57 protein-coding genes and 1 other RNA gene (1 of these 58 running past the window's edge) are annotated in these 56,153 nt (G+C 55.6%); 24 read left to right on the forward strand and 34 right to left on the reverse strand.

Going from position 1 to position 56,153, the window contains the following annotated elements:
- Positions 1-166: 166 nt before the first annotated feature.
- Positions 167-337: a hypothetical protein gene (locus AC1DV6_RS08365; protein ID WP_477976994.1), complete on the forward strand. Its 171-nt coding sequence runs from the start codon at positions 167-169 to the stop codon at positions 335-337.
- Positions 338-692: 355 nt separating this feature from the next.
- Entirely contained in the window at positions 693-3,005 is a 2,313-nt protein-coding gene (locus tag AC1DV6_RS08370; RefSeq protein WP_477976995.1) for an AAA family ATPase, read from the forward strand.
- Between the two features lie 140 nt (positions 3,006-3,145).
- Here the strand turns inward: AC1DV6_RS08370 and AC1DV6_RS08375 are convergent, their stop codons facing one another.
- The 4 genes from AC1DV6_RS08375 to AC1DV6_RS08390 all read right to left on the reverse strand — a co-directional run bounded on the left by AC1DV6_RS08375 (position 3,146) and on the right by AC1DV6_RS08390 (position 6,725).
- Positions 3,146-4,138 (reverse strand): hypothetical protein, encoded by a 993-nt coding sequence (locus tag AC1DV6_RS08375; RefSeq protein WP_477976996.1) that lies wholly within the window; start codon positions 4,136-4,138, stop codon positions 3,146-3,148.
- Between the two features lie 109 nt (positions 4,139-4,247).
- Entirely contained in the window at positions 4,248-4,883 is a 636-nt protein-coding gene (locus AC1DV6_RS08380) for a hypothetical protein (RefSeq protein ID WP_477976997.1), read from the reverse strand.
- 89 nt (positions 4,884-4,972) lie between these two features.
- On the reverse strand, positions 4,973-6,277 hold the full coding sequence (locus AC1DV6_RS08385) for a Y-family DNA polymerase (protein ID WP_477976998.1): 1,305 nt from the start codon (positions 6,275-6,277) through the stop codon (positions 4,973-4,975).
- 7 nt (positions 6,278-6,284) lie between these two features.
- Entirely contained in the window at positions 6,285-6,725 is a 441-nt protein-coding gene (locus tag AC1DV6_RS08390) for a LexA family protein (protein WP_477976999.1), read from the reverse strand.
- Between the two features lie 87 nt (positions 6,726-6,812).
- Between AC1DV6_RS08390 and AC1DV6_RS08395 the strand changes: the two genes are divergently transcribed.
- Complete coding sequence (locus tag AC1DV6_RS08395) at positions 6,813-7,289, forward strand: hypothetical protein (RefSeq protein WP_477977000.1); 477 nt, start codon at positions 6,813-6,815, stop codon at positions 7,287-7,289.
- On the opposite strand, the gene AC1DV6_RS08400 is transcribed toward AC1DV6_RS08395, so the two are convergent.
- The 6 genes from AC1DV6_RS08400 to AC1DV6_RS08425 all read right to left on the reverse strand — a co-directional run bounded on the left by AC1DV6_RS08400 (position 7,249) and on the right by AC1DV6_RS08425 (position 11,158).
- Entirely contained in the window at positions 7,249-7,731 is a 483-nt protein-coding gene (locus AC1DV6_RS08400; protein ID WP_477977001.1) for a hypothetical protein, read from the reverse strand. The genes AC1DV6_RS08395 and AC1DV6_RS08400 overlap by 41 nt on opposite strands.
- Positions 7,732-7,764: 33 nt before the next feature.
- The gene (locus AC1DV6_RS08405) at positions 7,765-8,448 is read right to left on the reverse strand and encodes a hypothetical protein (RefSeq protein ID WP_477977002.1); all 684 of its coding nucleotides are present in this window, start codon (positions 8,446-8,448) and stop codon (positions 7,765-7,767) included.
- The gene (locus AC1DV6_RS08410) at positions 8,445-8,792 is read right to left on the reverse strand and encodes an STAS-like domain-containing protein (RefSeq protein ID WP_477977003.1); all 348 of its coding nucleotides are present in this window, start codon (positions 8,790-8,792) and stop codon (positions 8,445-8,447) included. The genes AC1DV6_RS08405 and AC1DV6_RS08410 overlap by 4 nt, the downstream gene beginning before the upstream one ends.
- Complete coding sequence (locus AC1DV6_RS08415) at positions 8,789-9,880, reverse strand: hypothetical protein (RefSeq protein WP_477977004.1); 1,092 nt, start codon at positions 9,878-9,880, stop codon at positions 8,789-8,791. The genes AC1DV6_RS08410 and AC1DV6_RS08415 overlap by 4 nt, the downstream gene beginning before the upstream one ends.
- Positions 9,881-10,012: 132 nt before the next feature.
- Positions 10,013-10,528, reverse strand: coding sequence for a hypothetical protein (locus AC1DV6_RS08420; protein ID WP_477977005.1), 516 nt, complete (start codon positions 10,526-10,528; stop codon positions 10,013-10,015).
- Between the two features lie 147 nt (positions 10,529-10,675).
- Complete coding sequence (locus AC1DV6_RS08425) at positions 10,676-11,158, reverse strand: hypothetical protein (protein WP_477977006.1); 483 nt, start codon at positions 11,156-11,158, stop codon at positions 10,676-10,678.
- 64 nt (positions 11,159-11,222) lie between these two features.
- On the opposite strand from AC1DV6_RS08425, the gene AC1DV6_RS08430 reads away from it, so the two are divergent.
- Positions 11,223-11,522, forward strand: coding sequence for a helix-turn-helix domain-containing protein (locus tag AC1DV6_RS08430; RefSeq protein ID WP_477977007.1), 300 nt, complete (start codon positions 11,223-11,225; stop codon positions 11,520-11,522).
- A 74-nt stretch (positions 11,523-11,596) separates the two neighbouring features.
- On the opposite strand, the gene AC1DV6_RS08435 is transcribed toward AC1DV6_RS08430, so the two are convergent.
- From AC1DV6_RS08435 to AC1DV6_RS08445, 3 genes are read right to left on the reverse strand one after another with little or no spacing between them, the layout of a single operon-like run.
- Positions 11,597-12,223 carry an RES family NAD+ phosphorylase gene (locus tag AC1DV6_RS08435; RefSeq protein ID WP_477977008.1) on the reverse strand — a complete coding sequence of 209 codons (627 nt, stop codon included), beginning with the start codon at positions 12,221-12,223 and terminating at the stop codon, positions 11,597-11,599.
- Positions 12,220-12,849, reverse strand: a complete 630-nt coding sequence (locus AC1DV6_RS08440; protein WP_477977009.1) for a hypothetical protein — start codon at positions 12,847-12,849, stop codon at positions 12,220-12,222. The genes AC1DV6_RS08435 and AC1DV6_RS08440 overlap by 4 nt, the downstream gene beginning before the upstream one ends.
- Positions 12,850-12,878: 29 nt before the next feature.
- Positions 12,879-13,691, reverse strand: a complete 813-nt coding sequence (locus AC1DV6_RS08445; protein ID WP_477977010.1) for a translation initiation factor IF-2 N-terminal domain-containing protein — start codon at positions 13,689-13,691, stop codon at positions 12,879-12,881.
- A 573-nt stretch (positions 13,692-14,264) separates the two neighbouring features.
- Here AC1DV6_RS08445 and AC1DV6_RS08450 point away from each other — a divergent pair.
- A complete protein-coding gene (locus tag AC1DV6_RS08450) occupies positions 14,265-15,581 on the forward strand; it encodes a type II toxin-antitoxin system HipA family toxin (RefSeq protein WP_477977011.1) in 1,317 nt (438 codons plus the stop codon).
- Positions 15,582-15,646: 65 nt separating this feature from the next.
- Here AC1DV6_RS08450 and AC1DV6_RS08455 read toward each other — a convergent pair whose 3' ends face one another.
- The 7 genes from AC1DV6_RS08455 to ffs form a co-directional block, all read right to left on the reverse strand.
- Entirely contained in the window at positions 15,647-16,144 is a 498-nt protein-coding gene (locus tag AC1DV6_RS08455) for a hypothetical protein (protein ID WP_477977012.1), read from the reverse strand.
- Positions 16,141-18,255, reverse strand: coding sequence for a hypothetical protein (locus AC1DV6_RS08460; protein ID WP_477977013.1), 2,115 nt, complete (start codon positions 18,253-18,255; stop codon positions 16,141-16,143). The genes AC1DV6_RS08455 and AC1DV6_RS08460 overlap by 4 nt, the downstream gene beginning before the upstream one ends.
- Positions 18,234-20,402 carry a hypothetical protein gene (locus AC1DV6_RS08465; protein WP_477977403.1) on the reverse strand — a complete coding sequence of 723 codons (2,169 nt, stop codon included), beginning with the start codon at positions 20,400-20,402 and terminating at the stop codon, positions 18,234-18,236. The genes AC1DV6_RS08460 and AC1DV6_RS08465 overlap by 22 nt, the downstream gene beginning before the upstream one ends.
- Entirely contained in the window at positions 20,399-21,772 is a 1,374-nt protein-coding gene (locus tag AC1DV6_RS08470) for a hypothetical protein (protein ID WP_477977014.1), read from the reverse strand. Before AC1DV6_RS08470 ends, AC1DV6_RS08465 begins: the two co-directional genes overlap by 4 nt.
- A 170-nt stretch (positions 21,773-21,942) precedes the next feature.
- Complete coding sequence (locus tag AC1DV6_RS08475) at positions 21,943-22,146, reverse strand: hypothetical protein (protein WP_477977015.1); 204 nt, start codon at positions 22,144-22,146, stop codon at positions 21,943-21,945.
- A gap of 14 nt (positions 22,147-22,160) precedes the next feature.
- On the reverse strand, positions 22,161-22,352 hold the full coding sequence (locus tag AC1DV6_RS08480; protein WP_477977016.1) for a hypothetical protein: 192 nt from the start codon (positions 22,350-22,352) through the stop codon (positions 22,161-22,163).
- Positions 22,353-22,497: 145 nt separating this feature from the next.
- An RNA gene (ffs, locus tag AC1DV6_RS08485) (signal recognition particle sRNA small type) lies at positions 22,498-22,593 on the reverse strand.
- A gap of 379 nt (positions 22,594-22,972) precedes the next feature.
- Here ffs and dnaX point away from each other — a divergent pair.
- From dnaX to AC1DV6_RS08505, 4 genes are all read left to right on the forward strand, one after another.
- Positions 22,973-24,826, forward strand: coding sequence for a DNA polymerase III subunit gamma/tau (dnaX, locus tag AC1DV6_RS08490; protein ID WP_477977017.1), 1,854 nt, complete (start codon positions 22,973-22,975; stop codon positions 24,824-24,826).
- Positions 24,827-24,891: 65 nt separating this feature from the next.
- Positions 24,892-25,224, forward strand: a complete 333-nt coding sequence (locus AC1DV6_RS08495; protein ID WP_477977018.1) for a YbaB/EbfC family nucleoid-associated protein — start codon at positions 24,892-24,894, stop codon at positions 25,222-25,224.
- 2 nt (positions 25,225-25,226) lie between these two features.
- Positions 25,227-25,817, forward strand: coding sequence for a recombination mediator RecR (gene recR / locus AC1DV6_RS08500; RefSeq protein WP_477977019.1), 591 nt, complete (start codon positions 25,227-25,229; stop codon positions 25,815-25,817).
- Between the two features lie 50 nt (positions 25,818-25,867).
- Positions 25,868-26,281, forward strand: coding sequence for an MAPEG family protein (locus tag AC1DV6_RS08505; RefSeq protein ID WP_477977020.1), 414 nt, complete (start codon positions 25,868-25,870; stop codon positions 26,279-26,281).
- Between the two features lie 12 nt (positions 26,282-26,293).
- Here AC1DV6_RS08505 and AC1DV6_RS08510 read toward each other — a convergent pair whose 3' ends face one another.
- Together AC1DV6_RS08510 and gloB are read right to left on the reverse strand one after the other, a co-directional pair.
- Entirely contained in the window at positions 26,294-27,820 is a 1,527-nt protein-coding gene (locus AC1DV6_RS08510; RefSeq protein WP_477977021.1) for a transglycosylase SLT domain-containing protein, read from the reverse strand.
- Positions 27,817-28,587: a hydroxyacylglutathione hydrolase gene (gene gloB / locus AC1DV6_RS08515; protein ID WP_477977022.1), complete on the reverse strand. Its 771-nt coding sequence runs from the start codon at positions 28,585-28,587 to the stop codon at positions 27,817-27,819. Before gloB ends, AC1DV6_RS08510 begins: the two co-directional genes overlap by 4 nt.
- Here gloB and AC1DV6_RS08520 point away from each other — a divergent pair.
- Complete coding sequence (locus tag AC1DV6_RS08520; protein ID WP_477977023.1) at positions 28,586-29,374, forward strand: class I SAM-dependent methyltransferase; 789 nt, start codon at positions 28,586-28,588, stop codon at positions 29,372-29,374. The genes gloB and AC1DV6_RS08520 overlap by 2 nt on opposite strands.
- Positions 29,371-29,820, forward strand: a complete 450-nt coding sequence (rnhA, locus tag AC1DV6_RS08525; RefSeq protein WP_477977024.1) for a ribonuclease HI — start codon at positions 29,371-29,373, stop codon at positions 29,818-29,820. Before AC1DV6_RS08520 ends, rnhA begins: the two co-directional genes overlap by 4 nt.
- On the opposite strand, the gene moeA is transcribed toward rnhA, so the two are convergent.
- Together moeA and moaA are read right to left on the reverse strand one after the other, a co-directional pair.
- Positions 29,817-31,085: a molybdopterin molybdotransferase MoeA gene (gene moeA, locus AC1DV6_RS08530; RefSeq protein WP_477977025.1), complete on the reverse strand. Its 1,269-nt coding sequence runs from the start codon at positions 31,083-31,085 to the stop codon at positions 29,817-29,819. The two genes, rnhA and moeA, sit on opposite strands and share 4 nt — an antisense overlap.
- A gap of 7 nt (positions 31,086-31,092) precedes the next feature.
- Complete coding sequence (moaA, locus tag AC1DV6_RS08535) at positions 31,093-32,241, reverse strand: GTP 3',8-cyclase MoaA (RefSeq protein WP_477977026.1); 1,149 nt, start codon at positions 32,239-32,241, stop codon at positions 31,093-31,095.
- Positions 32,242-32,336: 95 nt separating this feature from the next.
- Between moaA and AC1DV6_RS08540 the strand changes: the two genes are divergently transcribed.
- The 3 genes from AC1DV6_RS08540 to AC1DV6_RS08550 are packed head-to-tail and all read left to right on the forward strand — an operon-like array spanning position 32,337 to position 37,193.
- Positions 32,337-34,319, forward strand: a complete 1,983-nt coding sequence (locus AC1DV6_RS08540) for a TonB-dependent receptor plug domain-containing protein (RefSeq protein WP_477977027.1) — start codon at positions 32,337-32,339, stop codon at positions 34,317-34,319.
- A gap of 13 nt (positions 34,320-34,332) precedes the next feature.
- The gene (locus tag AC1DV6_RS08545) at positions 34,333-35,265 is read left to right on the forward strand and encodes an ABC transporter substrate-binding protein (protein WP_477977028.1); all 933 of its coding nucleotides are present in this window, start codon (positions 34,333-34,335) and stop codon (positions 35,263-35,265) included.
- Positions 35,262-37,193 (forward strand): ATP-binding response regulator, encoded by a 1,932-nt coding sequence (locus tag AC1DV6_RS08550; RefSeq protein WP_477977029.1) that lies wholly within the window; start codon positions 35,262-35,264, stop codon positions 37,191-37,193. The genes AC1DV6_RS08545 and AC1DV6_RS08550 overlap by 4 nt, the downstream gene beginning before the upstream one ends.
- A gap of 20 nt (positions 37,194-37,213) precedes the next feature.
- On the opposite strand, the gene AC1DV6_RS08555 is transcribed toward AC1DV6_RS08550, so the two are convergent.
- Together AC1DV6_RS08555 and AC1DV6_RS08560 are read right to left on the reverse strand one after the other, a co-directional pair.
- Entirely contained in the window at positions 37,214-37,849 is a 636-nt protein-coding gene (locus tag AC1DV6_RS08555; RefSeq protein WP_477977030.1) for a response regulator, read from the reverse strand.
- Between the two features lie 123 nt (positions 37,850-37,972).
- Positions 37,973-40,051 (reverse strand): sodium-translocating pyrophosphatase, encoded by a 2,079-nt coding sequence (locus tag AC1DV6_RS08560; protein ID WP_477977031.1) that lies wholly within the window; start codon positions 40,049-40,051, stop codon positions 37,973-37,975.
- Between the two features lie 243 nt (positions 40,052-40,294).
- On the opposite strand from AC1DV6_RS08560, the gene ppa reads away from it, so the two are divergent.
- Complete coding sequence (ppa, locus tag AC1DV6_RS08565) at positions 40,295-40,831, forward strand: inorganic diphosphatase (protein WP_477977032.1); 537 nt, start codon at positions 40,295-40,297, stop codon at positions 40,829-40,831.
- 131 nt (positions 40,832-40,962) lie between these two features.
- On the opposite strand, the gene AC1DV6_RS08570 is transcribed toward ppa, so the two are convergent.
- A complete protein-coding gene (locus AC1DV6_RS08570) occupies positions 40,963-41,748 on the reverse strand; it encodes an esterase/lipase family protein (RefSeq protein WP_477977033.1) in 786 nt (261 codons plus the stop codon).
- Between the two features lie 92 nt (positions 41,749-41,840).
- Here AC1DV6_RS08570 and AC1DV6_RS08575 point away from each other — a divergent pair, with 92 nt between their 5' ends.
- Positions 41,841-42,344 carry a chemotaxis protein CheW gene (locus tag AC1DV6_RS08575; RefSeq protein WP_477977034.1) on the forward strand — a complete coding sequence of 168 codons (504 nt, stop codon included), beginning with the start codon at positions 41,841-41,843 and terminating at the stop codon, positions 42,342-42,344.
- Here the strand turns inward: AC1DV6_RS08575 and AC1DV6_RS08580 are convergent.
- Complete coding sequence (locus AC1DV6_RS08580; RefSeq protein ID WP_477977035.1) at positions 42,307-43,524, reverse strand: GNAT family N-acetyltransferase; 1,218 nt, start codon at positions 43,522-43,524, stop codon at positions 42,307-42,309. The genes AC1DV6_RS08575 and AC1DV6_RS08580 overlap by 38 nt on opposite strands.
- Positions 43,525-43,562: 38 nt before the next feature.
- Here AC1DV6_RS08580 and AC1DV6_RS08585 point away from each other — a divergent pair, with 38 nt between their 5' ends.
- Positions 43,563-45,239 carry an NAD+ synthase gene (locus AC1DV6_RS08585; RefSeq protein WP_477977036.1) on the forward strand — a complete coding sequence of 559 codons (1,677 nt, stop codon included), beginning with the start codon at positions 43,563-43,565 and terminating at the stop codon, positions 45,237-45,239.
- A gap of 72 nt (positions 45,240-45,311) precedes the next feature.
- Positions 45,312-45,650, forward strand: a complete 339-nt coding sequence (locus tag AC1DV6_RS08590; RefSeq protein WP_477977037.1) for a P-II family nitrogen regulator — start codon at positions 45,312-45,314, stop codon at positions 45,648-45,650.
- Here the strand turns inward: AC1DV6_RS08590 and AC1DV6_RS08595 are convergent, their stop codons facing one another.
- The 6 genes from AC1DV6_RS08595 to AC1DV6_RS08620 all read right to left on the reverse strand — a co-directional run bounded on the left by AC1DV6_RS08595 (position 45,651) and on the right by AC1DV6_RS08620 (position 48,918).
- On the reverse strand, positions 45,651-46,238 hold the full coding sequence (locus tag AC1DV6_RS08595; protein ID WP_477977038.1) for an LOG family protein: 588 nt from the start codon (positions 46,236-46,238) through the stop codon (positions 45,651-45,653).
- Positions 46,235-46,636 (reverse strand): diacylglycerol kinase, encoded by a 402-nt coding sequence (locus tag AC1DV6_RS08600; protein WP_477977039.1) that lies wholly within the window; start codon positions 46,634-46,636, stop codon positions 46,235-46,237. The genes AC1DV6_RS08595 and AC1DV6_RS08600 overlap by 4 nt, the downstream gene beginning before the upstream one ends.
- The gene (locus AC1DV6_RS08605) at positions 46,633-47,145 is read right to left on the reverse strand and encodes an RDD family protein (RefSeq protein ID WP_477977040.1); all 513 of its coding nucleotides are present in this window, start codon (positions 47,143-47,145) and stop codon (positions 46,633-46,635) included. Before AC1DV6_RS08605 ends, AC1DV6_RS08600 begins: the two co-directional genes overlap by 4 nt.
- Positions 47,146-47,214: 69 nt before the next feature.
- Positions 47,215-47,754 carry a DUF3106 domain-containing protein gene (locus AC1DV6_RS08610; RefSeq protein ID WP_477977041.1) on the reverse strand — a complete coding sequence of 180 codons (540 nt, stop codon included), beginning with the start codon at positions 47,752-47,754 and terminating at the stop codon, positions 47,215-47,217.
- Between the two features lie 169 nt (positions 47,755-47,923).
- On the reverse strand, positions 47,924-48,355 hold the full coding sequence (locus AC1DV6_RS08615; RefSeq protein ID WP_477977042.1) for a DUF3619 family protein: 432 nt from the start codon (positions 48,353-48,355) through the stop codon (positions 47,924-47,926).
- Positions 48,352-48,918 (reverse strand): RNA polymerase sigma factor, encoded by a 567-nt coding sequence (locus tag AC1DV6_RS08620; protein WP_477977394.1) that lies wholly within the window; start codon positions 48,916-48,918, stop codon positions 48,352-48,354. The genes AC1DV6_RS08615 and AC1DV6_RS08620 overlap by 4 nt, the downstream gene beginning before the upstream one ends.
- 254 nt (positions 48,919-49,172) lie before the next feature.
- On the opposite strand from AC1DV6_RS08620, the gene AC1DV6_RS08625 reads away from it, so the two are divergent.
- From AC1DV6_RS08625 to AC1DV6_RS08650, 6 genes are all read left to right on the forward strand, one after another.
- On the forward strand, positions 49,173-50,972 hold the full coding sequence (locus AC1DV6_RS08625; protein WP_477977043.1) for an acetolactate synthase 3 catalytic subunit: 1,800 nt from the start codon (positions 49,173-49,175) through the stop codon (positions 50,970-50,972).
- A gap of 152 nt (positions 50,973-51,124) precedes the next feature.
- Entirely contained in the window at positions 51,125-51,616 is a 492-nt protein-coding gene (gene ilvN, locus AC1DV6_RS08630) for an acetolactate synthase small subunit (protein WP_477977044.1), read from the forward strand.
- A gap of 76 nt (positions 51,617-51,692) precedes the next feature.
- Positions 51,693-52,709 (forward strand): ketol-acid reductoisomerase, encoded by a 1,017-nt coding sequence (gene ilvC, locus AC1DV6_RS08635; RefSeq protein WP_477977045.1) that lies wholly within the window; start codon positions 51,693-51,695, stop codon positions 52,707-52,709.
- 116 nt (positions 52,710-52,825) lie between these two features.
- Entirely contained in the window at positions 52,826-53,641 is an 816-nt protein-coding gene (pssA, locus tag AC1DV6_RS08640; RefSeq protein ID WP_477977046.1) for a CDP-diacylglycerol--serine O-phosphatidyltransferase, read from the forward strand.
- A gap of 181 nt (positions 53,642-53,822) precedes the next feature.
- Positions 53,823-55,361 carry a 2-isopropylmalate synthase gene (locus tag AC1DV6_RS08645; RefSeq protein WP_477977047.1) on the forward strand — a complete coding sequence of 513 codons (1,539 nt, stop codon included), beginning with the start codon at positions 53,823-53,825 and terminating at the stop codon, positions 55,359-55,361.
- A gap of 129 nt (positions 55,362-55,490) precedes the next feature.
- Positions 55,491-56,153, forward strand: partial view of a serine hydrolase gene (locus AC1DV6_RS08650; protein ID WP_477977395.1) — the 5' portion only. Its footprint extends 360 nt past the window's final position; 663 of the gene's 1,023 nt are visible here — the first part of the coding sequence; its start codon is at positions 55,491-55,493; its stop codon lies beyond the right edge, outside the window.

Consider the following 56,153-nt stretch of genomic DNA (forward strand, 5'->3'; position numbering starts at 1 on the left):
TTCCCGCACTACGGGGATCCTAGTCAGACCAAGGTTGAGAGCAACGACGGCATCAGCAAGACCACGGTCTACGAGTACTGGCCAGCCGACACCACCAACTGGATCGTGGGGCGTGTGAAGAGCGCCACAGTCACCAGTGTCAAACCATAAGAGCGGAGTCATCATCATGCAAATCCGTCAACAAGCTCCTATCCAGCGCGCCCTCAAAATCAGCCTGCAAACACTCTTGGCCCTTGGCCTGGGTGCAGCCCCTTGGCTGGCCCAAGCTGAAACCCAAGTACGCACCACCAGCTTTGCGTACAACGCAATTCAACGATCTATCGTTGGACCGCTCTAAAGCGGTCATCCGTATAAGTCTGCAGTTGGCCCAAACCTGAAGTCTGTCAGTTGCACTCGATGGCAACACCGGAAATTGACTATATGTGGTCAAAGGATTCTGGAACAGCTGGTCAGTCTGACCGGAATGCGCATATTGGTGGGAACAGGCCAATTTGAAATCCGGCACGGACAATTTGTGGCGTCATAACTAACGCCTCGAAGCGCGACTCCTTTCGAGATAAAGCGGTCGCTCGATGACGCAATGGCAGCGTCCTAAATTGGGCATCCCCCATTTGGGGGATAGACAGGGAAGTGAATAGAGGACTACATTTCTTGGAGGGCCGACGTAGTGTGGCCTAAGGGAGCCTCTAAAAATGATTCATCGTATCAATCGCCTTCTGCAGTTCGGCATCTTCACCGACTACAACGGGTCTGGCATTCAGAAGTTTGGCAGGTACAACCTTATCTACGGTTGGAATGGCACCGGAAAGTCAACCCTTTCGAATGTGTTCACTTGCCTCGAGAGCCGTTTGCTGATTCCTCGTTTTACTGGTGCGCAATTCTCGATCGCACTTGACGATGGGAATTCGCTGACTGAGACAACCCTGGCGGCTTCACAACTGAACGTCCACGTCTTCAATCAACGCTTCATCCAAGAGAACATTGAATGGGATAAGTCAGTAAGAAGCATCCTCCTCATTGCGAAAGAGAAGATTGACGATCTCCAGGCTTTTGAGAAGAAGAAGAGTGAACTTGGGGAAAAGCAAAAGGAATACTCGGCAAAGCTCACAGAAATTCGAACGAAGACGGAAGCGTTGGATAAATTTCTAACCAATGCTGCTAAGAAAATGAAGACGGGTCTTCAGGCGATTGATACCAGCGATAACTACTATCTGAACTATGACCGCCGCAAGCTCTCGAAGTTTATTGAGAGCAACGGAGAATCGGTTGCATTGAAAGAGTCGGTGCTTTCTGACGAGAAGGTCATCGAGCTAACAAATGCAGCAAAGCCGGACCACCTGCCAAGCATTAGCTTCATCTCAACAACAATTGAAGAAGGCTACTTCAAAAGGGCTGCTGACCGCATCCGCGACCTGATTGGGACGACCGCGATCAATCAGGCGATACAGAGACTTACGGAAAATCCTGATATCCGCGATTGGGTGCAGAAGGGCATGGAGATTCATGAACACCACAAATCAGCTTCCTGCGAGTTCTGCGGGCAACCGGTCACTACAGCTCGTGGGGAAGTCTTAGCAGCTCACTTCAGCAAGGAATTCACCGACTTCCAGACGAGATTGAACAGTGCGGCTACCTGGATGGTTACTCAAGGTGCTCCCGCAAATAGCCTGCCTGCATCCACAATCTTTTATAAGGAGTTTGCGGCTGAGGTCATGAAGCTAGAAGGGCAATACAAGGAAGCCGCTCAGAAAATTGACGCGAAAATTGAAGAATGGCGGGAAGCCTTAAGGGCAAAAATCACTGATCCCTTAAAGACTGATATTCGGATTTCGGATGTGGTTGAGGAGGATGTGAAGAACTTTAATGCGGTCTTATCGTTTATTAATGATTTAGTGAAGAAGCACAACAATAAGACAGACAACTTCAGTGCGGAAACTGCCAAAGCAAAGCGATCTCTTGAGCTTCATTTTGCTGCGGCAGAAATTCAAGAGTTTGACTATGCGGGCAATGAGAAGCATTGCGGGAACTTAGCGGCGACTGCTGCATCCGACAAGGAGACGATTGAAGGTCTTGCCTTAGAAGTAGGGAATCTTGAAGCACTTTTATCCAATGAAACGGTTGGGGCAAAGGAATTCAATAGCATCCTTCATCGCTTTATTGGCCGCTCGGAACTCTGCTTGAGCTTCAACCCTGCAATGAAAGGCTATGAAATCATTAGAAACGGAATTGGGGAGCATGACGGAAATTTGAGCGAAGGAGAGAAGACGGCGATCGCCTTTGTCTACTTCATCACAAAGCTTAAGGAGAAGGGGAACAACATCGCTGACACGATTGTTGTCGTGGACGATCCTGTTTCAAGCTTTGACTCCAACCACCTTTTTCATGCTTACTCTTTCCTCAAGACCCAGTGCATAGACGCTAAGCAGCTGTTCGTGCTCACCCATAACTTCACATATTTCAAGCTGGTGAGGGATTGGTTTGTGACGACCAACAGAAATCGCGAAAGGAAGACGCCGCCTAAACCGCCCGTGGCATTCTTTTATATGCTGGATGTTCCGCCTGGCTCACCCCGCAGTTCCTTCATAGTGGATGCAGATGACTCGCTTAAAAACTTTGGATCTGAGTATCACTACATTTTCAAAAAACTCTACGCCTACCGAGCAAAGGCTGCTCTTAACCGCGACGAGGCATTTCTAACTGCCAACCTCGCGCGAAAGCTCTTGGAATCGTTCTTCACTTTCAAATTTCCTCGAGGGCGTAACGATGTGAGTCAGCTTATGGATGCGGGCTTAGTAGGATGTAGTCTTACGACTGCTGAAACGAAGGAAAAGATTTACAGGTTTATCAACAAATATTCGCACAGCGATGTCATTGAAATAACACAGGAGTCTGCCGAGAATCTCGCGGGAGAGAGCCACAGTGTGTTGAATAACATCTTCCAGTGGATGGAAGAAGTTGACAAGAAGCACTTTGATGAGATGGTTGAGGTTGCCGAAGGGGCGTGAACTTACGACGTAATGTAGCTTTCGGTACAAAAGTGAACTATGACTTCTGCCATTGCCAGCGGGGGATCAAAGTTTCCAACCGGAAGCTGAATCTGGGCAATTCTTTGTCGCAACGGCTTTCACCACTTTGCTCCCTTCATCTAAAAAAGGCATTGAGACATGCGCGCTGCCATTCGCATCTGCAGCACAGGAAGGTGCTCATCCACGAAGGCCTGCAACCGTTCCCTTGATTCCCGCGATCTAGTGTCATTCAAGATGCTGGCATTGATGATGGCTTTGAAATGACTAAGATCCACTGGCAGTAAGGATCTGAAAAACGCTGTCACATCAGCAAGTGCGCTCATTACAACCTGGCTGGACGGCCAGCCATCGTAGAAGACGCTGCCTAGACTAACCACACAGACGCGGTCATCTCCGCACTGGTATTCCGAGATCGAATTTACAAGACCGCTCGCGCCACGAGGCCATTTAAAATGGGTGTCTTGTAGGCCGAGCTGCCAAAGGCGATCGTCTAATGATTTCCCAAGGAGGATGAGATTCCAGCCATGCCCCTCCGATGCCATACCGACAATAGTTCCAGCATTGAAGTGGTGTTCCAATTCCCGCCAGAGAATCTCCTTTGCCTGTAGCAATGCGGCATTGAGAAGCGCCCTGGACGCGCTTTCCTCTGCCCGTTGAAGCATCGCCCTGGCCTCACTTCGTTGCAGCTTCTCCGAATTGCGTCGTTCTCGCTCAGCAATTGCGAAGAGATTGTTGGACGTCAGCTCGGTCACTTGTTGCATAAGCACGTTTCCACAAATACGGCAATGCAGATGAATGTCCTCTACATGCTGCAAGAAGTCTTCCATCCGAGATCGACATTCGCTACGCATCCACTCTGTCGCGCCGTCAAGAACGCCTTGATCGTCCATGACATCCTGCACAGAGAGCAGCCAGTTCTCGAAGGTGCGCAGCAGAATGTTCTCCAAGCGCAAAGCGGCTTTGGCACTCTGCAACTCCAAGCCTAGTGAGTTGTCCCAATCAATGTCGTTCAGATTGAAGCTTCGTGCCCGTTGAATGATGTCGTTGGCTTTGCCAACCTTGAAACGCTTGCCGTTGCGGTGGGAGAGGAGGTAGACGTATGACTTTCTCATGAACTGGTGGTCTCGATGGCTCGAACGGAGTAGCACATTGTGCAAATAATTTGGCTGCTAGCGGATGCCCTTGAACGCTTCATTGCAACCCTGCGAACAGAAATTGGTTTCATGACAGTTGCGCTTGAACGTCTTCTGTCGATGGTTGCAAAGGCGTTGCCTTTGCAAGCGCCATCCATATACCAAATGGTAGTTCTAGCATCTCGCGCTTCGGTGCTGTACGCAGCACTTCAAACCGATCTCCACATTGAAGCATGACACCACATTCAAGTGGGACCTCTTCGGGTTCGGCAATGGGCTTGCCTTTGGCTGTTCGCCCCAGGACATACCAACATTGGCCACCCACATCCAGATAGGCCCTCCGCTTATCCGGCAGTTTGATATCCCCCATTAGGTCTGCTCTGCTCACTTTAATCTCATGAACGATGGGTTCCAAAAAGCTTTGCTTGGAGCTATTGCGGATGGAGAACACATCAGGTTGGCACATCTTCCAATAGCCTTTGGTGCTTCCTTCTGGCGGTATCCAGGCGCGCAGCGCCAGGGCAGTCCATACGAGCCGCCCATCGCGTTGCATCACTTGTGCAACTGCGTTCACCAACGTTTGGTGGGCACTGAGCGCCGTTCGGTTTACCAGCGCAGTTGCTGCCAGATATTGGATGCCGGCGTTGGTCACCCGGACACATTCCAACCCACCAGCGTCCCGAACCCGCTCCAACATGCCATTGGCAAGCAGTTCGATTTCCACTACATCCAGACTCGGCCATCCAGCGGAGCGGTATATCTCTCTGAGCCGCTTGGCATGAGGGCGCTTAAGTTCTGGCAACGGGTCCGTAGTCATGCTCTTGCTATGGGTAGGTCTGAAAGGCGCGTGGTGTATTCCGGGCTCTTGCGCTCCTGTCGCATCGACCAAGAGCTTTTGTCACCAGTAAGCCCGGCACTTGCCAGTTTCATGGTTCCACGTCCGTAACGCAAGTTGACCGCATCCATGGCGGTCATCAGGCGCGTTCTGCCCTCAATAGCGCCATCGTCACACTCCAGATCCAGTTCCCCTTGGTGAACATTTTCATTCTGAAGTTCCATCAGTATTACTCCCGCCTTGGACAGCTTGAAGCCGGGCCGGAATATCTGCCGCAGGCCCATCAGCGCTGCATGCACCAACTTCGCCGTGTCCGCGGTGGGGCGACGTAAAGGGACCACGATGGACCTGGCGTACTGACGGTCATCGCGGAATGGACTCGTATGGATGAAGACCAGGATCTGGGCCGCCAGGCTGCCTTGTTTGCGCAGTTTCTCCGCAGCGCGACTGGCGTATTCCGATACGGCCTCACACAGAGGGGGCAGGGTCATGATGGGAACCCCAAAGGACCGTGTGCAGGCAATTTCTTTCTTCAACTGGGACATTTGCTCCAGCTCAATGCATGAAGTGCCTTGCAACTCCAGTACCGTACGCTCTAGCACCACCGACCATCCGCGCCGGGCCGTGGCCGGGTCCATGCGCACCAGGTCCTGCACGGTCATGACGCCACGTTCATTCAACTGCTTGGTGATCTTGGGACCGACACCCCAGACGCTATTGACCGGCGTGACGTTGAATGCTGCCTCCAACTCCGTCCGGTCCAATGTCTCAAGGTTGCAGACCTGGGCCAATTCGGATGGATACAGCCCCGGCTTGCGCTCGGCCGTCTTGGCGATGTGATTGGCCAGCTTCGCCAGGGTTTTGGTTTTACCCATACCGATGCCGCAGGGAATGCCTGTGCTGCTGACGATGCGGGCTCGGATTCTGCGTCCCCGCTCCACCAGGTCGCCTTGCACGCCGGCGAGATCGATGAAGGATTCGTCGATGGAGTAAATCTCCTGGCTGGGGCCGAGTTCTGCGGCAATGTGCATCATCCGGTCCGACATGTCGCCATAGAGCGCAAAGTTGGCCGACAGGGCAATCAGGCCCGCTTCCTTCTCCAGATGCTTGATCTTGAACCAAGGTGCAGCCATCGCAACACCAAGGGCCTTGGCCTCGTTGCTTCTGGCGATAGCGCAGCCGTCGTTGTTGGAGAGCACGATCACCGGGCGTCCTTCCAGATCCGGGCGAAAGACGCGTTCGCAGCTCACATAAAAATTGTTTCCGTCGACCAAGGCAAACATGATCGACTCATCGGGGGAAGAGTTTGATGGTGGCGGAGACGACACCCCAGAAGCGAACGGTCTCCAGCTCCTTGGGTTCGATGTCGGGGTACTTGGGATTCCCGGCTTTGAGGACCAGTCGCCCCTTCGTGGTGTCGTAGCACTTCACCAAGAACTCATTGTCGAGCGAAACCACCACGATGTTGCCACTGTGGACGTCCCGGCCCTTCTTGATGCACAAGATGTCCTTGTCATAGATACCGTAGTTCTCCATGGACTGGCCCTCCACGCGCATGAAGTACGTGTCCTCCTCCTCGATGGCCAGGATGCGGTTCAGGTCCACGCGCTTGGCGCCAATGTCCTCGGCCGGTGAGCCAAACCCTGCACTGACCCGATTGGCGAGCCAATCCGTCAAAACCGGGTTGCGGGCCGCTTGCACGGGTCGCATGATTGGCAATATACTGGACATGCATACAGTATATATCCAGGGTCACGAAATCACCAAATCTGGCCTATATCGGCCAAGTCGGACCCTATTCAATCGAGGAGAAACGCAATGAATATGGACAATATCAGCAACCTGGTTCCTGCCAGGAGCACGATTATTTTGGAAGTGCAAGGAGCCAGCGAACAGGATTTGGCGCTGGGTTTACAAGCGGCTCAGGCTGTGTTTGAGCGTGCAGGTGTTTCCGCGTACGAGGCATTCACGGGCATGGGAATGGTGGCTGCACATCTGAACGATCTGCTGGAGGCCTCACCCGAGGCAGTACGCGCCGTCACGTCATGGAGTGCTTGGTGTCGCCAGGCAGACGTTTGGTGTGATGCAGAGAATGCTGCGTTGGATGTGGCCTGTCACAGCCTGCCGGATGGCAAATCAAAGTACCGGTTCCGGTTGGAGTGGGAAGGTCGTCAGGCCAAGGAATCAGACACTGAATGGTGGCCTCACAACAAGGGGGCGGTGAAGCTCTATCAGCCGAGGTTTTCTGACTGGATCAAGCCGAAGGCTGCCCAGGAAGGCCTAGAAGCATATTGAATGAATTCAGGTATCGGTTTTCAAACAGGACTTTTCCGCGAACTTTGTGTGGTCCACCGTAATGGGTTCCCAGTTTGTTTTGCCATCCAGTCCAGTCCAAACGCATCATGGTGTGCAACATTGTTCCTTCAGGCATAGACACAGTTGCGGCGACTACCGCAGCTTCGTCGGCATCGTTCCACACATCTGCTAAACGGCAGTCGGTCTCCCAACTCTCAATTTCGCTGTCGTCCGGGCCGGATTCTAAAAAGTCGTACCAACCCAAACACATTCTTTCCGATGATCGCCACGCGCGACGAATGTCAACGTTGGCCGCCTCAAAGACCGCCAATGCTGCTGCAACGCCACGGGCGATATCGTCTGGGCCGGCGTTCTCAACCTCCAAGAGAATATGGAAGTCTTCGCCGATCACACCAAAAAAGTCATCATCAGGTAACTGCATGTGGACTCCAATATAGATTAGTTGCCAAAGTGTTCAGTCCAATGAGTCGATACGAACACGCTCCAGAGCATCCAACATATCTACAGTTGCCAACCCAATTTCTTGAATAAATGGGTCCTGATCGTTGAGCGCGCTGGTGTGTTCATCGCCAAAGTGGTTCAGTGTCATTGCCTTGCGCAATACCTGCACTAGCTGAGCATCGATCTTGAGCTTTTCCTCTGGAACCGCCTTAAAAAACTTCTGGCTCTCAAGAAAATGCGGCAGCGTGAAACAGGCTTTTTCAAAGCGGCCAAGTTTAGAAATGAGCTCTTGTTCCTTGGCCACTTCACGATTGTGCGTGTGATAACTGATGGCCAAAGCTTCCAGTACTTCCAAATCGTCACACAAGGCAGCGACATATTCCCTGATGTGTTTGCGACGCTCACGATTGGCCTGCACTCTATGGACGACATACCATCCGGCGACAACAACCGTTGCCGAAAACAAGCTTGGCAGCACCGCAATAAGTAGCCCCGGTTCCTTTGGCAGTACAGGTGGTGCGCAGCTGGTTTGAGGAACGCATGCGTACGCGTTCGTGACTACTATCGGTGGAGGCTGCAATTTGAAGGCATCCAGCGCTGCATCTTTGCCGGTGGCAGTGCTGATAGTGCTGGCTGACGAAATTGAAGCCGACGATGCGACTGTAGGTGGGGTTGCCTGTGCCACCGCCGTAGTCATGCGCCCGGCGCACCCTTGTTCAGCTTGGCAGTGCGGATGTATTCATCTACATCAAGCTGCCAGCTTTGTACAGAAGTCTCCACTTTCAGTCGTTTCAATGCATCTTCGGTTTCAAGGTTCAGTTCACGGACAGTCCCGCCGAATGCCTCTTCCAGGAAACTGCTGCCGTAGCCCCGCACACCATCAAGTTCGACAATGACGGATTTGCCTTGCCGCAAGGGCTCTAATAGAAATTTCTGGCGAAACTCCTCTCCGCTAAATCGGCCGAGGCGGATGTATCTCAAGCCTGGCAGCTTGGTAAAGTCCTTTGCCACATTGACTCTGACAGTGTCGACAGGTGTCATGACATTCCTTGTTGTGAGGTTTGCTCCAGAGGGAGCCTCCAACCCAGAATCGTTCCATGGATGGAATGACGCAATTTTACAGTTCGATGGGCTCCCACGGCAGACTGGGAGTCCTTGCGATAAGCGTAAAAGCCCTTGTTGCTCATAGCATAAAAGTCACCGACACCATGATCGTCAATGACGGCATGGGCATTTCTCATGCCTCTCCCGCGTTCGTGCAATCCGGTGCTACTACGACCATATTCCATGGCCGCCATCAACGCGCGGGCATCTTCGCCTTTGGTTCTTCGGACAACATGCATCAATTTACGCAATAGCCCGATTTCATTCGCCAATGTAAGAGGCAGCGCTCGATTTACTCCTATGCCCAGATCACAAACAACCACCATCAGTACGCCGTCCTTGACTTGCTGAAAAACCCACCAGCTAGGATTTCCGGGCATTTTCCAAGTGACATCTGGATGATCCTTGTAAGCGTGCTCCGCACAGTTTCCGATAGATTCGATGATCCCCTGATAGACCGGATGGGTAGCTAACCCGGTCACCTCCTCAATATCAGCCATCATTGGCTCCAGTGATTGAGGGTCAACTCCCGTTCGCGGTCCCTCTGCTATTCGCCAATGGATCACATCGTCGCGACTGGGCTGCAGTGCAATTTCAAGTCTCAAAAGACGGTCGATTCCGGTTTGCTTCAGCACTTGTTGCGTCCGATGACTGGTCGGCTCAATCGCCTCAATTCGCGTTCCACGCATTTCAACCAAACGGGAGAGTTCGGCCTTAAACAACAAGGCAGCATCTACAACCATCCGCCGCACGCCCCGCATGTCAATGACAAGAATAGGAGAAGTGACCGACCTAAGCATTTTCAGAAACCCGAAATATTCATTGACGTCGGTGCCGCTTTGGTAACTTTTCACAGACATCAAGATGAAATGCGAAGGTGCCACCAAGACCTGCTTTTCACGGCCAATCCGATGTTTGCGTTTCGCATGCCTTGACAGCCCTGGGCCAGACTTCTGGCGCAACCGMATTACGTGTTCGCTCTTCCATCTTTGAAATAGCCGTTGCTTGACTCTCTGTTTCTTCATATTGGTCTTATCCCTGTTTTCGCAAGTCTAGCCCTGAACAAATCTGTAGAAGGTGTCGAATGTGGGGGGAGGGCTTTTCAGGAGTCAGAAATCGCAAGCAGAGTTAGCCAAAGCGACCGGAACAGTACTAGATCAACTCCGAATGTCGCCACCTGCTGCGATCCAACCCATCCGGTTTGATTGTGCATCGTCAAGGGCGTGGTGCCTCCTCAGACCGTTTGCAAAACCATTTTCAACGGTTTCTACAAATCGATCAAACTCAATCAAGTAGTTCATATTGAGCAAGAGTGGTTCATCGATGAGATTCTTTGGCCATAGCCCTGGTTCCTTCAGGATCCGCACAATCCACGGCCAATCCCAAGTGAGTGAGTCTGTTGCTAGTACGAGCGGTTGGTTGAAAGATGCTAGCCAAGCCGATAACCTCTCGCTTAAGTCGCGCATAGTCATCTGGTACTGCCCACCTTGCAAAAGCGGTAGCACTCTGGTTCTTGCGAAGTCGCTAGTTTGTGCGAGACACCATGTATCGGTGAGCTCGGCATAGAAGGATTGCACACCAGCTTGGTCAATCAGACCAATTGAAATGAGTTCTGCACCGTCGTTCAAACTTGTGAACTCAGTATCAAAAAATATTCGGATTTCGGGCGTCATGCATGCCATGGTGCCACGAGCATCCCCAACTTCCGCTTCCTTTGGAATTGCCTCAATCTAAAGTGACCTATCCGCGCTAGGTGAAGAAGTATGCACAGCATTCAGTCCGACGACTGGAACTTCATGGAGTACTACTGCTTTTGCCCTTCAATTCCCTAACCCTGATGAAGCTCTTCCAATTGGTGACGAGAATCGAATACTCTTGACTTTGAGGTCATCGACCTGAGTTCCAAGGTTAGATCTGACATACCATTTGCCGTCGTCTGTTTCAAAGACATCTGCTGTGAACCCATCGCACTCTGGCTCTGGTGCTGTCCAAACGGCACGGAGCAGGTCCATCTTCCAGCCTGACGTGCCATTTATGTGACCGGGCGTCATGATTTGCACTGAGTCAACACTCAATAGGCCGCCATGGGAATCCTGGACAAACAGTTCCAACTCCTCTGTGTCTGCGAGCAATACAGTTCTTCCTATATCGAAATATTCATCGTCTATGGACTCCGCCTGGCGGAATGAAACAATAAACCATGGACTGAGCAGAGTCAGCTCCATCGCCCGCCAATATGTGTCGGATGCACTGCCCAGAATGTCCGAGACTGGCGATCTGTAGGCGTGATTTGTAATGAACATGCTGCTCAAAATGCACACTATACATTGTAGCGTTTTAGTGTTCAATGTTAATTAATCGGTATGCATGACGCATACCAAATCACATCCAAACAACTTTGGGAAAGCCCTTAAGTTTTCTCGAAATGCACGCCAGCTTAGCCAAGAGGGATTCGGCTTGGTTTCAAGTCGAACGTATATCAGTTCGCTAGAGCGAGGAATTGGATCGCCAACCTTAGCCAAGGTTGAGCAATTGGCAGAAGTAATGGGCATGCATCCGATGACCTTGTTGACGCTCGCTTACATGAAGACGCCGTTAACTGGTGGGCTCGAAAGTCTCTTTTCTAAAATTGAAAACGAAATTTTGCAATTGCGTGACGTGAAATGATTTTTTCAACGATCATTTGTTGCGCAGCAATGTAGAGCCATGATGTAACCAGAAGAGAAATTGAAATTGGAGCGTCAGAAGGGTGCCTTCGGACGAAGTGCTCGTAAGTCGAAAGCTCCTTGAACTTGCGAAACAAAATATTTCTCGTAACGTCCCTCGAAGAGCGCATAGTTAAGTGCGCCACGGCTTCGATGACTGCGGTAGCAGATGCCGACGACATTGTCGTGTTTAACTGTGCAAAGTGCGTCAAATATCTTGGCCGACGCCGACCGCCAGTAACCGATTTCGTCAAGAGTGTTGTCCAAGTCCAAGCCAAAAAAACCGGCCGTCTTTGGCGCTGTCAGATCTATGAAGCTAACCGACTCCATAGCGACGAGATTTGTCCACTGTAGTTTCATCTGCCCGATTTCTGCGAATTCCGATACCTGGTAGGTTGGCGGATTCGTAGGCGCAAGTATCAGAGCGCGGACTTCGATAGCCGCCGTGCTCAGACAATCTGAGGCGTAGAGAATGGCATAGTCTTCTCTGCGGTGCATCGGAGGGTCAAGGCGGCCATTTCGCTTTTCCGGTGGTGCAGGCAAGAAATCTGCTCCTGGATGGCGAAATAATCTGCAGAGTGGCGTATCGGCAGGAATGACTCTTACGCTTACGTCATGGCCTAGCAGCAGAAGGTTGGTATTTTCGGATTTGTTCGATGTCATGTGAGGGCATATTGAAGGCCCTCCAAAGCGTGTTCCACCACATATGCCCTACGCCGTTCAGCGTTTAGGGATGCCAGTTTTTCAATCACTGCTGAGTTGATTCCATCCCGGGCCGGTCGTTGGCCTGTGAGGAACTCCACACCTGTGAGATTGCCAAGCGATGCTTGAACCGAGCGGAGAAATTCCCACAGCAGATTTGTGGGAGCGTCTTGAGCTCGGAACTGACCTATGAGTTCGGTTAGCAGTGTGCTATCCAATCGCGAATGCAATTGAAATACTGGATAGCGGCGACCATTTTCTCGGCCGGGCGGCAGCACTGAAAACAACGTACCCTTCTTTTCCCGATCGTAGACATTTGCTTTACTGCACTTCATGCGTTCAGCCATTTTTTCAGCTGTAAGCAACTCGCGGTTTAGGTCGCCAAGCTCCTCCGCATGGGAGGCTAAGGCAAATATTCGCGCCGCACCACTGTGTGTGCTCTTAGTCTGTTTCCAACTTGCGTCTCCCATGTCAACGAGGTCGCCCAGGCTTAGGCCCAGGCGCTCAAGGATTGACGGATTGATCGCTAGCAGCATGATCGGGTCAGGATTTGATGAGGAATAGTCTTTGGAGGATTGTTGAGACATAGGTGTTTGCCGAGTCAACGGCCGCGTTCTCATGCCAACGAAATTGTGGCCACGCAAGAAGGCAGAAAGTGTTTGAGACGTAGCAAGCGCCATGCTGCTGCTGCAACTGAGGACCGCGCTTTTATTCCGCTGCCGACGTGTAGTCCTGTCTGGGACGCTGGAATGCCCTTTGCATAGAGTGCATTGAATATGTCGCGGGAAAGTCGATTTCCGTGGTTCCCATGGCCGGCAAGTGCATAGACCGCAGTTCGAACGACGTCCAAATACTGCGGATCCACTTCGTGGCGAATTCGCGCTATTAGTTCACGGACATGGACTTTCTGCCTTCTTCTTGGTTCGAAGGTGAAGACGGTAGCTGCATCTTCCAGCGCGTCAGCTTCCTCTGCGTTGGGAAATCTGCCGAATAGATACCGAAACGCCGCAACTACTTCGTACCAGGCCTTGCTTTCTGTGTATGTCGGTTTGGTGCTTCCTCGACCAACATTGCCGACCAAAATCACTTTGTTTGTATTTGGGCGCTGAACCTCAATCACGTCACTACTTTCGCCAGTTTGAAAATCTAAACTGGAGGGAGACCTTTCTATGGTCTTCGTCTTGCCCCGTACTACAACTGTGATTGTTTTGCGCTCAATTTGGGCGGACCTATGAGACTCCTGCAGATATTTCAGTAGCTGCTGTTTGTCATTGTCTGAAAGTAGTGAATTTTCGTCCTCCTTATGAATTCCTGCGGATTGCAGTTGTTCCAGAAGGGCAGACGTTTCTTTTCGCAACTCAATAGCGAAGCTTTTGACGGTCTCGTGCGTTTCCGTCCTAGTTTTCCGAAATTGGGATATTTCCAACATGATTTGAATTTAATCAAGTTTGTTGAGTTTGTCAAGTATGTCAAGTAAGTAGGGCGTGGCACATGGCATGGATGATTGTTTTCATTGATCTGGTAGATTTAATGATTAAACACACATTTATATGCATTAAGTCATTAATTAACTATTAAACATATAAATATGTGTTTAACACTTCAATGTATTCTTGCAATTCATGAGGGATTGCTAGATTATGTCTACATAAGTAGGTGTTGAGCACACAAATAGCACTTAGTATCCATATATATGACTGATATGCCAGACACTATAGCCAATCTGGAGGCGCTCTTAGGTGAGCAATTCCGAAATACTAGGCTGCGCAAAAATGAAAGCCAAGCTGTGCTAGCGAACGAAGCGGATGTATCGATAGGCGCACTCCAAAACTTGGAAGCCGGTAACGGCGCTACGGTTCGAACAATGGTCAAGGTACTGCGTGCTCTGGGACGACTGGACTGGCTGCAGACTTTGCAGCCCGAGGTAAGCATCAGCCCAATGCAGCATCTATTGCAATCAACAACTGCACGCAAACGGGCGCGCAAGTCGAAGTAGGCGCCTATGGCGACATTCAAGCCTGTAAACGTAGTGGAAGTCCGCATGTGGGGCAAGCGTGTTGGGGCTGTGGCCAACGATCCCACAAAAGACTATTTCGCGTTTGAGTACGACCCCAAATGGGTTAGAGCTGGAATTGAACTGGCGCCGCTGCAAATGCCGCTGTCCATGGCCAACCAGCCCTTCATCTTCACCGGCCTGCCGCAAGAGACATTCCAGCGCCTACCGGCCATGCTCGCGGACGCATTGCCGGATAGGTTTGGCAATGCACTGATCAACGCCTGGATGGCGGATAAAGGCGTTCCGGCCGACCGCATCACGGCGTTGGACCGACTGGCCTACATGGGCAAGCGCAGCATGGGCGCCCTGGAATTCAAGCCAACACGCGGATCCAACACCAGCTCAGCCACCGCGCTCCAGCTGGGCAAATTGGTTGATGCCGCGCGAATGGCACTCGAAGGCAGCTTCAAAAATGAAGTGCTCACCAAAACCACCTTGAGTCAGATCATTCAGGTAGGCACCTCAGCTGGAGGGGCGCGGGCCAAAGCCACTGTCGCCTGGAATCCAAAAACCGACGAACTACGCGCCGGACAGTTTGATGTGCCAGAAGGTTTTGAGCACTGGATACTCAAATTCGACGGCCTGAAGGACGATTCAAGCCTTGGAGAAACAAAAGGCTTTGGGCGAACTGAATACGCCTACTACCTGATGGCCGAAGCAGCCGGGGTGGATATGGCACCATGCAGGCTATTGACGGAAAACGACCGCGCCCACTTCATGACAAAGCGCTTTGACCGCGAAGGCAATACGCGAATCCACATGCAATCGTTGTGCGCGATGGATCATCTGGACTACAAGCAAACTGGCGTCCACAGCTATCGTCAACTGTTTAACGTAATGATGCGCCTGGAGCTAGGTAAGGACGCCATGCGGCAAATGCTGCGCCGCCTAGTGTTCAATACGATGGCAGTGAACTGGGATGACCATACCAAAAACTTCGCGTTCCTATTGCGTGAAAACGGCAAATGGGAACTGACCCCGGCCTATGACATCTGTTTTGCATATGACCCCACCAACCGATGGATCAACCAGCACCAGATGTCGATCAACGGCAAGTTTCTGGGCATCACACGCGAGGACATACACATACTCGCTGAAAAAATCGGTATCAGCCGCGAGGTGCCTATAGTGATCAAGGCGGTGGGAGAGGCTATAGCACGGTGGGATGAATTCGCGACGATCGCTGGTGTGCCACAAGAGACCAGAGTGCATATTGGCAGCCACATAAAGCGAATTGGCATGCCCTTGTACTTGGATAACTAAGGCTAAGAGAACCCATACCCGTTTACGCTTGCTGTTGAAAACGGAAGCCATAGTTGGAACTCTCACTAAATGGGCTTTTGGGGTTTGAGCGGTGTCACATTCGTTGTACTGATTGCCCCAAGACGTTGAACAAGCAAAGCATTTTCAGTACGAAGACTTTCGAGATCGGCCTTAATTGACTGAAGCTCCAGCTCGGTTAGAGCGTGGCGCTTTTCAAGTGCAATGTATTTATCTCGCCATTCATCAGCTCTTTGAGTCGCAGTCTTTCTGAGAGGCTTACCGGCCTCATCATCATCAATTATTTTTAGAGAATCTAGCCAAGTATTAGCGAACTTCTTCAATAGCTGATTCGCTTCCCGCTTTTTGTACAGCGTAGATTCGTCAATACCAGCACGCAGTGAAAGCTCAAGCAAAGTCACTAAGCCTCCATTTTTGGGGAAAACGCCGCCATTCGCAGCAATTTCCTCCTCAATCTCCTTCATTGCTTGCTTGATCCGCAGTTCGACATCTGATGTACGAGCAGCGCCGCGCAGAGCAGCACCACGTTTATGCTGACTGGTCATGAAGCGCTTTGAGTGAAGGCGGCAAGTAGCGTCTGCACATCAGGTTTTGCCAAGAACTCAATCTTGATGTCTGGGAAGGAGTTAACCTCATCAACAAAGCGTGTCATTGCATCGTGGAATACCAAGAACTGTTCATCTTCAAATGCCTGGCACGCAATGTCTAGATAACTATTTGCCACCTCCTTTACATCTCGCCTACGGCGTGCAAGGACAATTCGGTTGCTGCACTCGGACTTGCAATTCGAAGTATCAGGTTCACCTCGACTTTTCTTGGCTCGGCAAAGTCCAGCTTCGCCAGGCAACTTCGAGCAGACGACGTCTTTTTGGATGAATCGCCAACCCTGTCCATTTGCGGTCAACATTTGGGCTAGGTCGTACGCAGTGTGGTTTGTCCACACACGCCCAACTTTGTTGAGACGCGATTCATGTTCACGAATTGTGTTTGCCAACACAGTAGTCTGCGCACCACTATGAGCCGGCGGGGCAATTCCATTCGATATGGAATCGCGAATCTCATCCAGTGTCTCGGCGCAATGCATGACTCGCAGTTCTCGCAAAACGATTTCTGCCTGAGTCCGAAGGTCGGGATCTGAAAGTATGTAATGCAGCGTCATTTCTATGGACTTATGACCGAATAGACGCTTAAGGACTAAAGGCGAGTTGAATAGAGCTACACCAGCGACCCTGGCAACAGTCTTCCTGAAGCGATGTGGGTGAAGGTTGATGCCATCTGGCTTAGGATCCAAACCCAAGCGCACAGCGAGCATTTTTAGGGCATGCCCGGTTTTGACAAGAGGCGTCCCTGGACTTGCCTGACCACCAGTACCGAGAGATAGCCACAGAGCTCCATGAGTTGGCTTAGTAGTTGGGAGGCCATCTTCCAATCTACCCGCAGGCAATCGATCAGACACATTCGCCAGTCTTGATTGTTGCCCAAGTGCCATAACAAGGACATCTGGAGCTGGCCACTGGCGCCTATCTCCAAACAAATTCGATGAGAGTTTGTAGGTCCAACCATGAACATAGTTGTTTCTGTCACGCTTTGTCGTAACGCATGAACGAGACAAGCTTTCAACTTCCCCAACTCGCGCGGCGCAGGAAAGCAAGGAAATAAACAAATGAGCGCCCTGAAGTGCTGCACTCAAAGTCTTGAGTTGCTTAAAATTTGTGGGAGGCCAAATCTCGTTTCCGGATGGGTCTTCAAGTGAATAGGTGTGTTCCAGTGGACTCCCGAACCTGTCTATCCAGGGGTACTTCTCAGCATGAGACGCAAAAAACTTTGTAGTGAGACCGTATCTGCCAATGAGTTTGCTAAAGGTGAGATGTGCCCAGTCAAGCTGCTCAAGATAGGTCGCAAAATTCTCCGATAGCAAGAGTATGTTGGGTCCAAGATCTTGGATTAACCACATTACGCGCGGTCCAGCTTGCACAAGAAAGTTGTCGGAAATTGCCTGAAACTCGCCATCGATGGATTGAGGATGGGTAATGGCCTTGGGTCCACGTGGATCAGTTTGAGAGGCAATGTTGTAATGTGGAGGCGCGTCAGACCACCATCCACGCGAAATCAGAGTTGCAATCCGATTTAGTTCAATTCGGGTTCCCACAGATGCTGCAAATTCATGGACATCCTCAAGTGTCAGACAAGAGAAAAGGCCAATTGAGTTTGGAAGTTCAGTTCGTCGCTCAATTGCCCGTGCAACCATCTGGCAAATTTCAACGTAGAGAAGCTTTGCCACTGTGTGAGGTTTTAGACGCTGGTTCCTGCCTCCACCCCGGCCCCCTGAAGGAGAAATTCGTAATAGAAGTCCCAAACGAGTGACGGCCACTACCCCTTCATCTACAAATTCTTCTGGACACTCAGTTTCGCTCTGAAGATATGCTTTGATTCGCTTGCGAATGTGGAACGCTCGAAGACTCACCCCAATTTTTCCTGGGGCTAGGTCCTTTGGTGTTTCCCAAGTCCCCCAAGTCTTGCCATGGCCTGCAAGAAACTGCGCATTCTGGAGGTCCGCAATTGAAAGGTATTGGACATTTTCGAGTGCAAAATGATTCAGGAGTGCAGTTCGTCCTTGTTCCTCGGCGTTCGAGTTCAGCAGATTGTGGTGTTGCACTGCTGCTCCATCTTCCGAATAAATCCAACTCCGGGCACCACGTGTAACCCAGCTTCAATCTTTGCGCGCCATCGTGATCGAGCTGCATTGACTTCAATCTGCTCGAAAAGGTTATGTAGTAAATATTCTCCCGCTTCCAATTCGGTTTCATATTCGCCTTGAACCCACGTTTCAACTGGAAGATGATCAGACATTGCTCGCAGCTCTTCGACTCGCATAGCGATTCCATCGAAACTCTCTGGTAGGAATCGGGCATTCGCGCAGTTGCGAAGGCAGCGCTGAGTTCCGCACAATTTACCTTCTGCGTGATCAGGTGAAATATCACGGGGAGGCAGAGTTGGATCAGAACATGCAACTTGTACTCGCGAACGCATCATGCTGCGGTACTCAAATAGTCGCGTGAGCTTATCTTGGGAGAGCTCACCATAACGAACTAGATGCGAGAGGATTGTGAGGTCCACGCGACCCCGTTCAAGCTCTGCAATAAAGTAGGTTATGACCTTCTTTGCCTGCTGATCGTTCTCAGCATCAAATACATTGTTTTGAAGATAGCGATCAGTTGATTTGAGTTTGGCATGTCCGAGTGCAAACATAACAGCCAGGACATTCCCACCCGTTTGCGCGTGAACCCATCGTGCATATATGTCTCGAAAATCGCTTGGAACGATCACGGCGATTTCTGGTAGTTTGCGCACTTTTCGAGACGCATTCAGCTTGCCAATGACCTGCTCAAGGTAAGACACGATAAGTCCATTTTTCGATGAGTTCGAATAGACCGCCCAAGCTTTGCCGTCGATCCAATTTATTGTTCCCCGTCGGTCGACGTACAGCCAAACGTTTCTAAGTCCTTGCTTCAACTTTTGCAATTCCAAGAACTTGCTTTGAAGCTTCTCTTGAGGGGCTCCGCTAGAAATAAGGCGATCCATCTCCTCTTCCGAGACTCGAACTATCAGACTCAACTGTTTGCGCAATGTTGCGCTTCGCCCCAAATATTTCGCAACAATATTGGGGGGAGAGTCGGGATTTTTTTTGAGACCCGAGCAAAATTGCAGGCGGTTACCGGCACGTCGCTTCTTTCCCTGCATAGTGACCTCGTCGAGGTCTATATCTTCATCCTCACTAAGTATTAGAACGGCTTGCTTATCGCTTTTGGGATGATCAAATATCCGTTCAGGTAATGTGGCATCAACACCCGCAATGAGCGTTGAGGGATTCCAGCCGCAACCAGCCAGTGCCATGTGAAATGCTATGTCCGCTTCTCTCCTGGTCGGAAAGGCAATCCCTCTCATTGTTGTAGTTGAAAGCTTGGTATAAGCATTCAAGCTGGGAAGGCCATCTTGCAGTTGCTCTGGAGTGGGGAGGGCATTGCCAGTTCTCAGTTGGATGCGCTTTAGGTGCTGCCAATTTCGCTGCAACACCTCCACTTCCTCTGCATATTTGCGCACGGCATCGACATTTTCCTTCTCATACTCCGATAGCGTGTCAGGTTCCTCGCCGCGCATGATTGCATCGTTTCGTTCCCACTCTGAACGCACCTTTTCCCAATCACGTTTTATTGCAATTCGAACTTCTTTTGCTTCGCCATCGGGAATTAAATGTCGATCTGGTTCAGGATCTGAGGGAGGTGTCCAGACAACTGGACCAAGGCGCATCAAACTGCGAGCATCATTCACAGTTGCCATAAATATGCTGAAGGATTGCGCAGTGATTTTTTGTTGATGCATCACAGCTTCATGAATGTGCGTGAGATCCTTGACACTTGAAACTCGTTCATTGGGATGTCCGCTCGGGGATTCAATTTGCTCAAACTCGTCAAAGAAACGCCAAAACCTGCGTAGCGCAGCCTTGTAGTTCTTGCAAGTAAGTTCCGTGGCAAGACTAAGTCTCGCTTGAAGGGCGGGGGCCAGTTCCGCTATGAGCTCTGGGCGACCTGAATATGCTCCACCCCAAACGCCTCGTTTCTTTGAATTCTCATTAAGTTCACCTTCACCATCGGCAAAGATATGTAGATCGACCAGAGTATTTTCTGTTGGATGGTTTGTCCAAAACAGGAGGGGATCAGTACTGGTGAACACATTTGTTGGAACAACCAACGTCATGCCAGTATGTTCTTTCAAACGGTCCTTGTTGTTTGCGAACATACTCATATTGAATCCAGTTCCTCAAGCCACTTGCGCGACAAGCCCAAGGGTGTTCGAAGCCTATTGAAAAGCCATTCGAGATATATCTCTGATGTTGCAGATCGGGCATGTCTCAACTGAGGGCGGATCTCTAGTTGAATTACCGTTTGCATCGTGTCCTTTAGTGCTCGCATCAATGGGTGATCTGCGTCAAGCACTGAATCTCTTTGAATCTTCTTGATCAACGATATGTGTTCCTGCATCTTGTCCCACAAGTATTGGCAAGCCCACCAATCTCTGGCCAGATGTGGACTCCAATGCCGTGGGCGATCAACGGCTGTCCAAAACTCATAGATTTGACTTCCTGTATACCGGGTGCCAGTTTTCGGGTTGATATATAGATGTACGCTGTTTTTAAGTAGTTTGCGTGCCTTAAGTGGGTCCCGAACACCCTTTGTCAGTTTCTTTAACGCGTTGAGGCGCTCTCCATTCCTGTACTGATCAATTCGAATGGCAAGCCAATGCGGGACCAAAATGCTGTCTTGTGGACCGACCTTGTCGTCGTGTTCATCGATGTAGTACTCCGTACCCTTAGCGCCCATTTTTATTTCAATGGAAATTTGCCATACCTCTTTCGGCTGATCTTTATTGACGATATTCCAGTCTTCTTGATCTAGAGGAATGGTGTCAACTCTCCAACATGCAAGTTCTTCGCGTCGTATAGCGGTGTTGAGAACATGATCAACCATCAGACCTTCAGTCTTCCCAATGACAGGCCGGCCATAAATTCGGCCACGCCATGCCCAAATTTCTTCATCGGATGGAAAACTTAGCGTACGTTTGTTGACTTTCGCCTTCCCTTGTCGAGACTCTACGGACTTAATTTCGAAGCTGCGGGCCTTCTTAGAACTCTCCAAAACAAAGCTTCGTGTTTGAGTTGGGATTTCGAAGGAGGCCCTATGGCCCTTGTCAGCCCCCCACATTTGATAATCAAGTGCAGTTTGGACTCGAAGGTTTACCGTTGTTTCTGATAGTGGGGTTCCTCGGCTAGACCAGATCCCCTTGAGCATTTCTATCTGGTAGCGGCCGAGTAAGTCTGACGAGTACTCAGCAGTCATTAAATCCAGTCCACGTGCCTCTGCCCACTCTAGGCAATTGCAAAGCCAATATGCGTTGTTTTTGACTGAGGTCCGAGAAGGCTTTTTATATGCAGGTCGAGAACCTCTCCAAACAGGGTCCCATAAACCTAAAGCGCGATCAATTAGAAACTGGCTCGGAAGTCTTGCGTAACCAGGTTCGGAGTCAAAGATTGCAGGAATGTGTGCAACCTTGCCGAAGCCAGCTTTTTCCAACTCATGAGGCTGGAAATATTTGACCTTGAATCCGTATTTGGGCATTTACTGAAGAAATCTTAAATGACATTAAATTGTCTCAAGACAAATTCAGGGCAAGTCAATAAGTGTTGACTTTATAAGGACTGGGAAGCGCCTACAGGCGGCTACTTGTTACAGGCCAGTTTCGCCAGTGGCGTGCGGGCGGGGCAGAGTGCCGCCCAATATTCCGCGACTCAGCCGCGGTAGCCCAGCACGCGTGCAGGCAGGAATAGCACGGCCTTCAGCAGGGCCAGCGCCGCGCCGATTCCTATGCCCAGAATTGCAAACGGAATCGACAAGATAAACACCAGGGGCCACAGCACCAGAGCGAGCACTGCCAGCGGCCAGCTCAAGCTCAGCAAAATGAACCACCCGATAAAAAGCAGCAAAGCTTTCACGAAGTTCTCCTGAATTAGGACTGGTGTCCCACGATGGTCACGGTTTCCAGCGTGATGTAGCTGGGCACTTGGTAGCTCATACCCTGGCTGCCATTTTGCGCCATGTCATCCATTTTCCACAGCATGGAGCCATTAACCACAGCGGCCATCAGGACAGCCATTACGAAGCCAGCAAGGCGGGTAGAACGTTGTGTTGAGTAAGTCATTTCATTTCTCCGGTTGCAGACCACAGCGGCCTGATGGAGTGAAATGTAGGTAGTTACCCCGAAGATCGCCACGCAGTTGCGACGGAATGCGTCGGCGTGCGAGGAATCGCGGGAAAAGCGCGATGAATGTACTGAGAAAGAGGGGGTTGACGAGCCTGATCCTGGCACTGGCTCCACAGTTAGGGCTGCTTGGTTCCCCACCTGACCCGGTTGGCCGCTTCACCATGCAGGGAGGCCCGTCAAGCTCTATTGTAGGCTGAGTTGGATTACCTTTCTTGTGGGTCAGTAAGACACTTTGACTGCTCGCTGCGGGTTTTCTTTCGCCCGCTGATGGCGCGGGGCATACGTTTTGCTCCGTGTCCCCCGGGCCGTGAGGGCTCTCCTCCTTTACCTACGCAAAACGCACACCCCGCACCCTCAACGGGAGCTGCTTCGTGCGATGGGTCTTTAAGACATTGGTAAACCTGCACCTCGGTGGGATTAGGTGGGTTGGGTGCTCCCCGCAGCGAAATCAAGGAGGAGGGGCCCTCACGGCCCCGGGGGACATTCGCGGAGGGGAGTACCCGACACGCCTGATCCAGAGGTGAAGTTGTCTGTATCCCTTCGCCTAGAATCAGAACATGTCCTACCTAGTGCTAGCCCGCAAATACCGCTCACGCAATTTCTCCGAAATGGTGGGGCAGGACCATGTGGTGCAGGCGCTGACCAATGCGTTGACGACCCAGCGACTGCACCATGCCTACCTATTTACCGGTACGCGGGGTGTCGGCAAGACTACGGTGTCGCGGATTCTGGCGAAGTCGCTGAACTGCCAGGGCGTGGACGGCAACGGTGGGATCACGGCGACGCCTTGCGGTGTTTGCCAGGCCTGTACCGATATTGATTCGGGCCGTTTTGTTGATTACACCGAGCTGGATGCGGCTTCGAACCGCGGTGTGGATGAAGTGCAGTCGCTGCTGGAGCAGGCGGTTTATAAGCCGGTGCAGGGGCGCTTCAAGGTCTTCATGATCGACGAAGTGCACATGCTCACCAACACCGCGTTCAACGCAATGTTGAAGACGCTGGAAGAGCCGCCCGAGTATTTGAAGTTTGTGTTGGCCACGACCGACCCGCAGAAGGTGCCGGTCACGGTGCTGTCGCGTTGCCTGCAGTTCAACCTTCGGCCGATGGCGCCGGAAACTATCCGTGAACATTTGACTTTCGTGTTGGGCAAGGAGAATGTGCCCGCCGAGCCGCAGGCTTTACGCCTGCTGGCCCGCGCTGCGCGTGGATCGATGCGCGATGCGTTGTCGCTGACAGACCAGGCAATAGCATTTGGCTCTGGGCAGTTGCAGGAAGCGACTGTTCGTCAGATGCTGGGGAGTGTGGACCGCTCCTATGTATTCCGGCTGATCGAGGCGCTGGCGACAGGCGACGGCAAGACTGTCGTTGAGACCTCTGAGGCCTTGCGTCTCAATGGTCTGAGCGCGGCGTCCACGCTGGAAGAAATGTCTACCGTGTTGCAGCGCATGGCCGTGGTGCAGACGGTGGGCCATGCGACTGACGAAGATACCGACCCTGAGGCGGCGGACACTGCACGACTGGCCGCGCTGATGCCTGTAGACGAAACGCAATTGCTGTACAGCATCTGCCTGCATGGCCGTGCTGATTTGGGCCTGGCGCCCGATGAATACGCTGCGTTGACGATGGTGTTGTTACGCCTGCTGGCGTTCAAGCCGCAATCTGCGCTGGCTGAAAAAAAAACTCTAGATAAACCCGAAGTCGGGCCGCTACCCAAGGCGCTACCCCGGCCTCAGCCCCAACCCGCTGCGCCACAACCGACGCTGCAACCCGCACCACAGCCCGCGCAGCAAGCTACGGCCCACGCGAAGCCACAGCCCTGGGAAGACGAGGTTCCTCCCGGTCAGGTGTTGTCCGTGCGTTCTGGTGCACCTGCACCTGCCATCACTCAGGATTCAGTGCCAAAAGTGCCTGTAGCGCCCATGCAGAGTGCGCAAGCAGCTACTAAAGTTGTAGCAGTTCCGGTGCGGCAACAGATCGAATCGCATGCCGATATGCCGGCACAACCGGCCACTCCGACCTTGATCCCCACCGAAGAGGGTGATTTCTGGCATGCATTGGTGCAGGAGTTGATCAAGGCCGAGGCCATTGCTGCGTTGGTGCGCGAACTGGCGTTGCAATCGCAATTGGTAGCACGCGATACCGACCAGTGGCTGCTGCGCGTGGAACGTGAGTCGCTGAACCAACCGGGAAGCCGCGACCGCTTAAGCGCTGCACTACACGCGGCAGGGCATGCGGTCAAACTGGCGGTCGAAGTGGGGCGTGTGACCGACTGCCCGGGGCGCCGCAACGCTGCTGCGTCTGCTGAAAAACAGCTGGCCGCAGAAAAGATTATTTTTGAAGCACCCTTTGTGCAAGCGATGATGCGTGACTTTGGCGCGAAAATTGTGCCTGGCACGATCAAACCCATTTAATCAGTTGGGGTCAGAGCACACGCTGAGCGGATGGTCTGACCCACAAGGTCTTACGAAAGGAAATTATGTTCAACAAAGGACAACTGGCTGGCCTGATGAAACAGGCGCAAGCCATGCAGGACAACATGAAGAAAGCCCAGGACGAACTGGGCAACATCGAAGTCAGCGCTGAATCCGGCTCTGGATTGGTGAAAGTCACGATGACCTGCAAGCATGAGGTGCGCCGAATCACCATCGACCCGAGCCTGCTGGCTGACGACAAGGACATGCTGGAAGATCTGGTGGCAGCCGCTTTCAACGCCGCAGTGCGCAAGGCAGAAGAAACCTCTGCCGAGAAGATGGGCAAGATCACTGCAGGCATGCCGGGTCTGCCTGGCGGAATGAAGCTACCCTTCTAAGCATGTCGGATACCCATGCGCTGGACGTGCTGATCCAGGCACTTAAACGCCTGCCTGGCGTTGGCATCAAATCTGCCCAGCGCATGGCGTTTCATTTGCTGCAACACGACCGCGCCGCCGCGCAAACACTGTCGCGTGCCCTGGAAGAGGCCGTGCAGCAGGTGCACCACTGCGAGCGCTGCCATACCTTTACCGAAGCGCGCCTTTGCCGCACCTGCGAAGACCCAGAGCGTGACCGCAGCAAGCTCTGCGTCGTCGAAACACCGGCCGATCAATCCGCAATGGAGCGCACGCTGGCTTACCGCGGTTTGTACTTCGTGCTGATGGGCAAGCTCAGTCCGCTGGACGGCATCGGTCCCAATGACCTGGGCCTGGCCAAGCTGTTTGAGCGCGCGACAGACGGTACCGTGCAGGAAGTTATTCTCGCAACCAATTTCACCGCCGAAGGCGAAGCCACGGCCCATGTGATCGCCGAAGGACTGAAGTCCCGTGGCCTGAAGATCACCCGGCTGGCACGTGGCGTGCCGGTAGGAAGTGAACTGGAATATGTTGATCTGGGCACGATTGCCCATGCCCTTGCAGACCGTCGCTAAAACCAGGATTGCGACGGACCCCACTGCCATTTTTAGAGAGAAAGAATTCGATGCCTTACGCCCACTTCACGATTGCCTACTGGTGTGTCCTGGTTGCTGCCTTGCTGCCTATCGTTTGTGCAGGCCTTGCGAAGGGCGGCAAGTTCGGCATACCCCGCAAGGAGGGCGGCTTCGACAACCACAATCCGCGCACCTGGCTGGCCCGTCAGACCGACTGGCGCGCCCGCGCCAATGCGGCGCAGGCCAACAGCTTTGAGGCACTGCCGCTGTTCATTGGCGCGGTCATCATTGCCCACCAGTTGGGCGCGCACCAGGGCCGTCTGGACATCCTGGCATTCCTGTTCGTGGTGCTGCGTATTTTGTACATCATGATGTACGTCGCTGGCATGCCCAACGTACGCAGCATGGTTTGGTGCGCTGCCCTCGTGGTCAATATCGGCATCCTGTTCATTGGATACCGCTAATCTCTTTGCGCTTTAGCGCTTGCCAGTCTTTCTGGGCGGCGCGCGCTTGGCGACGCGATTGCTGGAAGCAGGCTTAGTGCTTGCAGTGACATAGACCACAACCTGCTGGCCGGGCTTGAATGCCGCCGAACTGGACACCTTGTTCCACTGTGCTACGTTGGCAGTGGATGTCTTGTATTTGCGCGCAACCGTCGCTACCGTTTCGCCCTTGCCAGCCTTGATCACCAGACGCTTTTGCACGATTTCCGGTGCCAGAGACAGCTGGCCGTTGTCGGCCACTTTGCTGGTGACGTCCTGCTCGACGCGCACGCCGCGTGGAATCAGCAGCGTGGAGCCGGCGCGGATCACCACCCGTGGCGGAATGTTGTTGACAGTGCGGAATTCACCCTCACTCATGCCCACACGCTTGGCCGCCTCGGCAGTGCGCATCGTGGCCGGAGCAACCCAGACTGTCCAGCTCGCGAGGCGGCCACCACCATAGCTCTCCAGATTGGTCTGAAAGACCTCGGCGTTGTCCCACGGCAGCAGGATTTGAGGCGTACCTGCTGCCAGAATCACGGGTTTGTTGATGGAGGGGTTGAGTGCCTTGAAGTCATCCAGCGGAACGTCGGCCAGTTTGGCGGCCAGGGCTACATCAATGTCGCGATGGATGGTGACGCTCTGAAAGTAAGGGTGGTTCTCAATCCGCGGCAGCTTTGAGCTGAACGACTCCGGGGTGGCCACAATATTTTTGACCGCCTGCAGCTTGGGCACGTACATACGCGTTTCCATCGGCATGTTCAGGTCGAGATAACCGACGCCCTGGCCCACGCGCTGGTTCTTCGCAATGGCGCGGCCTACGCTGCCTTCACCCCAGTTGTAGGCGGCCAGCGCGAGATGCCAGTCACCAAACATGTTGTAGAGCTTCTGCAGATAGTCCAGCGCTGCACGGGTAGAGGCCATCACATCGCGCCGGTCATCGCGAAAGGCGTTTTGCTTGAGCTCAAAGTATTTGCCGGTAGCCGGCATGAACTGCCACATGCCCGCCGCCTTCGCGCCTGACACAGCTTGCGGGTTGAAGGCGCTTTCGATAAAAGGCAGCAACGCCAGTTCGGTGGGCATGTTGCGCAGCTCCAGCTCTTCAACGATGTAGAACAGGTATTTCTTGGACCGCTCGGTCATTCGAAAGATGTAATCAGGACGGGTGGCATACCACTGCTCCCGGTCACGCACCAGCGGGTTGTCCAAGTCTGGCATAGCGTAGCCACGGCGTATGCGTTCCCACAGGTCATTCGGTGCCGCAAGGGGAGCAACGATGCGTGTGTTGGTTTGCTGCAGATCGACGGGGACCAGAGGCAAATCGGGTGCGGGTTGGGGGTAGACCTGAGGCCGTTGCGCCAATGGGGTCGCAGGCGTCACTTCCTTGCCCGGTGTAGATGGCAGCTTGTTGGCTTCAGCAACATGCACCGTTGGCGCAGAGGCCGGGGCAGTTACTACCGGCGTGGCGCAGCCAGCCAGACTCAATAAGGCGACAAGGCTGGCAATCCGTAAACAGTTCATTGGTATTGGTTTTTCCATTGGCGCAGGGTGGCAAACGCACCGTGCTGGTCTACGCCGGCCGCATCGAAGCGGCGCGCAGACGTGATGAGCGCAGCGTCATGGCTGCGTAAAAAGGGGTTGATCTTCAATTCCTGCGCGATGGTACTGGGCAAAGTGGGCTGCGCAGCGGCACGCAAAGCCTGACAACGGTGCTGGTATTCCAGCAGTGCCTGGTTGTCGGGGTCGACTTCCCGCGCGAACTTCAGATTGGAGAGGGTGTATTCATGGGTGCAGCACACTTGCGTTTTGCCCGGCAACGCTGCCAGCCGTTCCAGCGAGGCCAGCATCTGCTGTGGAGTTCCCTCAAACAGGCGCCCACAGCCCCCGCTGAACAGCGTGTCGCCGCAAAAGAGAATGGGAGCGGGTTGGGCTTGTTCAGAAAAATAGGCGATGTGTCCGGCTGTGTGCCCGGGTACATCCAAAACCTGGAAATCCAGACCCATCACATGCACATGGTCACCGTCTTGCAGGCGATGCTGTACGGTGGGGATGTTTTCTCGCGCAGGTCCGTAAACTGCAGCACCGGTGGATTCCTGCAGTTGTTGGATGCCGCCGGTGTGATCGTTGTGGTGGTGCGTGACTAAAATGGTGTGCAACTGCAGGCCTGTCTCAGACAGTGCTCGCAGTACCGGCTGTGCGTCTCCCGGGTCTACGACCAGTGCGCCATGCCCGTCATGCAACATCCAGATGTAATTGTCAGTGAAGGCGGGCAGCGGTATTAACGTCATGAGCGATCAAATTATAGGTATGCACGAGTGGTTTCAGACCCCGGCAGGACAAACCCTGCTGGACTGGGAGCGCGCGCAGGTCGATCGTGCGGTGGCAGATATCTTTGGCTACCACGCATTGCAGCTTGGTTTGCCCGAGATGCACGGCCTGCAGGCCAACCGCATGCCGCACCAATGGTTGGGCGTGGACCACGCCATTCCGCTGGACGCTGCGGCCTCACGCGTTGCCCTGTTTACAGACTATGCGGCATTGCCGTTTCCGGCCAATAGCCTGGATATGGTGCTGCTGCCACATACCCTGGAGTTCAGCAGCGACCCGCACGCCACCTTGCGTGAAGTGGAGCGGGTGCTGGTGCCCGAAGGACGTGTGGTGATTTGTGGCCTGAACTCCGTCAGTCTGTGGGCGATGCGCCAGCGCCGCGCCCATCTTTACCAACGCATGGGCTTTGGCAAACTGTTTTTGCCCGAAGCGGGCGAGTTCATTGGCTATTGGCGCATGCGTGACTGGTTGCGACTGTTGGGATTCGAAATTGAAGTGGGAAAATTTGGCTGCTATCGACCGGCAGTCGATAGCGCAAGAATGCTGCAGCGCTTTGAATGGATGGAACGCGCGGGTGCGCGTTGGTGGCCTATTTTGGGGGCCGCGTATTTTTTGGTAGCGGTCAAGCGCGTGCGCGGCATGCGCTTGTTGGGCCCCGCCTGGAAGACCAACACGAAGCGGGTCGGTGCCACCGTGCCCATGACGCACAGCCGACGGGATAGGAAAATGACAGGAACACAAGAATGAACAAAGTGGTGATCTACACCGATGGCGCCTGCAAGGGCAACCCCGGACCAGGAGGCTGGGGCGTGTTGATGCGCTCCGAAGATGGTTCGGAAAAGGAGCTATGCGGCGGGGAGTTGGGCACCACCAACAACCGTATGGAAATGATGGCAGTGATTCAGGCACTGGCAGCGCTCAAGCGCCCCTGTGATGTGACGCTGCATCTGGACAGCCAGTATGTGCTCAAGGGCATTACCGAGTGGCTGGTGGGCTGGAAAGCCAAGGGCTGGAAAACTGCCGCCAAGCAACCCGTCAAGAACGTCGACCTGTGGCAGCAATTGGACCAACTGGTCAGCACGTCCGGACACACGATTGACTGGCGCTGGGTCAAGGGCCATGCCGGAGACCCGGGCAACGAGCGGGCCGATGGGCTGGCGAACCAGGGCGTTGAAAAAGCCTTAAGGGGCTAAATCACGCCATCGAACATCATCAGCTGAACCGTGTCGCCCGCAGCGACATTGCCTTGGTTGTGTGGCAACACTAGCAAGCCGTTGGCTTGCACCATCGAACTCAAAATGCCTGAACCCTGGTTGCCGGTGATGCGGGCGACCAGTCGGCCATCTGGGTCGGGTTGCACCCAGGCGCGCTGGTATTCGGTGCGGCCTGGCTTCTTGCGGATGGCATGCCCGGCTTGCGCCTGCAGTAGCACCGGTTGATCGGCATTGCAGCCCATCATCTTGCGTAACGCGGGCCGCACAAAAGCCAGAAATGTCACCATGACCGCCACTGGATTGCCCGGCAGACCAAACAGGATGCAGTTGCCCAAACGGCCGACTGCCATCGGGCGACCTGGTCGCATTGCGATCTTCCAGAAGGCAATGCCATCGCCGGAAAGTTTGCGCATCGTGGCCTTCGTATGGTCGGCTTCTCCGACACTGACGCCGCCACTGGTGATGATGGCGTCGGCTTGCGCGGCAGCGCTGCTGAAAGCGGCTTCCAGCGCCTCTGGGTCGTCGCGCACCAGACCCATGTCGACGACTTCCACGCCCAGTCGTGTCAGCAGGCCGAACAAGGTGTAACGGTTGCTGTCGTACACGGCGCCGCTGCGCGGCGTTTCGCCCAACTGCATGATTTCGTCGCCGGTAGAGAAGTAGGCCACGCGCACCCGCCGCCGAACGGTGAGCGACGGCAATCCCAGGCTGGCCAATAGTCCCAGCGCAGCCGGTGTCAGCAGGCTACCGGCGGCCAGTGCTACTGAGCCGCGGCGCAGGTCTTCACCTGCCAGGCGGCGGTTATCGCCGACCTGCAACACGCCTGCGGGCACCACGATTCGTTCGCCATCCCTTTGCGTGAGTTCCTGCGGAATCACGGTATCCAGACCGGCAGGCATGACGGCGCCGGTCATGATGCGCACGCATTGCCCGGCATTCACGCTACCGGACCACGCCGCGCCTGCATGCACGGTTGCGGCGACTTCCAGCGTCAGCGGCGCATCACCCAGCGCCTTGCCATCGAACGCGTAGCCGTCCATCGCCGAGTTGTCGTGGGGTGGCACATCGATGGGGGAAATCACATCCTGTGCCAGCACGCGGCCCAGGGTATCTATCAATGGGATGTCTACAGTTTCCGATACGGGTTGCACCAGTTGTTGCAAAAACTGGTTCGCCGTGTCGGCGGGCAGGGCCTGCGGGTCATAGCCCTGGAGGCTGGCGGCAATGTCTTCCAAAGTTCGCATGTCTGCCCTAGCCGCCGATGTAGCTCATTTCAACCCGCCGCGTTTGTGCAAGCGTACCTGCGGGCAATTGGCTGCGCAGCTCGGAGTAGCGATCGCCCCGGCCCTGCCAGATTTGGGCGATGGCAGATGCCAACTCGGCATCGGTACCCCCATCGCGTATCAGCGTGCGCAGGTCGTATCCCCGCTCGGCAAACAGGCACAGGTACAACTGTCCTTCGGTCGACAGGCGAGCCCGGTTGCAGTCGCCGCAAAAAGCCTGGGTAACGCTGCTGATAACGCCGATTTCCCCTGCTGCGGTGTCGTGCGTCCCATCCGGCAGTGCATAGCCCCACCGCTGCGCGGTTTCACCGGGCTGACTGGCTTCCAATGCCACGAGTGGCAGCTCTGCTTTCAGCATGTCAATCACTTGCGCCGAGGGCAACACTTCATCCATGCGCCAGCCGTTGGTCACGCCTACGTCCATGTATTCAATGAATCGCAGCACCATTCCGCTGCCACGGAAGTGGCGCGCCATCGGCAGGATTTCATGGTCATTGGTACCGCGCTTGACCACCATGTTGACTTTGATAGGCCCCAGGCCCGCTGTATGCGCGGCATCGAGCCCTTCCAATACTTGGGCGACGGGGAAGTCCACGTCGTTCATTTGACGGAAGATCGTGTCATCCAGCCCGTCCAGACTGACGGTCACGCGCTGCAAGCCCGCGTCCTTCAGCGCGCGGGCTTTGCGCGCCAGTAGCGAGCCGTTGGTGGTCAGTGTCAGGTCCAGTGGTTTGCCGTCTACCGTTTGCAAACCGGCCAACTGCTCCACCAGAACCTCGATGTTTTTGCGCAGCAAGGGCTCACCGCCGGTGAGGCGAATTTTTCGCACGCCATGGGCGACGAACTGGCGCGCCATGCGGGTGATTTCCTCAAAGCTCAACAGCGAGGCATGGGGCAGGTAGGGGAAGTCTTTGTCGAAGACCTCCTTTGGCATGCAGTAGCTGCAGCGGAAGTTGCAGCGGTCGGTCACGCTGATACGCAAGTCGTGCAAGGGGCGCAGCAGCGTGTCTTGCAAATGCCCGGTAGCGGCGAAGGTGGGTATTGCTGCTGGCGCCGGCCAGGCCACAGGGCGCATATCGCGCAGGGGCAACACCCGAGGAACATTTGTTTCACTCATAGCGTGATTGTCTCCCGGATGTGGTGGATTTGCCACGACCCACAGTGCAAAATCAGGGTGGTTCCAACAGGAACGCTTTCACGGGAGGCATGCGCATGGACAAAAAGATCTGGAGCCTAGCTTGCAGCTTGGCCTGTGGCGCAGCCGTCGCTGCGTCAGGAGATACAGCTGCATCTGTCAGCGAAGACGATTTCCTGTCCGAAATGCCTGTTGTTCTGTCGGTTTCCCGACTGGCACAGCGCATTGACGAGACACCGGGTGCGGTCACGATTCTGGACAAGCAGTTCATCCGGATGTCGGGTGCCCGCGATGTCGTGGACTTATTGCGGCTGATTCCCGGCTTTCAAAGCACCACCTCGTTTGAGACGGACGCCCCGATGGCGACCTACCACGGGCGCAGCGATGACTGGGCGAACCGCATTCAGGTGTTGGTAGATGGCCGTTCCGTGTACTCCAGCCATTTGCAGGGATCTGCCGGTCTGGGCTGGCAGTCATTGGCGCTGGACGACATCGAACGCATCGAAGTCTTGCGCGGGTCCAATTCTGCGGCGTATGGCGCGCGTGCATTTCTGGGCGTGGTCAATATCGTGTCCCGCGACGTGCGTTCCACCATGGGCGCAGCAGCACAGCTCACCGCAGGCGACAACGGCGTAGCCGATATCGGCGCCCGCTATGGCTGGGGCGATGGCCGCGCGCAATACCGCATCAGCGCGGACCGCCGTGGCGACGATGGCCTGCGTGGTGCGTTTGGAAAAAACCGTGTTGATCGCTTCAATTTTTCGTCGCATTTCAGCCAGGGTGACACCAGTGAGCTGGATATCCGTGCGGGTGCGCTGGACATCGAATCCGGGCGTGGCACACCTGGATCAGCGGGCAACAACGCGCGCATGCAAAGCATGGGGACCCGGTTTGTGCAGGCCGATTGGCGCAGCACACTGAATGACAACGAAGATCTACTGATAACCGTCTCGCACACGGAGTTCAACTACCGTGACAGCTTTCCTTATCTGGATGCCTCGCTGGACCACTTTGATCTGGGGGTCAGCGTTTCCTATGTTGGCATTCCGATTGACTTCAGCGGCAAGGAATTTAACGACGCATTGTCGGTGCAGCATACCGTTCGGCACTCTGCAGATGTGCGCACGGTATGGGGTGCCGAGTTGCGCAGGGAGCGGGAGGTTTCGCGGCCCAACTTTGACAAGCGCGAGGAGGTGACATCCAATTTTGCGCGTATCTTTGGCAATGCCGAATGGCGCTTTGCGCCGCATCTGTTGCTCAATGCCGGAGCGCTGGCCGAGAGCAGCGACATTGATGGGAACTCTTTCTCTCCGCGTGTGATGGCGAACTGGCATTTTGCGGAGGGGCACACATTGCGTGCGGGGGTATCCAGTGCCTTTCGCCCACCGAGTGCATACGAAAAATACGCCACGGTGCGTTATTACGACACCAATGGCTTGAACCCGATCACCACGGTCGAGAACTCTGGCCGGGCCGGGCCGGAAAGAATCCTGAGTCAGGAGCTGGGCTACAACTTTGGTCGTACTGGTAGTACGTTGAGCGCCGATGTGCGGGTCTTCAACGAAGCCATCCGTGGCGGCATTGCATCCACGGGTTTTGTGGAGCGCAAGGAATTTCTGAACGGGGACAATTACCAGATCAGGGGGCTGGAATACCAATTGGGATGGCGCCCATCGTCCGCGACCCGGGTTTCCTTCAACCAGACCTGGACCGACATTCAGGTGGATTCGCTGGTTGATCCCTCCACTGAATTCCGGGTCGTCCATGGCGCTCCGCGGCTGGGCAACGCGATCACCGTGATGCACCAGTTTTCCAATGGCCTGGATTTGACGGTCAGTTACCAGAACGCGGTAGACATTTCGCTGATGTCGGATGCCAACCGACACTTGCTTTTCTCGCTGGAGCGTACCGATGTACGTCTTGCGAAGTCATTCCGTCTGGCAAATGGCAAGGCGGAAGTCGCGCTCACTGTACAAAACCTGGGTGCACCTGTGATGGACGGCGACTTCAAGTTTTACTTTGATCGTCGGGCATTGTTGACACTGCGGTTTGAGAACTGAAGTGCGAAAGACGATGCACCGTGCACTGATGATCGGGCTGCGCTGGGGCCTGGCTTGGGCGATGGCGTGCGCCGCACAGGCGCACACGGTTGTCGTGGTCACCAGTGATGCCAGTGCTGGCGTGATGGAAACCTCAGACATTGTGATTTCCGAGCTGCAGCGTCTGGGTGTGCCGCAAGAAGACATAGGGCGAACGCGGGTGGCCGACTTCTCGCGCCTTGTTGCTGCACGGACCGATACGCGGGTGTACCTGACGCTGGGTGTGGAGGCACTGCGCGAAGTCCTCAAAGCCAATGTGAAAGAACCTGTGGTGGCGGCCCTGATCCCCAGAACGGCGCTGGAACGTACTTTGGCTGAGTATGGCAGGCGTGGTGCCTCAACGTTGTCTGGCTTGTATCTGGACCAGCCGCTGGGGCGCCAGTTGGATCTGGTACGCCTCGCACTACCCGAGGCCAAACGCATTGGCTTGATTTTGGGGCCCGAGTCATTGGCACTCCAGGCCACGACGGTGGCTGCCATACGGGCGCGTGGCATGGAGCCTGTGGTCGGGGTGGCGGTCTCCGCGGAAAATCTCTTTGCAGGCCTGAAACCCGCACTGGAGGATTCCGACGCGCTTTTGGCAGTTCCCGACTCCCTGGTGTTCAACAACGGCACTGTGTCCAGCATATTGACGGCCACATACCGGGCACGCATTCCCATAATTGCTTTTTCGCCAGCCTACGTCAAGGCCGGGGCCTTGATCTGCGTGTATTCCACGCCGCAACACATTGGTACCCAGGCGGCAAGCATGGTGCATGCCCAGCTGCGGAGTAGCAGCGCTGTGCTATCCCAGTACCCATTGGAATTTACGGTGCGGGTTAATGAAAGCGTAGCCCGCTCGCTGGGACTTAGTTTGCGCGAGGATCAACTCTCAGAGCAGTTGCGCAAGATGGAGCGTAGGCCATGATTTTGCAATCCATTCGCGCGCGCATGCTGGCCGCCGCACTGCTGCCAGTGACGTTGGTGGTCTTGGGCATTGTGGCGGCGTTCTGGATGGGGCGCGTTGGTGATCTGGACCGGGCGCATACCGAGCGCTCGCAGTTATTGGCAAAGCAACTCTCCATGGCCAGCGAGTACGCGGTCTTCTCCGGCAATTTGCTGCATTTGCAGTCGGTCGTTGCGACCATGGTGGGCTTCCCGCATGTGAAAGCGGCTCGCGTCTTTGACACGTCCGGGGAGGCACTGGCTGGCGCGGGAACCTATTCTCCCGTCGGCCTGGAGGAGCTGCAGGACCCGGGATATGTGCAACGCCAAAGGGCCGCAGGCATAGACACCTTGGTGGATACCATTAACTCCACGACCGTTCAGTTGGACGACTTATTTGGCTCCAGTAGCGGCCAGTCGGACGGCCAGCCGCGCATATTGGGCTACGTGGTGATTGATATCGCACGCGATGGCCTGTTTGCGCAACAGCGTGACTTGCTGTTGATTGCTGTAGCGCTGGGTACATTGGGCCTTTTGTTGGGCGGCGTGCTTGCGGTGCGCATGGGGGAAGGGGTGGTCAAACCGATCTTGCGCGTCTCGCGTTCCATTGAACGTATTGGCAGCGGGGACTTTGTGACGCTGGCACCCGTGCAGGCAGGCGATCCTTTGCACGAACTGCAACACGCTTTGAATCAGATGGCACTGCGCCTTGCCTGGGGGCGTGATGAGCTGGAGCAGCGCGTGACCGACGCCACACTGGAATTGCGCGCCAGAAAAGAAGAGGCGGAGGAAGCGACGGTAGCGAAGTCGCGCTTCCTGGCTTCTGCAAGCCACGACTTGCGCCAGCCTACCCACGCTTTGGGCATGTTCATTGCGCGCCTGGGGCAACTGCCATTGGACAGGCAGACCTCGGAACTGGTAGGCAACCTGGAGGCCTCTGTGCAGGCCATGCAGGATTTGCTGGATGGTCTGCTAGATCTTTCAAGGCTGGAAGCCGGCGCCGTTCAGGTGCACCCGGCACCTGTCAATCTGGAGAATTTGCTGGCACGGGTGTCGGTGGCGTCGCAACCCATCGCAGCGGGCAAGGGTTTGCGCTTGCGCTTGCGCCCCACGCGGCTATGGGCCATGACGGACCCGGTATTGATACAGCGCATCATGATGAATTTGGTGCACAACGCTTTGCGCTATACCGAACGGGGTACGGTGCTGGTTACCTGCCGTTTGACGGATGGCGGCCAGCATGTGCGGCTGGAGGTGTGGGACAGCGGCATCGGTATCAGTCCCGAGCACCAGACACAGATTTTTAAGGAGTTTTACCAGGTTGGAAACTCGGGGCGAGACCGTTCCTATGGTCTTGGTCTGGGACTCAGTATTGTGGAGCGCAGTGCAAAGCTGTTGGGGCATCCTCTGGCGCTGCGGTCCGCGTTGGGACGCGGCACCCGAATTTCCATCACGGTGCCCTGCGTTCCAGCCGCGTTGCAGCCCACACTGGTTGCGCAGACGGAGTTGCCGGTCCCCGCCGATCCTGTCGGCCAGCGTGTGCTGATTATTGAAGACGATGACTTTGCCCGCGAGGCGATGCAGGAGCTACTGGATTCCTGGTCCTATCGGGTCGAAGCGGTTTCTTCCATTGCCCAGGCGTGCGCCTACCTGACGAAGCACGGCGCGCCAGACATCATCGTGAGCGACTATCGACTGGGGCACGGTCAAAATGGTCTGGAGGCGATTGCGCAATTGCGCCGATTGGCGGGGCGGGAAGTACCTGCCTGCCTGATGAGTGGAGATACCGATGCACAGCTGATGCAGGCGGCCCTTGCGGCGGGCTTGACACTGTTGCACAAGCCGGTGCGCCCGGCCAAACTCAGAAGCCTGTTGCGTCGCATGCTGGCCAGCGGCTCAACCTTAACCTAAGCCGCGAATAAACAGTTGTGCTACGGCCGCACCGTGGCACGAAAGCCGCTGCGCGCTGCCGCGACCACGGCCTGGGTCCGGTTTTGCACATCAAAGTGACGCAATATCGCCGTGATGTGCGTCTTCACGGTTTCGTCGGAGATATACAAATCCTGTGCAATTTCACGGTTGGCCTTGCCGTCCAGCAGGCATTGCAACACTTGCTCCTGTTTTTGCGTCAGTCCCGGGCGTAGCGTTGGCAAGTCATTCGCATAGGCGTTGAAGTCCGATTCGTTTTCAGGCCAATACACGTTGCCTTCCAGGACTTGGCGCACTGCGCCCAACAACTCGTCACTCAAACTGGATTTATTGACAAAACCTGCGGCTCCAGACTGCACCACCTGCCGCATGATTTGCACATTGGCGGACCCCGAGAGCATCACGATGGGCAATTCTGGATGGCGTTTGCCGAATATGTCCAGGGCCTGCAAACCTGTCATATCCGGCAGGTGGTAGTCCAGCAAAGCAAGGTCCAGGTCCGGGTTGGCAAGCGCAATCTCAAAAGCCTGCGTGCAGGTGCCGGCCTGCAGTACTTCCACATTTTCATCCAGGCCTTTAAGTACCTGGCGCAAGCCCTCACGCACAAGCGCGTGGTCATCAATGACAAGTATCTTCACAGGTGAATGTAGTAACTATGTATGTGTACAAAGACAGCTGGTTGTCATGGTATCCGAAAGTGCCGCATTTGCCACCATGAAAAAAGCCCGCAGAAGCGGGCTTTCGGATAGGGGAAGCGGGATTTAGCCGCCGTGGATCTTCATCATCAGCGGCACGATCAGCAGCGCCACGATGTTGATGATCTTGATCAACGGATTGACGGCCGGGCCGGCGGTGTCCTTGTAGGGGTCGCCCACGGTGTCACCTGTCACGGCAGCCTTGTGGGTCTCCGACCCTTTGCCACCGAAGTTGCCGTCTTCAATGTATTTTTTCGCGTTGTCCCAGGCGCCGCCGCCGGTACACATGGAGATCGCGACAAACAGGCCGGTCACGATGGTGCCCATCAGCAAGCCGCCCAGTGCTTCTGGTCCGAGGGCCAGGCCCACCACGATCGGCGCAACTACGGGCAACAGACTCGGGATCATCATTTCCTTGATGGCGGCAGAGGTCAGCATGTCGACCGCAGTGTCGTACTCGGGCTTGCCCGTGCCGTCCATGATGCCCTTGATGTCGCGGAACTGGCGGCGCACTTCGACGACCACCGCGCCGGCAGCACGGCCCACGGCCTCCATCGCCATCGCACCGAACAGGTAGGGGATCAAGCCACCGATGAACAGGCCGATGATGACCATCGGGTTGCTCAAGTCAAAGGTAATGTGTTTGCCAAACGCGTCCAGCTTGTGGGTGTAGTCGGCAAACAGGACCAGTGCGGCCAGACCGGCGGAGCCAATCGCGTAACCCTTGGTCACGGCCTTGGTGGTGTTACCCACAGCATCCAGCGGGTCGGTGATGTCACGCACGCTGGCGGGCAGTTCGGCCATTTCGGCAATGCCGCCGGCGTTGTCGGTGATGGGGCCATAGGCGTCCAGCGCAACCACGATACCGGCCATGCTGAGCATGGAGGTGGCTGCAATCGCGATGCCGTACAGGCCAGCCAGATGGAAGGCGCTGTAGATCGCGACACAGACAAAAATCACGGGCCAGGCAGTGGAGCGCATGGATACGCCCAGGCCGGCAATGATGTTGGTGCCGTGGCCGGTGGTCGATGCTTCGGCAATGTGACGCACCGGCGCGTATTGCGTGCCGGTGTAGTACTCGGTGATCCAGACCAATGCACCGGTCAAAACCAGGCCTACAGCACAGGCTTCAAACAGCGCCATGCTTGTGATCACGTGCCCATCGGTCAGCGTGACGGCAGCGGGGAACAGCGATTGCGTCACAAAGTAGAACGCTACCAGCGACAGGCCGCCAGCAATCGCCAGGCCTTTGTACAGCGCAGGCATCACATTCTTCATGCCGGGCGAGGCCTTGACGAAGAAGCAGCCGATGATAGATGCGACTATGGAAACGCCACCCAGGGCCAGCGGATACAACACCGCATTGGCGCCCGCAGCGCCGGCCAGCAGTGCGCCCAGTACCATGGTGGCGATCAATGTCACTGCGTAGGTTTCAAACAGGTCGGCGGCCATGCCAGCACAGTCGCCCACGTTGTCACCGACGTTGTCGGCGATCACCGCCGGATTGCGTGGGTCATCTTCCGGAATGCCGGCTTCGACTTTGCCCACCAGATCAGCGCCTACGTCAGCACCCTTGGTGAAAATGCCGCCGCCCAGACGGGCGAAGATGGAAATCAGCGATGAACCGAATGCAAAACCGATCAGCGGGTTGAGCATGGCTGCATAGGCCTTGCCGTCAGCCGGTACACCGCCCATGGTCAGAAACCAGTAGAAACCGGTCACGCCCAGCAAACCCAGGCCTACCACCAGCATGCCGGTGATCGCGCCGCCGCGGAATGCCACGTCTAGCGCCGGGCCAATGCCCTTTGTTGCGGCCTGTGCGGTGCGTACATTGGCACGCACTGACACATTCATGCCGATAAAGCCGCAAGCGCCCGACAGTACGGCACCGACGACAAAGCCGACGGCGCTCATAGGGTCAAGGAAGAGGCCAATCAACACCGCCAGCACCACGCCGACCATCGCAATGGTTTTGTATTGGCGTGAGAGGTAGGCGGCTGCGCCGGTTTGAATCGCCGCTGCAATTTCCTGCATGCGTGCGTTGCCGGCGTCCTGAGAAAGAATCCAGCTGCGTGCCCAAAAGCCGTACACGACGGCGATCAGCCCGCAGACAAGCGCCAAGGTCAGCGCAAAGTTGCCTGTCATAAAAAACTCCTGAATTGTTGGATCGCGAAGTAGGGAACAACGCTAGCGAAGTCCCCGCTGCGTTGCTTCCTCAGTGCTCCGTGACAACGCATCGGTTGTGGAGTTGATTGGCCAACGGGCGGACTGTAACGTGAAAAAATGACGCTGACGGCGGTTGTAAGAGTGGAGTCGGTAAAATCAGGGTTAATCCTTAGAGCAGTTGTTGCTTCGGAATCAAACCTTTTACACACAAAGAGAACCCGCATGTCCTTCGACAAAGTATCCCCTGGAAAAAAAGTCCCCGATGAATTCAACGTCATCATCGAAATCCCGATGAACGCCGATCCGGTGAAGTACGAAGTGGACAAGGAGTCGGGCGCCATTTTTGTGGACCGTTTCATGAGCACGGCCATGCATTACCCGACCAATTACGGCTACGTGCCCAAGACCATCTCTGGTGACGGTGACCCGGTCGATGTTCTGGTGATCACTCCCGTGCCGCTGATCCCTGGCGTGGTGGTACCTTGCCGCGCCATTGGTATCCTGAAAATGGAAGACGAAGCAGGCGAAGATGGCAAGGTGCTTGCCGTGCCGATCAACAAGATCCTGTCGCTGTACAGCAAGTGGGAAAAGCCAGAAGACCTGCAACCGCTGCGCCTGAAGACGATTGCCCATTTCTTTGAGCACTACAAGGATCTGGAAGAAGGCAAGTGGGTCAAGATTCTGGGCTGGGAAGGGCCAGAATCCGCTCGCAAGGAAATCATGGACGGCATTGCCAACTACAACAAGCAGCAGGCATAACTTTTTTGCGGCGACTCAGAGGTAAATAGGCCTTTGAAGCCCGCAGATATTGCGTAAACAGCTATCAAAAAAAGAGCGCCTCCCGGATCGGGCGGCGCTCTTTTTGTTGAGTGTGGGGTGTTTTTGAGCGCTCAGCGCTGGGGATCAGGAAACAGTAGTTTCTGCAAGCGCCCCGGCCGCTCAAACGGCTTCCACTGCCCGGGTAGCTGGGCCAATCGATCAGCCACCACCCACCAGGCACTGGGATTCATGCCCAGGCCGACGTGGCTGGCATACACCTCCACGTTTTCGGTACACGGGTTGGCTTTGCTTGGCGCCTGAATGCTGGCACCCCATGCGACCACGCCATCGGTACGTGAGAACACCGACGTTGTGGGAACGGGCGGCGCTGCGGGCAAATCGAACTGCTCCACTTCACGTTCAATATCGCGCCCGCTGGTCAGCTCATACAGCCGCCAGGCGTTAGTGCTTTTGTGTGAGCCAGAGAACGGCGTGCCCAAGGTAATGACACTGCGCACGCAGTGTGGTAGTTCCTTGGCGAGCTCGCGCGCATAGACCCCGCCCAGGCTCCAGCCGACCAGGCTGACCGGTTCACCCGCTTCCTCAAAGGTGTCCAGCACCTGCTGCTTGGCGGTTTCGAGAATGCCGGCGCGTGGGCCGAAGTTGTAGCCCTGGTTCCAGCCAGAAACGTCGTAGCCCAGGTTTTGCAGATAGGCGCGCAAGGGCAGCGTGGAGCCATCGCTGGCAGACAGGCCAGGGAACACGATGACGGGATGCCCGTCACCGGGTGTTGCACGCATTAGCGCCGGCCAGCTGGGCAACACGGACCACAGCTCCCATGGCGCCCGGAATTCCAGCGCCATCAGCAATGCATTGGGCGCAGGCGGGTGGGTGGCTTCGTGGCGCGAATTTTTCATGGGCGCAACGGTAGCAGTTTTTGCCAGCGTTGTTTCTCATGCCGTCGCCTTGGTGACTTGGCTGGCGGTGACGCGTATGATGACCTGAAATCATGGAAGCCAACACGTCGTCCTTCGTAAGTTCATCATCCAGCCACCAGACGCATGTAGATGGTGGCCAGTACCTGACCCTACGTCTGGGCGGCGAGGAATACGCCATCGATATCCTGCGCGTGCAGGAAATTCGCTCTTACGAAGAGCCCACCAAGATGGTGAACTCACCGGTTTTCGTCAAAGGCATAGTGAATCTGCGGGGTGTGATTGTTCCGATCGTGGATTTGCGCCTCAAGCTGCAAACCGCCAATGCGGATTACACGGACTTCACGGTGGTGATCATCCTCAATATCAGCGGCTCGGTGATTGGTGCCGTGGTGGACTCGGTATCCGATGTGGTGACACTCAGCTCCGAAGACATCAAGCCCGCGCCCCAGTTTGAATCAACGATTGATGCCAAGTTCATACGTGGCATTGTTCATCAGGGTGAGCGCACCCTGATTGTCATTAACATGGAAGCCTTGCTCAGCAATTCGGAATTGGGGATGGTTGCGGCGCCCTGAACGGACCGTGCGCTTGCAGCTCGCGCACATAGTCTTCCATGCCAGCCGTCTCTCGCTCCAGAAAACGGGCAACAGCCTCCGCAAAATCGGGATGCGCCAGCCAGTGCGCACTATGCGTCACGACCGGCATCAGCGCACGCGCCATCTTGTGCTCACCCTGCGCACCACCCTCAAAGCGCTGGTAGCCCTGCGCGATGCACCACTGCAGCGGCTGGTAATAGCAGGCCTCAAAGTGCAGGCAATCAACCCGCTCCAGCGCCCCCCAGTACCGGCCGTATGCGACGTTAGTGCCCGCAGAATCTGCGTAGACAGCTATCAAACTGGTAGCAATCGGTCTGCCATCGCGTTCGGCTGTGAACATCAGCCAGTTGTCCGGCATCGTGGTTTGCATTCGCGCAAAGAAGTCGCGGTTCAGGTAGGGCAGGTTGCCGTGCTCCAGATAAGTACGCTCGTAGCAGCGGTAGAAAAAGTCCCAATCGGCATCAGTGATGTTTGCACCCTGCGCCCAACGGAATTGCACGCCAGCATCGGACACTTTGCGCCGCTCCTGGCGGATTTTCTTGCGCTTGTCCTGGCTCAGGGTGGATAGGAAGTCCTCGAAATCCGCATAGGCATTGGGCGTTCGGTTGGTCCAGTGAAACTGAACCGTTTGCCGGGCCATCAGGTCTTGTGGAGTGAATGAATCCATGTCTTCTTCTGCGGCAAAGAGGGCGTGCAAGGAAGACACGCCACTTTGCTTGCACCATTCCAATACATGGGTCAATAAGGCCTGCCGTGCATCTGCATTGCTTGCCAGCATGCGCGTGCCCGGCACTGGCGTGAACGGGACTGCCATCACGGCTTTGGGGTAGTAGGGCACGCCATGCTGCTGGTAGGCGCGGGCCCAGGCCCAGTCGAACACGTATTCGCCATAGGAATGGTCCTTGGCGTAGAGCACGCAGGCCGCCTCCAGGCACCCATTGCGCTCCAGCAACAAGAAATGTGGCGTCCATCCGGTGTCTGCCACTGCACTGCCGCTCTCATGCAAGGCCGCCAGATAGGCATGCTGCATGAACGGTGTAGCGTGCGCTTGCGCCGTCAGCAGCGCGTCCCATGCCTGCGCATTCACCTCACGCGGCGACTGCACGACCCGAATGACATAATCAGATGAAGACACTAGTGCCTCCGTCTCGCTGCGCATTCGATACATCGCAACCGCCAACCCATCCGTTTCTCAATATGGCTCTCCAACTGTGCATAGCGCAACTCAATTTCGTCGTCGGTGACCTGGAGGGCAATGCACAAAAAATCATTGATGCGGCTCACCAGGCTTACGCAGATGGTGCGCGTCTGCTGCTGACGCCAGAGCTGTCGCTGTGCGGCTACGCGGCGGAAGACCTGTTTCTCCGGCCTGCCTTCATCCAAGCGTGTGATGATGCCCTCAAACGCGTGACCTCGGCGTGTGCAGGGTTGAAAAACATGACCGTGGTGGTCGGGCACCCGACCGGTGGCGACGAGCGTTCCCGGTCGGTGGCGGTACAGCACCGCTTCAACGCGGCCAGCGTGTTGTGCGAGGGGCAGGTTATTACTACCTACGCCAAGCAGCAACTGCCCAACTACCAGGTGTTCGATGAGCGCCGCTATTTCACGCCGGGCAACCAGGCCTGTGTATTTGAAGCCGGGGAGCCCGGGGAGCGCATACGCATTGGCTTGCTGATTTGCGAAGACGCTTGGTTTACTGAGCCCGCGCTCGCCGCGAAGGCCGCGGGTGCCGAGATGCTGGCGGTCATCAACGCCTCGCCCTTTCACGTGGGCAAGGGTTACGAACGTGAAGTGATGATGGGCCATCGGACCCGAGAGACCGGTCTGCCGCTGGTCTACGCGCATCTGGTGGGTGGGCAGGATGAAGTGGTTTTCGAGGGACATTCCTTTGTGCTGGACGCCAACGGCACAGTGATGGGTCGCGCTCCCAGTTTCAAGGAAAAACTGTTCCCAGCCCGCGTGGAACGTGCGCAAGCAGCTATAAAAATAGTAGCGGACATCGAGCCCGAGCGCGACACCGATGCCGACTTGTGGGACGCGCTGGTGCTGGGTGTGCGGGATTACCTGGGCAAGAACCGGTTTCCCGGCGCGATTCTGGGCCTGTCGGGTGGCATTGATTCCGCGCTGGTGCTGGCGATTGCGGTGGATGCCTTGGGTGCCGACAAGGTGCGGGCCGTGATGATGCCTTCGCCGTACACGGCGGACATCAGCTGGATTGACGCACGTGAGATGGCCAAGCGCCTGAATGTGCGTTACGACGAGATATCGATTGCGCCAGAGTTTGAGTGCTTCAAAGCCTCGCTAGCCACAGAGTTTGCGGGCAGGGCGGAAGATGCCACCGAAGAAAATATCCAGGCCCGCATTCGCGGCACGCTTTTGATGGCGCTGTCCAACAAGTTCGGCAGCATCGTGCTGACCACCGGCAACAAGTCGGAAATGGCGACCGGTTACTGCACGCTGTACGGCGACATGGCCGGTGGCTTTGCGGTAATCAAGGATCTGGCCAAGACAACGGTGTTCCGGCTGGCGCGCTGGCGCAATGAGAACGATCCCTGCGGCACGGGTTTGCAGCCCATCCCCCAACGCATCATCGAACGCCCGCCAAGTGCCGAGCTGCGCCCCAACCAGACCGACCAAGACAGCCTGCCGCCGTACGAGGTATTGGATGCGATTCTGGAACGCTATATGGAGAACGACCAGAGTATCGAGTCGCTGTTGGCGGAGGGCTTCAAGCAGTCAGATGTGGAGCGCGTGACGCGCCTGATCCAGCTCAACGAATATAAGCGCCGTCAGGCCCCCATTGGCATACGGGTAACCCACCGCAGCTTCGGCAAGGATTGGCGCTATCCTATTACCAACCGTTTTCGTGCCTGAAACCTGTGGGTCAGACCACTTTGCGCAGCAAATGTGCTCTGACCCCACTGATCAACTGATTGAAAGAATTCCATGAAACAAATTACCGCCGTTATCAAACCGTTCAAAGTTGAAGAAGTGCGCGAAGCGCTGGCTACGTGCGGCGTGACCGGTTTGACCGTGACCGAAGTCAAGGGTTTCGGGCGCCAGAAGGGCCATACCGAGCTGTACCGTGGCGCGGAATACGTGGTCGATTTTCTGCCCAAGATGAAAATCGAAGTGGTGGTGAAATCGGACGATGTGGACCGCTGTGTCGAAGCCATCATCAAGGCCGCGCACACCGGCAAGATAGGCGATGGCAAGATTTTTGTCACTGCCGTGGAGCGCGTCATCCGCATCCGTACGGGTGAGCAGGACGAGTCTGCGGTTTAGTTACATCACTGCCGCGGAGCTGTCGACGGCAAGCCCGGCTGCCTGAACCAGCGCAGGTAGTAGCGCGGCAGGGTCCGCGTTGACAGCAATCAGTTCACGCTGTGGCGCAGCCAGAAATCCTTGTGCCACGCTGTGGTCCATGAACTGCAACAAGCCCCGGTAATAGTCCGCGACATTGAGCAGGCCAATTGGCTTGTTGTGGTAACCCAGTTGTTGCCAGGTCCAGACTTCAAACAATTCTTCCAGTGTTCCAATGCCGCCGGGCATGGCCAGAAACGCATCGGAGCGCTCGGCCATCATGCGTTTGCGCTCGTGCATGGTGTCCACGATGTGCAGCTCGGTACAGTCCCTATGCGCCCATTCGCGGTCTACCAGCGCTTGTGGAATGATGCCAATGACTTGACCGCCCGCTTGCAACGTGGCATCCGCCACGATGCCCATCAAGCCGCCGCGCCCGCCGCCATATACCAGTTGGCCGCCGTGCGCGCCAATCCAGCTACCGACTTGGGTCGCAGCATCGACGTAAGCGGGATCCGCTCCCGGCTTGGAGCCGCAATACACACACAGTGAAAAGGCTGGGGCTTTCATGCGAACCGGCTCCACAGTGCGGCTGCCCAAATGCCCGCACACATCAACAGCGACAGCAGTACTGCTGCACTGCCCATGTCCTTGGCGCGTTTGGATAAGTCGTGCCATTCGGGCCCAACACGGTCAATCGCGGTCTCGACAGCCGTATTGAGCAACTCCACCACCATCAGCAGGATCACGCTGCCAGCCAGCAGCGTAATTTCGATCCAGCTTTTCCCCAGCCAAAGCGATGCCGGCAGCAGGACGATGGCGGCGATGCACTCCTGGCGGAAAGCGGTCTCGCCCCAACCAGCGCGCAGTCCGGCAAGCGAGTAGCCACCGGCATGCCAGATGCGCTGCAGTCCGGTGCGGGATTTTTGTGGGTTGACGTCGGCGTGGGGTGTCGGGGAAGCGGTCATGTGCGAGTCTCAGTGGGCGCGCGATCAACGGACAGACTGGTAACCAGTCGCGTTCCGGCCCATGCATCGTGCCAAAACTGCTGCTGCGGATGAAAGCGGCTCAGGATCGCCCAGACCGCAATCCATGCGGGTACCAGTACGAGAGTTTCTATGAGTCCAATGCCAAGCGCATAGGCCATTAATGGGGGAAGCAGCCATAACCAGCTCAGCAGATAGCGCGCAAGCGCGCGCAGTTGGCTCACGGGCGCGCCGTCGCGATCCACGAGTCGGATATGCCATGTCTTCATGGGCAGGGTCTGGCCCTTGGACCAGAACCAGACGAAGTAGATGCCCAGCAGTACGAACAGGAAAAGCTGGCGCAGATCGCGTCGGTCCAGGCCATGGCGGCTCTGGCTCAGGCTATCCAGCAGGTAGTCACCAATAAAGAGCACCGCAAAAAGCAGTAGTCCCTCATAGGGCCAGCAGGCCATACGCCGCCAGATTCCCGGGGTTTCGAAATCGTGATTCAAGTTGCCACTTTCCAGACGCTAGAGAGAGCGCGGATTGTAGATGGCCGCACAAAGGCCTTTACTGGCCACCTATTGCCGGTGGGGGCCCTTGGTCAGCGGCGACTCAATCGTGTTGGCATCGGGTGGCCTGGACACCGGCAGCAGCGTGCGGCGGTCTATCGCGTGCTTGATCTGTTGCTTTTCAAGTGCCGGCTCCGGTGTGCGGCGGGTTACGGAAACCATCGCAAGTTTGTCAGGTGCAACTGGCTTGACGGCAAGGGCCGCGCTGGGCGTTTTTTTACGGGCCTTTTGAGCGAGTTCTTTCTTTTCCTCGGCAGTGAGGGCCTGGTAAGCCTCCCAATTGGCCGCACGGTCCGCAGGCGCAATTTTTTTGGTTTCTGCAAAGTTCAAGCGTGCCAGTTCCCGCTCTTTGGGCTTGAGCGCCGCCCATTCCGCCATACGGGCGTGCATCTTGGTTTGTTCGGGCGATGGGAGCCGGGGGAAAGTTTGCGCCAGCGCCAGCCATTTGCGCTTGTGACCGTCTGCCAAAGTGTCCCAGGTGCCCGCCAGTGGTTTGAGAGACTCCTTCTGCTGGGGTGGGAGCTCAATCCAGGTCGGTGCCGAGAGCACTTGGCCGGTGGCGTTTGGTGGGGTGTTGGCCGGTGCCTGTGCAAACGCGGGGCTTGCGATGCAGAAGGTTGCCGCCGCGCACCAAAGCGCGATGTTCAGGCGAGGCGTCCTTGTGACAAGGCGCTCGAAAAGGGAGGGGAAAGCACGCTTTAGCATCCGGACCAAATGATCACTGGTTTTGTTGAACGCGCAAGAACTGTGCAAAGCCAGGATCGGTGTAGGCGTCTGGTGGGAGGTCATCGGTCAGCAACTCTGCATCTACTTCTGCAATTTCAAACGCCCGGCGTTCGTCCTGGATCACGTTGATGGCCAACAAGCCAACCAGCAAAGCCAGCAAGGGAAACAAGGAGGCCATGCGATTCCATATATTGAAATGGTCGCCTCCGAGCTGCAGCGCGGCAGCATTGCCCATGCTGCTGATTTCGGTTGCCATTTGGGTTTTCAGCACTCGGCGCTTGTCCAGAGCCATGGAGCGGGCAATACGCAAACGCTCCGAAATGTCATGCGACACCTCGCCAGTGGCTTGGTCCAGGCGGGCAGCGATACGCCGGCCCAATTGATTTTCCAGGCCTTCGGCCGTCAATTCGTGTGTTGTTGTCATAGTTTGATCCCCTTGGCTTTCAATGCTTTTGCCAGTGCGCCAACGGCCCGCGAGCAATGCGTTTTCACACTGCCCTGCGAGCATCCCATGGCCGCTGCCGTCTCGGCAACATCCATTTCCTCCCAATAACGCATCAGGAAGGCTTCCCGTTGACGCGCTGGGAGCTGTTGAATCTCGACTTCGATGGCACGCAATGTCTGTGCCCGCTCCGTCTGGGTTTCCGTGCTTTCATTTTGCTCCGGATTGTTGGAGGTGTGCACCGCCTCCAGCAGGTCGAAATCGCCGTCTTCCCCTGCGTCGGCAAAGTCGCCGAGGTTGGTAAAGAGCGCATTTTGGGTTTTTTGCCGCCGGAACCAGTCCAGCGTGCAGTTCGACAGAATCCGCTGGAACAGCATGGGCAGCTCTTCGATCGGCTTGTGCCCGTAGTGCTCGCATAGCTTCATCATGCTGTCCTGGACGATGTCCAGTGCCGCTTCTTCATTGCGCACGTGGTACACGGAACGCTTGAAAGCGCGTTTTTCTACGCTTTTCAGGAATTCGGACAGTTCGTGTTCAGAAGCCAAGTGTGAAATACCAACGGGTGAAGATGCCAGGCGGCCGATTATGGCATTCAGACGCATTATTCCGGGCGTCGTTCGCCAAAATGCACCGCTGAAGTGCCATAATCGCGTTTGCACATCAAAAGGCAAACGGGTCATGACTCGGCGCAGCATTCAATGCGCTTATGGTTTTGGCCTTAAGTCCCGACGCGACTCCACAAGAGTTCGGTGAAGGGGCACCCAAGGTTTTTCGTTAGAGAAATTCGCAAAGGTTGATCATGGAAATATCCAAAGCTGAAATCGCTTCGGCAGGCGCTGCGCTTGCTCAGGGCAAAACATCGTCCGCAAACCCGTCTACCGTGGAATTGCGCGGCGCAGAAATACTCGTCAAGGCATTGCAGGCGGAGAACGTCAAGTTCGTCTGGGGTTACCCCGGTGGCGCTGTGTTGCACATCTACGACGCGTTCTACAAACAAGAAACCATCCAGCACATCCTGGTACGCCATGAGCAGGCAGCGGTTCATGCTGCCGACGGCTACGCCCGTGCCACGGGTGACGTCGGTGTGGCGTTGGTAACTTCCGGCCCCGGTGTGACCAATGCGGTCACCGGCATTGCTACCGCCTACATGGACAGCATCCCCATGGTGATCATCACTGGGCAGGTGCCGACCCACGCGATCGGACTGGACGCATTCCAGGAATGCGACACCGTGGGCATTACCCGCCCCATCGTCAAGCACAACTTCCTCGTCAAGGACGCCCGCGATCTGGCGGTCACGCTGAAAAAGGCCTTTCACATTGCGCGCAGCGGCCGTCCTGGCCCTGTGGTGGTGGATATCCCGAAGGACGTCTCTTTCAAGAAGGTGCCGTACGCCGGTTACCCCGCCTCTGTCGAAATGCGTTCCTACAACCCGGTGCGTAAGGGCCATGGGGGGCAAATCCGCAAGGCATTGCAACTGCTGTTGACTGCCAAGCGTCCGTACATCTACACCGGCGGCGGCGTGCTGCTGAGCAACGCGTCCGCTGAACTCCGCACGCTGGTGGACATGCTGGGTTACCCCTGTACCAACACCTTGATGGGTTTGGGTGCTTATCCTGCGTCGGATCGCAAGTTCCTGGGCATGCTGGGCATGCACGGCACGGTTGAAGCCAACAACGCGATGCAAAACTGCGACGTGCTGCTGGCCGTTGGCGCGCGCTTCGACGACCGCGTGATTGGCAACCCCAAACACTTTGCGCAAAACGAACGCAAGATCATTCACATCGATATCGATCCTTCCAGCATCTCCAAGCGCGTCAAGGTTGACATCCCTATCGTCGGCGACGTCAAAGACGTGCTGTCCGAAATGATTGCGATGATCAAGGAAAGCACCATCAAGCCCGATGCGAATGCGCTGGGTTCCTGGTGGGAAACCATCGACGGCTGGCGCAAGAAAGACTGCTTGAAGTACGACCATGGCAAGGGCGACGTGATCAAGCCGCAGTACGTGGTGGAAACGCTGTGGAACATGACCAAGGATGTCGAGACGTATGTCACATCCGACGTGGGCCAGCACCAGATGTGGGCCGCGCAGTACTACCGCTTTGACGAGCCGCGCCGCTGGATCAATTCCGGCGGGCTTGGCACCATGGGCGTGGGCATTCCCTACGCGATGGGCGTCAAGATGGCCAAGCCAGATGCAGAAGTGTTTTGCGTGACTGGTGAAGGCTCGGTGCAGATGTGCATCCAGGAACTGTCCACCTGCTTGCAGTACAACACGCCGATCAAGATCGTGTCGCTGAACAACCGCTACCTGGGCATGGTGCGCCAGTGGCAGGAAGTGGAATACGAAGGCCGCTACAGCCACAGCTACATGGACGCGCTGCCCAATTTCGTCAAGCTGGCCGAGGCCTATGGCCACGTCGGCATGCTGATCGAAAAGCCGCAGGACGTGGAGCCCGCGCTGCGCGAAGCGCGCAAACTGAAGGACCGCACGGTGTTCATGGACTTCCGTACCGACCCGACCGAGAACGTATTCCCGATGGTGCAGGCTGGCAAGGGCATTACTGAAATGCTCTTGGGTAGCGAGGACCTTTAGGTAAGAAAAGTGCCTCTAGCGCCCGTGGAATGTGCGTAAGCAGCTATACAAAGAATAGCGCCCCTTCAATTTAACTTTGACGAATCTATTGCCTGCCAAGCCTTGTGGTTACCGCCACAGGGGGAGGGCAGCGAAAAGAGGAATCTTCACTTATGAAACACATCATTGCAGTTTTGCTGGAAAACGAGCCTGGCGCTCTTTCCCGCGTGGTCGGCCTGTTTTCAGCGCGCGGCTACAACATTGAATCGCTGACGGTGGCGCCCACCGAGGACCCCACTCTGTCCCGCATGACGATTCAGACCTCCGGGTCGGATGACGTCATCGAGCAGATCACCAAGCACCTGAACCGGCTGATCGAAGTCGTCAAGGTGGTCGATCTGACCGAAGGCTCGTACATCGAGCGCGAGCTGATGATGGTCAAGGTCCGCGCGGTCGGCAAGGAGCGCGAAGAGATGAAGCGCATGGCGGACATCTTCCGCGGTCGCATCATCGACGTCACCGAGAAGAGCTACACCATCGAATTGACGGGTGACCAGTCCAAGAACGATGCATTTCTGGAAGCGATCGAGCGCACGGCCATTCTGGAGACGGTGCGCACCGGTTCCAGTGGAGTCGGGCGGGGCGAACGCATTCTGCGAGTTTAAGTTGAGTCAGTTGGGGTCAGAGCACATCGCAACGCGATTGGTCTGCCCCGCAAATTTTTAACCATGGAGAGAAGTTATGAAAGTGTTTTACGACAAAGACTGCGACCTGAGCCTGATCAAGGGCAAGACCGTTGCGATCATCGGTTACGGCAGCCAAGGCCATGCGCACGCACAGAATCTGAACGACAGCGGCGTCAAGGTCGTGGTCGGTCTGCGCAAGGGCGGCGCTTCGTGGGACAAGGTTGGCAAGGCTGGCCTGAACGTTCTGGAAGTCAATGACGCGGTCAAAGCAGCGGACGTGGTCATGATTTTGTTGCCCGACGAAGACATCGCCGGTGTCTACAAGAACAACGTCGAGCCGAACATCAAGCAAGGCGCTTCGCTGGCTTTCGCCCACGGCTTCAATGTTCACTACAACCAGGTTGTGCCTCGCGCCGATCTGGATGTGTGGATGGTCGCGCCCAAGGCGCCAGGCCACACCGTGCGCAACACCTACACACAGGGCGGCGGCGTGCCTCACCTGGTGGCCGTGCACCAGGACAAGACCGGCAAGGCCCGTGACCTGGCGCTCTCCTACGCGATGGCCAACGGTGGCGGCAAGGCCGGCATCATTGAAACCAACTTCAAGGAAGAGACCGAGACCGACCTGTTCGGCGAACAGGCCGTGTTGTGCGGTGGTGCGGTCGAACTGATCAAGATGGGTTACGAAACCCTGGTGGAAGCTGGCTATGCGCCCGAAATGGCGTACTTCGAATGCCTGCACGAACTCAAGCTGATCGTCGACCTGATCTACGAAGGCGGCATTGCCAACATGAACTACTCGATTTCCAACAACGCGGAGTACGGCGAGTACGTGACTGGCCCTGAAGTGATCAACGCGGAGTCGCGCGAAGCCATGCGCAATGCCCTGAAGCGCATCCAGACCGGTGAATACGCCAAGATGTTCATCCTGGAAGGTCGCACCGGCTACCCCAGCATGACCGCGCGTCGTCGCCTGACTGCGGAACACCAGATTGAAGTCGTGGGTGCCAAGTTGCGCGCCATGATGCCCTGGATTGCAAAGAACAAGCTGGTCGACCAAACTCGTAACTAAGCTGATTTTTATCTGCAAAAAGGCCACTTCGGTGGCCTTTTCTTATGCGGGATTGCGCACATACAGGACTGCCGTCTGACTTACACTGTGCGTCACTGCGACAGCGAGAGAAACTTATGCACGATGGAAATGACGCAACCCCGGACGATGGCTCCGGTGTTTTGGTAAGAAAGCGCCGTAAGGGCATCTACATATTGCCCAACCTGTTCACGCTGGCTGCGCTGTTTGGCGGTTTCTTTTCCGTCGTGATGGCGATGAACGGGCGTTACGACCTCTCTGCTGTCGGTATCTTCTGTGCAATGGTTCTGGACAGTCTGGACGGCCGCGTGGCACGCATGACCAATACCCAAAGCGCGTTTGGCGAGCAGATGGATTCGCTGTCCGACATGGTGTCCTTTGGTGCTGCGCCAGCGCTGATCTCCTACGAATGGGCGCTCAAAGGTTTGGGCCGCTGGGGCTGGTTCGCGGCCTTCGTGTATTGCGCCTGTGCTGCTTTGCGTTTGGCGCGCTTCAACGTGAACACCACGGTGGTGGACAAGCGCTACTTTCAGGGTCTGCCTTCTCCCGCAGCTGCTGCACTCGTGGCTGCGTTTCTCTGGATGTGCACGGAGTTGGGCATCCGCGGCCCCGATGTTGCGTGGCCTGTATTTGCTATCTCCCTGTTTGCGGGGCTGACGATGGTGACCAATGTGCCGTTCTACAGCTTCAAGGATGTCAGCATGAAGCGAAGCGTCCCGTTTGGCGTTGTTGTGGCGATGGCTTTGGTAATTGCCTTTATCAACATCGATCCGCCCAAAGTCATGTTCGGGCTGTTTGTCATTTATGGCCTGAGTGGCTACGTGATCTACGGGGTCCGCAAAGCGCGTGGCCTGCAGACCAGCGTGATCAGTACTTCGACTGATGAGCCGGATGAACGCGGCTTGCATAAGTGAAAAAACTTGTGTTACATTGAGCTCATGAAACAAATTTCGCTAGCACTACTACTGCTACGCCAGAACGGGCGGAATTAGTAGCGCGCGCGCACATTTTCCAAAAAGGCCCGTATGCATCCGCTACGGGCCTTTTTGCATTTGGGGTTTGGTTTTCAGTTTTGCACTCACAGGAGTTTTTGACATGACGGACAAGTTGATCATTTTTGACACGACCTTGCGCGATGGCGAGCAATCTCCCGGCGCTTCGATGACGCGCGACGAAAAGCTGCGCATCGCCCGCCAGCTGGAGCGGTTGAAGGTTGATGTTATTGAAGCCGGCTTTGCGGCCAGTTCCAACGGTGACTTTGAAGCGGTGCAGATGATCGCCAACTCGATCAAGGACTCTACGATCTGCTCATTGTCCCGCGCCAACGACAAAGATATTGCGCGTGCCGCCGAAGCGTTGAAAGGCGCGAACCGGGCTCGCATACATACCTTCATTGCCACGTCGGCCCTGCACATGGAAAAGAAATTGCGCATGACGCCAGATCAGGTGTTTGAGCAAGCCAAGCAGTCGGTACGCTTTGCCCGCAATCTGGTAGAAGATGTGGAGTTCAGCCCGGAAGACGGCTACCGCAGCGACCCGGATTTTTTGTGCCGCGTACTGGAGGCTGTCATCAACGAGGGTGCCACTACCATCAACGTGCCCGACACCGTGGGCTATGCGATCCCTGAGTTGTACGGCAACTTCATCAAGGACTTGCGCGAACGAATTCCGAACTCGGACAAGGCGATCTGGTCGGTGCATTGCCATAACGACCTCGGCATGGCGGTGGCCAACTCATTGGCGGGTGTGAAGATTGGTGGTGCGCGTCAGGTGGAGTGCACGATCAATGGCTTGGGTGAGCGTGCCGGTAACTGCAGCCTGGAAGAGATCGTGATGGCTGTGAAGACCCGCCGCGATTATTTCGGTCTGGATCTCAATATTGACGCGAAACATATTCTTGCCGCGAGCCGCATGGTGAGCCAGACCACCGGCTTTGTGGTGCAGCCCAACAAGGCAGTGGTTGGCGCCAACGCATTTGCCCATGCCTCCGGTATCCACCAAGACGGTGTATTGAAAGCCCGTGACACCTACGAAATCATGCGCGCCGAAGACGTGGGCTGGACCGCCAACAAGATTGTGCTGGGCAAGCTCAGTGGCCGTAACGCCTTCAAGCAGCGCTTGCAGGAGTTGGGTGTTCAGCTGGAAAGCGAAGCGGATATCAACAGTGCATTTGCCCGTTTCAAGGAACTGGCGGACCGCAAGAGTGACATCTTCGACGAAGACATCCTCGCGCTGGTCAGTGACGAAAGCGTCTCCCACGACAGCGAACTGTTCGGCTTTGTCTCACTGTCGCAACACAGTGAAACCGGCGAAAAGCCCCACGCAAGCGTCGTTTTCAAGGTGGACGGCAAAGAGGTCAAAAGTGAATCCAGTGGCAATGGCCCGGTCGATGCTTCCCTCAAAGCCATTGAGGCGCACGTCAAAAGCGGCGCAGAGATGGTGCTCTATTCGGTGAACGCCATCAGCGGTTCCACCGAGAGCCAGGGGGAGGTGACGGTCCGTTTGCAGAACAGCGGGCGCGTGGTCAACGGCGTAGGTTCCGATCCCGATATCGTCGTGGCGTCAGCGAAAGCGTACCTAAGTGCGTTGAACAAACTGCAAAGCAAAGCGGACCGGGTAGCAGCCCAAGGCTAGGGATAACCCGTGTAAAGATGCGATTAGGTGAAGTTTGTCACGCAAGTAGTTGATCTAACGCATCTTTTTTGAGTAAACTCCACTTCATTGTTGGATACCGCACAAATCGTCAGCGCGGCGGTATTTGCCTTGAACCTGGAAAACCACTTGAAACAATTCATTGCTTTATCGTTGGTGTTGGCATTGGTGAGCGGCGTATTCGTCACTCCTTCCCAGGCGGCAGTCAAGAAAACTACTTCGACCAGCGCAAGCAAGCCTGCTATCAAGCGCGCCCCCACCAAGACTCGCAAAGTCGCCCGTTACGCAGCTGTTCCAAGCTACGGTCAATTGGCGGGATTACACGGCGAGACCGACTCACTGGATTTGCGCAGCAGCGTGGCACTGGTAGTCGACCAAGACACCAAGGAAGTGCTTTTCCGCAAGAACGAGCAGGCTGTGCTGCCCATCGCGTCCATTACCAAATTGATGACCGGCGTGTTGGTCAGCGAAGCCCATTTGCCCATGGACGAAATGCTGACCATTACCCAGGACGATGTAGATACAGAAAAGGGTAGTTCGTCCCGTCTGCGTGTTGGCACCCAACTGAGCCGCGGTGAGTTGCTGCATCTGGCACTGATGTCCAGCGAGAACCGTGCTGCCCATGCATTGGGCCGCACCTATCCGGGCGGGCTGGCCACTTTTGTCGGTCTGATGAACAGCAAGGCCAAATCGATTGGCATGCACGATACGAGTTACGTAGAGCCTACTGGGCTATCCAGTAAAAACCAATCGAGTGCTCAGGACTTGGCCACG

This window comes from Rhodoferax sp. P2_H8_2, assembly GCF_056403235.1.

Excerpts from the sequence above, each read along its gene's own strand:
- AC1DV6_RS08595 (WP_477977038.1), bottom strand. The coding sequence starts at position 46,238 with ATGAAAGCCCCAGCCTTTTCACTGTGTGTGTATTGCGGCTCCAAGCCG.
- moaA (WP_477977026.1), bottom strand. The coding sequence starts at position 32,241 with ATGAGTGAAACAAATGTTCCTCGGGTGTTGCCCCTGCGCGATATGCGC.
- AC1DV6_RS08440 (WP_477977009.1), bottom strand. The coding sequence starts at position 12,849 with ATGTCTCAACAATCCTCCAAAGACTATTCCTCATCAAATCCTGACCCG.
- dnaX (WP_477977017.1), top strand. The coding sequence starts at position 22,973 with ATGTCCTACCTAGTGCTAGCCCGCAAATACCGCTCACGCAATTTCTCC.
- AC1DV6_RS08615 (WP_477977042.1), bottom strand. The coding sequence starts at position 48,355 with ATGACAACAACACACGAATTGACGGCCGAAGGCCTGGAAAATCAATTG.
- AC1DV6_RS08455 (WP_477977012.1), bottom strand. The coding sequence starts at position 16,144 with ATGACCAGTCAGCATAAACGTGGTGCTGCTCTGCGCGGCGCTGCTCGT.
- AC1DV6_RS08480 (WP_477977016.1), bottom strand. The coding sequence starts at position 22,352 with ATGACTTACTCAACACAACGTTCTACCCGCCTTGCTGGCTTCGTAATG.
- AC1DV6_RS08390 (WP_477976999.1), bottom strand. The coding sequence starts at position 6,725 with ATGTCCAGTATATTGCCAATCATGCGACCCGTGCAAGCGGCCCGCAAC.
- AC1DV6_RS08570 (WP_477977033.1), bottom strand. The coding sequence starts at position 41,748 with ATGAAAAATTCGCGCCACGAAGCCACCCACCCGCCTGCGCCCAATGCA.
- AC1DV6_RS08575 (WP_477977034.1), top strand. The coding sequence starts at position 41,841 with ATGGAAGCCAACACGTCGTCCTTCGTAAGTTCATCATCCAGCCACCAG.
- AC1DV6_RS08385 (WP_477976998.1), bottom strand. The coding sequence starts at position 6,277 with ATGTTTGCCTTGGTCGACGGAAACAATTTTTATGTGAGCTGCGAACGC.
- AC1DV6_RS08425 (WP_477977006.1), bottom strand. The coding sequence starts at position 11,158 with ATGTTCATTACAAATCACGCCTACAGATCGCCAGTCTCGGACATTCTG.
- AC1DV6_RS08400 (WP_477977001.1), bottom strand. The coding sequence starts at position 7,731 with ATGCAGTTACCTGATGATGACTTTTTTGGTGTGATCGGCGAAGACTTC.
- ilvN (WP_477977044.1), top strand. The coding sequence starts at position 51,125 with ATGAAACACATCATTGCAGTTTTGCTGGAAAACGAGCCTGGCGCTCTT.
- AC1DV6_RS08420 (WP_477977005.1), bottom strand. The coding sequence starts at position 10,528 with ATGACGCCCGAAATCCGAATATTTTTTGATACTGAGTTCACAAGTTTG.
- AC1DV6_RS08520 (WP_477977023.1), top strand. The coding sequence starts at position 28,586 with ATGAGCGATCAAATTATAGGTATGCACGAGTGGTTTCAGACCCCGGCA.
- AC1DV6_RS08590 (WP_477977037.1), top strand. The coding sequence starts at position 45,312 with ATGAAACAAATTACCGCCGTTATCAAACCGTTCAAAGTTGAAGAAGTG.
- AC1DV6_RS08395 (WP_477977000.1), top strand. The coding sequence starts at position 6,813 with ATGAATATGGACAATATCAGCAACCTGGTTCCTGCCAGGAGCACGATT.
- AC1DV6_RS08510 (WP_477977021.1), bottom strand. The coding sequence starts at position 27,820 with ATGAACTGTTTACGGATTGCCAGCCTTGTCGCCTTATTGAGTCTGGCT.
- AC1DV6_RS08445 (WP_477977010.1), bottom strand. The coding sequence starts at position 13,691 with ATGTTGGAAATATCCCAATTTCGGAAAACTAGGACGGAAACGCACGAG.
- AC1DV6_RS08585 (WP_477977036.1), top strand. The coding sequence starts at position 43,563 with ATGGCTCTCCAACTGTGCATAGCGCAACTCAATTTCGTCGTCGGTGAC.
- AC1DV6_RS08405 (WP_477977002.1), bottom strand. The coding sequence starts at position 8,448 with ATGACTACGGCGGTGGCACAGGCAACCCCACCTACAGTCGCATCGTCG.
- AC1DV6_RS08410 (WP_477977003.1), bottom strand. The coding sequence starts at position 8,792 with ATGACACCTGTCGACACTGTCAGAGTCAATGTGGCAAAGGACTTTACC.
- ppa (WP_477977032.1), top strand. The coding sequence starts at position 40,295 with ATGTCCTTCGACAAAGTATCCCCTGGAAAAAAAGTCCCCGATGAATTC.
- AC1DV6_RS08625 (WP_477977043.1), top strand. The coding sequence starts at position 49,173 with ATGGAAATATCCAAAGCTGAAATCGCTTCGGCAGGCGCTGCGCTTGCT.
- AC1DV6_RS08450 (WP_477977011.1), top strand. The coding sequence starts at position 14,265 with ATGGCGACATTCAAGCCTGTAAACGTAGTGGAAGTCCGCATGTGGGGC.
- AC1DV6_RS08370 (WP_477976995.1), top strand. The coding sequence starts at position 693 with ATGATTCATCGTATCAATCGCCTTCTGCAGTTCGGCATCTTCACCGAC.
- moeA (WP_477977025.1), bottom strand. The coding sequence starts at position 31,085 with ATGCGAACTTTGGAAGACATTGCCGCCAGCCTCCAGGGCTATGACCCG.
- AC1DV6_RS08550 (WP_477977029.1), top strand. The coding sequence starts at position 35,262 with ATGATTTTGCAATCCATTCGCGCGCGCATGCTGGCCGCCGCACTGCTG.
- AC1DV6_RS08545 (WP_477977028.1), top strand. The coding sequence starts at position 34,333 with ATGCACCGTGCACTGATGATCGGGCTGCGCTGGGGCCTGGCTTGGGCG.
- recR (WP_477977019.1), top strand. The coding sequence starts at position 25,227 with ATGTCGGATACCCATGCGCTGGACGTGCTGATCCAGGCACTTAAACGC.
- AC1DV6_RS08580 (WP_477977035.1), bottom strand. The coding sequence starts at position 43,524 with ATGCGCAGCGAGACGGAGGCACTAGTGTCTTCATCTGATTATGTCATT.
- AC1DV6_RS08600 (WP_477977039.1), bottom strand. The coding sequence starts at position 46,636 with ATGACCGCTTCCCCGACACCCCACGCCGACGTCAACCCACAAAAATCC.
- AC1DV6_RS08435 (WP_477977008.1), bottom strand. The coding sequence starts at position 12,223 with ATGACATCGAACAAATCCGAAAATACCAACCTTCTGCTGCTAGGCCAT.
- AC1DV6_RS08560 (WP_477977031.1), bottom strand. The coding sequence starts at position 40,051 with ATGACAGGCAACTTTGCGCTGACCTTGGCGCTTGTCTGCGGGCTGATC.
- AC1DV6_RS08375 (WP_477976996.1), bottom strand. The coding sequence starts at position 4,138 with ATGAGAAAGTCATACGTCTACCTCCTCTCCCACCGCAACGGCAAGCGT.
- pssA (WP_477977046.1), top strand. The coding sequence starts at position 52,826 with ATGCACGATGGAAATGACGCAACCCCGGACGATGGCTCCGGTGTTTTG.
- AC1DV6_RS08645 (WP_477977047.1), top strand. The coding sequence starts at position 53,823 with ATGACGGACAAGTTGATCATTTTTGACACGACCTTGCGCGATGGCGAG.
- rnhA (WP_477977024.1), top strand. The coding sequence starts at position 29,371 with ATGAACAAAGTGGTGATCTACACCGATGGCGCCTGCAAGGGCAACCCC.
- AC1DV6_RS08495 (WP_477977018.1), top strand. The coding sequence starts at position 24,892 with ATGTTCAACAAAGGACAACTGGCTGGCCTGATGAAACAGGCGCAAGCC.
- AC1DV6_RS08465 (WP_477977403.1), bottom strand. The coding sequence starts at position 20,402 with ATGAGTATGTTCGCAAACAACAAGGACCGTTTGAAAGAACATACTGGC.
- gloB (WP_477977022.1), bottom strand. The coding sequence starts at position 28,587 with ATGACGTTAATACCGCTGCCCGCCTTCACTGACAATTACATCTGGATG.
- AC1DV6_RS08430 (WP_477977007.1), top strand. The coding sequence starts at position 11,223 with ATGACGCATACCAAATCACATCCAAACAACTTTGGGAAAGCCCTTAAG.
- ilvC (WP_477977045.1), top strand. The coding sequence starts at position 51,693 with ATGAAAGTGTTTTACGACAAAGACTGCGACCTGAGCCTGATCAAGGGC.
- AC1DV6_RS08540 (WP_477977027.1), top strand. The coding sequence starts at position 32,337 with ATGGACAAAAAGATCTGGAGCCTAGCTTGCAGCTTGGCCTGTGGCGCA.
- AC1DV6_RS08505 (WP_477977020.1), top strand. The coding sequence starts at position 25,868 with ATGCCTTACGCCCACTTCACGATTGCCTACTGGTGTGTCCTGGTTGCT.
- AC1DV6_RS08365 (WP_477976994.1), top strand. The coding sequence starts at position 167 with ATGCAAATCCGTCAACAAGCTCCTATCCAGCGCGCCCTCAAAATCAGC.
- AC1DV6_RS08470 (WP_477977014.1), bottom strand. The coding sequence starts at position 21,772 with ATGCCCAAATACGGATTCAAGGTCAAATATTTCCAGCCTCATGAGTTG.